The sequence below is a fragment of the Methylotuvimicrobium sp. KM2 genome (assembly GCF_038051925.1).
Taxonomy (GTDB): Bacteria; Pseudomonadota; Gammaproteobacteria; order Methylococcales; family Methylomonadaceae; genus Methylotuvimicrobium.
In genome coordinates, this window is sequence record NZ_CP150634.1 from 1,268,113 (window position 1) to 1,325,783 (window position 57,671).

Consider the following 57,671-nt stretch of genomic DNA (forward strand, 5'->3'; position numbering starts at 1 on the left):
CAAAGGTGATGGTATCGGTCCTTCCATTATGGACCAAGCGGTTAAAATCATCGATGCTTCGGGCGCCAAAATTCATTGGGAAGAAGCCGATGCCGGCATGGCCGCGTTTAATAAATTCGGAACACCGATTCCCGATGCGACACTCGAGTCGATCGATAGAAACCGAGTAGCTTTTAAGGGCCCTCTGACAACAGCGGTCAGCGAAGGCTTTAGAAGCATCAATGTCGAATTACGTAAGAAATACGATCTTTATGCGAATGTGCGTCCGGCGAAAAGTTGGGCCGGCGTTCAGACCCGTTATAGCGATATCGATATCGTGATCGTTAGGGAAAATACCGAAGGACTGTATGCCGGGCTCGAGCATTATCTCACCAGCAAAAGAGACATAGCCGAAAGTCTGGCCGTGGTAACCCGTCAGGGTTCCGAGCGTATCATCGACTATGCATTCAAATACGCGCGGGACAATAACCGCAAGAAAGTTACGGTCTGTCATAAAGCCAATATTTTGAAATACACGCAAGGCCTATTCTTGGAAACGGCAAAGGAAGTCGCCACGCGTTATCCCGATATCGAATTCGATAGCAAGATCATCGATGCAACCTGCATGCACATGGTCATGAATCCGCAGCAATTCGATGTCGTCGTCACTACGAATATGTTTGGCGACATTTTGTCCGATTTGACCGCCGGCTTGGTAGGCGGTCTCGGTTTGATTCCTGGTGCGAACATTGGTGCCGATGCAGCCTTGTTCGAAGCGGTTCACGGCAGCGCGCCGGATATTGCCGACAAGAATATTGCCAATCCGACGGCCGTGATCATGGCAGGAGTCATGATGTTGGATCACTTACATGAACATGAGGCGGCTAACAAAGTGAAAACGGCTTTGGAGAAAGTCATTGCCGAAGGCAAATATGTGACACCTGACCTGAATCCCAATGCCGGTGTCGGCACCGATGTCATGGGTCAGGCGATCATCGACGCGATGGCGTAAAAACCTTTTCAAAAGATTCGCACTAAGGATTCCGTGATAAATAACGTTCTGGAACTATGAGCTTTGTTGAGGGTTCGGTAACTCGCTTGGCAGGCCCAGCACCTAAATTACATAGGTCTTTGGCAATGAATCAAAATCATGGCTTATTTAGGTGCTGGATGAATTATCCAAGATAGCTAACCATAGCCAATGGGCTATGGAATTTAGGTGCTGGGCGAATGCGGATTTTGCAGGAGCAAAAATCTGCCCTGCCACCGACAACTGCCAATCAAACAACCGAACACTCCTTAAGATTAAGGAGGTTATTTACGGCCAAATCCTAAATCATTTAAGAGCCGGGTTGTTTAATGCAAAACCCGGCTTGGATAGGTCATAGCTAGGGGAGTCTTTAATGAACGATCGACTTGATTTGGCCAAACCGTCCGACTCATCTGAATTAACTGAATTTGAGGGTTCACTATGTTGCAAGAATACCGTAAACATGTCGAGGAACGATCTGCCGAAGGCGTCGTTCCCAAACCGTTGAATGCCGAGCAAGTATCTAGCCTTGTTGAATTGATCAAAAATCCACCTGCCGGTGAAGAGGGTTTTTTGCTGGATCTATTGATCAACCGGATTCCAGCCGGCGTTGACGAAGCGGCCTATGTCAAGGCCGGATTGTTGACGGCTATTGCGAAAGGTGAGGCGACGTCACCGATATTAACCAGGGAAAAAGCTGTTGAACTACTGGGCACGATGCTCGGCGGCTACAATGTCGCGCCGTTGATCGAATTGCTCGATAACGCCGAGCTGGCGCCGATTGCCGCAAAAGGGCTTTCGCATACCCTATTGGTCTTCGATGCCTTCCACGATGTCAAGGAAAAAGCCGATGCCGGTAATGCCTTCGCGAAACAGGTCTTGAATTCTTGGGCAGAAGCCGAATGGTTCACGAGCAAACCCGAAGTTCCCGAAAAACTGACCGTGACCGTGTTCAAGGTCGTCGGAGAAACCAATACCGACGATCTGTCGCCGGCGCCCGATGCTTGGTCGCGTCCGGACATTCCTCTGCATGCGAAGGCAATGCTGAAAATGCCGCGCGAAGGCATCAACAACGCCGAACGGCAAATCGAGGAGCTGAAGCAAAAAGGCTTTCCGGTCGCCTATGTCGGCGATGTCGTGGGTACCGGATCGTCGCGCAAATCGGCGACGAACTCGGTGTTATGGTTTACCGGCCGAGACATTCCTTACGTGCCGAACAAGCGCGAAGGCGGCGTTTGTATCGGCGGTAAAATCGCTCCGATCTTTTTCAACACGATGGAAGACTCCGGTGCGTTGCCGTTCGAATGCGACGTCAGCGGCATGAACATGGGCGATGTGATCGACATCTATCCTTATCAAGGAGTGGTTAAACGACATGAGAGTGACGAGGTCATTGCCGAGTTTTCATTGAAAACCGATGTGATCCTCGACGAAGTTCGGGCGGGCGGTCGGATTCCTTTGATCATTGGTCGCGGCTTGACCGATCGGGCGCGTAAGGCTTTGGACCTGCCGCCATCGACTGTATTCAAACGCCCGGTCGATCCTGCCGATTCGGGCAAAGGCTTTACGCTCGCGCAAAAAATCGTCGGCAAGGCTTGCGGCGTCCAAGGTATCCGTCCGGGTACCTACTGCGAGCCGCATATGACGACGGTCGGCTCGCAAGATACGACTGGGCCAATGACGCGAGACGAATTGAAAGATTTAGCTTGTCTCGGTTTTTCGGCCGATTTGGTCATGCAGTCGTTTTGTCATACCGCGGCCTATCCGAAACCGGTCGATGTCGAAATGCAGCATACCTTGCCCGATTTCATCATGAATCGCGGCGGAGTTTCATTGCGGCCCGGCGACGGCATTATTCATTCCTGGCTGAACCGGATGTTATTGCCCGATACGGTCGGAACCGGTGGCGATTCGCATACGCGTTTCCCGATCGGTATTTCATTCCCGGCCGGCTCCGGGCTGGTCGCTTTCGCGGCGGCGACCGGCGTGATGCCGCTCGATATGCCGGAGTCGGTGCTGGTGCGTTTTACCGGAAAAATGCAGCCCGGCATCACGCTACGCGATCTGGTCAACGCGATTCCGTATGCAGCGATACAAAAAGGCTTGTTGACGGTTGAAAAGAAAGGCAAGAAAAATGTTTTTTCGGGGCGGATTCTCGAAATCGAGGGTTTGCCTGATTTGAAAGTCGAGCAGGCGTTCGAACTGTCGGACGCATCGGCCGAACGATCCGCCGGCGGTTGCACGATTCGCCTGGGCGAAGCGCCGATCCGCGAATATCTGAATTCGAATATCACGTTGCTTAAATGGATGTTGTCGGAAGGCTACGGCGATGCGCGTACAATTAGTCGCCGCATCAAGGCGATGGAAGAGTGGCTGGCAAATCCCGTGTTGCTCGAACCCGATGCCGATGCCGAATATTTCGAAACGATCGAAATCGACATGTCCGAAATCAAGGAACCGCTGCTCGCATGTCCGAACGATCCGGACGATGTCAAGCCGTTATCGGAAGTCGCTGGAACTCCAATCGATGAGGTCTTCGTCGGTTCGTGCATGACCAATATCGGCCATTTCCGCGCAGCCGGCAAATTGCTCGAAAAACACAAGGAACAATTGCCCACGAAATTGTGGATGTCTCCGCCGACCAAGATGGATCAGTCGCAACTGACCGAGGAAGGATATTACGGTATCTTCGGTCGCTCCGGTGCACGAATGGAAATGCCAGGCTGTTCGTTATGCATGGGTAATCAGGCTAGGGTCGCCGACAATGCGACTGTCGTATCGACATCGACTCGGAACTTCCCGAACCGCTTGGGTAACGGTGCCAATGTATTTCTGGCATCGGCCGAATTAGCGGCAGTATGTTCGATTCTCGGCAAGATTCCGACTATGGATGAGTACATGCAATACGCGCAAACGATCGATGAAACTGCGGATGATACCTATCGGTACTTGAATTTCGATAGGCTTGACAGCTACCGGGAAAAAGCTGAATCGGTTGAATTGAGCGATTAAGGATTTGGTCTAAAATTACTTCCTCTAAATGGTTTCCACGCCCCGCGAGGGGGCTCGAGTAGGGACGCTCCGGCGTCCCGAATCGGTCTGCGATTTCAGCGCACGGGTTTCTCCTTGGCTCGACATTTATGTCGAGCTTTTATCCTCACAGATTCTTTGTTAAAACCGACAAGGAAAATTAACAGGCGATCATCATGTCAAAAGATACCTTAACAATTACAGACAATTCGACCGGAAAGGAAGTCGAATATCCATTGCTGAAAGGTACCCTCGGAAACCCTACCGTCGATGTTAGGGCGCTGAAAAACGATCTGGGTTATTTTACGTTCGATCCCGGTTTTGTATCCACTGCAAGTTGTAAAAGTGCAATTACTTACATCGATGGAGAACAAGGCATTTTGTTGTATCGCGGGTATCCCATTGAGGAATTGGCTGAAAACTGCAGCTTTTTGGAAGTGGCTTATCTATTGATTCATGGTGAATTGCCGAACGAGCAAGAACTTAATCATTTTAAATTCGAGATTGACGACAGGGCCGTATTACACGAATCTCTGCGCGTTTTTTTCGACGGATTTCATTACGATGCCCATCCCATGGCGATGATGGTCGGTGTCGTCGGTTCGTTATCGGCATTCTATCATAGTGATTTGGATATTTCCGATCCGGATAATCGCTACATTTGCGCGACCCGAATGATTGCAAAGATTCCCGCCATTGCCGCGGCTTGTTACAGGCATTCAATTGGCGCGCCGTTCGTTTATCCCCGTGTCGATTTGGATTATTGTGAAAATTTTTTGAATATGATGTTCTCGCGTCCGGAAAAACGTTTTTTGGAACAAGCGCGAGCGATTGATGAAACTGCTGTCAAGGCATTGAATCTATTGTTTATTTTGCATGCCGATCATGAGCAAAACGCGAGTACTTCTACTGTTCGACTGGCCGGAAGTACAGGCGCTAATCCTTATGCCTGTATCGCGGCCGGTATTGCCGCATTGTGGGGACCCGCGCATGGTGGCGCGAATGAGGCGGTGTTGAGCATGCTTAAGGAAATCGGTACGGTGGAGCGGATACCGGAATATATCGCCAAGGCTAAGGATAAGGATGATCCGTTCCGCTTGATGGGCTTCGGTCACCGTGTTTATAAAAATTTCGATCCCCGCGCGACGATTATTCGTCAAACCTGTCATGATGTGTTGAGAAAGTCTTGCCAGCCCGACCCGCTTTTCGATTTGGCGATGGCATTGGAAGAATATGCCTTGCAAGACGATTATTTCATCGAGAAAAAACTCTATCCCAATGTCGATTTTTATTCCGGCATCATCTACAAAGCGCTAGGTATTCCAGTCGATATGTTCACCGTGATGTTCGCGATAGCACGCACTGCCGGATGGGTCGCGCATTGGCTGGAAATGACCGGAGATACCGGAAATGTTATTGGACGACCGAGGCAATTATATATCGGTCCTTCGCAGAGAGAAGTTATGCCTTTACATAGACGTTAGATTTTTTCTTGTCGTTGGTAAAGGATTTTAGCGGGCATTGTCGAGCCATGAGTGACTTAACCCATGTTTTGATGGGCTTGGGAGAAAATTAAGTCTGTTCATTCGTCTGGCCTAAGGATTTCTTGATAAATGCCCAACATAGATCACAATTCGGCACCGGGGTGGTGCCCGTCAAAGACCCAACACCTAAAGCTACTCCCTTTTGATTGAAAAACCGTCTAAGAATAAAAAGGCATGGGATATGTCTATCGAGGACCGCCGTGAACCCAGCACCTAAATTATCCAATATAGTTAACCATAGCCAATGGGCTATGGAATTTAGGTGCTGGAGATTTAGGTGCTGGGTGAATACGTCCATGTAGGCTCTATGCCAGCTCCATGCTTGCCCCCCACCTAACGCTAGGTGAGGGGCCGAGCACCCCGGCGCCTCCTAAGACACTGCCGAAATTTGAAGTGCGAAAGGTATATAAAGATTATCGGCGCATGCACGGTAATTGCGGCGCTCTTGTGTTCTCGAGTGATGGTAAATAGCAGGCATGGGAATTGCTTTAATAATGCTTGGGAAAACTGCCTGAAATCCATTTTAATTAAGAGGATCCTTTTAATCCTGAATTCGGCAGTTTAACCATGAAGCACATGAAGTTCATGAAGGATTCCAAGAACTTACCAAATCCTTCTCGCTAACCTTTTTGGTGAGCGAAAGTTCTATACAAACGCGTAATAAGCTATTGAATTAACTTCCTATTCTTCATGATCTTCATGGTGAAATGCTTTTTCTAGGTTTAATTGAAATAAGCGTCTAAACAAGGCGTGGATTCGATTCTCACGATTAATACCAATTTATTCAAGTCAACAAAGGCTCATGAGCGCTACAAACGAAGTTCCCGCAAAACACTCGGTCATCACCGCAGCAAAAAAAATTCTCTACATAATCATTGCTTTGTCGGGCATCGGCCTCATTTTATGGTTGGATAGCTGGTTCATGAATCACGCCGACATGCCGAAGCTTGGTAGAGATATGAGTTATGGCTTGTTGTTTATCGTCGGCTTTCTCACCAGCTTTCATTGTGTCGGCATGTGCGGCCCGTTGATCATCGGTTACACGGCTAAAAGCACCGCGAAAGGACACAAGGCGCACGGGGCGCATATTCTATATGGGATAGGTAAAACGTTGTCGTATACCTCGATCGGCGCTTTGTTCGGCGCGTTCGGAGCGGTTGTCACCTTTACGCCTTATACGCAGGGAGCGGTCGGCGTCGCTGCCGGGATTTTTTTGATATTGTTCGGATTGCATATGCTGGGTTGGTTTCCGTCATTGAGTCACTTTCGTATCAAAACTCCCGGTTTTGTCATGCGTTTTATCGGCAAGGAATACCGCAAACACAGTAATCCATTCATCATCGGCCTGTTGAACGGCTTGATGATTATCTGCGGTCCCTTGCAAGCGATGTATGTCATGGCGGCCGGCACCGGCAGCTGGACCGAAGGCGCGGTATTGCTGTTTTTTTTCGGCCTCGGCACGCTGCCGTTGTTGATGGGATTCGGCTTTCTAACCAGTCTATTGTCGGTGAATTTGACGCCGAAATTATTGAAGGCCTCCGGCGCGATTGTGATGGTCTTGGGTGCGGTCATGTTGAATCGGGGCTTGGCGGTCACCGGTACCGGCATGGATTTCAATACGATGCTGGCACGGGCGTCGCTGCATTTTTCACCGGTCGTTGCCGAGACTCAAGAATTTCCCTCCGAACAGATTATTCATATGGATGTGTTAAGAAGCGGTTATTCGCCGAATCAATTTACCTTGCGCAAAGGCATTCCGGTCAAATGGGTAATCGACAGTAAGGAGTTGACGCCATGCAACAACGCGATCGTCGTGCCTCAATACGGATTGAAAATCAAGCTGCAGCAAGGCGAGCAAACGATTGAGTTTACGCCGCCGGAAAGCGGGGTGGTGCCGTGGAGTTGTTGGATGGGCATGATCCCCGGAGCTTTTATCGTCGTGGATCAAACCGCTACGACAGAAGAAGCCGGCCGAGGAAAGGTGACGGGAATTTATGAGTCGGTGCGTCAAAAAATGACTTCGGTTTGGCATGAAGTCAAACAAATGTTTCAAGACGACGGGCAAAGCCAATAGTTGGGCGAAATGGCATCTAATCCCTTTTTACTGAAGTATCGTTCAACGTTGTTGGGTATGGGGGTATGCCTATCGATGAACGCCGTAAGCCCATCCGTGGGGCTTGGCGGCGGCTCGATCGCCAGGGATGGCGTGAATGCAGATTTTGCATGGAGCAAAAATCTGCCCTGCCGCCGACATCCTCGCTAGGCATACCCCACATCTTATGCGCTTTTTCGGTAAAAGGGAGTCATAAAGATTCAACGTTGCAGTTTTTGCAGGGAGGTCATTGCTTCGAAGTGTGCGAAATGACCCAAACTGTGTTAAATGACCTAAAAGTATGTGAAATGCCTTATCGGATGGTTTTGTCTCGCGCGGATAAACTTCAATGTTAAAAGTTTAATCACTGTTGTATTAAAAATCGTTCAGCATGAATCCAAGATGAGATTTAAGACCTTGCGCCGCTGATAAGCTAGTAGAAGAGAGCCTTTATTGCGGTTTTCGAGCATGTGGTACGGATAGTGCTTTAATAAAATCCGACAATCTTTTTATTTGACCATCATCAAGTCATTCAATTACCAATCTGTAATGCGCTTATCTTTTAATAATCCGATTCAGACTCAATTCAATACGAGTCAAGGGTCTTTTCAGTAAACGATTGTTTATTTTTTCATTTTCCGAAATGAGAGGCTTTGGTAGCAGGCGCTTTCTGTCGTGTTCGTCGACAAACAAAGTCAGTCGAATTGGGTTCGTAATATTTGGATCGGAAATCACTTTTCTCATTTTATTCGCATAATCTTAAATTCGGCAGTTAAACCATGAAGCACATGAAGTTCATGAAGGATTTCAAGAAATTACCTAAATCTTCTCGCTAACCTTTTTGGTGAGCGAAAGCTTGATTCATACGCGTAATAAGTTATTGAATTAACTTTCTATTCTTCATGATCTTCATGGTGAAATGCTTTTTCTAGGATAATCGGCTAATTAACTTCGTTACCTTAGATGCTTGGTTGATTCGCTTGATTTCGTTTCGCCAGTTGGATCTTATGAAGCTTAAATATATATCTACACACTTAATCGTTCTTCCGTTCACGCTAACAGCTTCTCAGGCTTTATTTGCCGAAGAAGAGGAGATGCAAGATGATAAGACGGTATCAAAAATGACCGTCGAGCTCGAACGCATGGAAGTTCGCGGTGAAATCATTCGTCCGAATATGACGGGTGTTTTGCCCGAACAGGGCGGTATTAATGATGCAGCGCATTTGCTGATGCGTGTACCAGGTGGTAATGTCAACGGACTCGGCCCGTTGTCCGGAATAGCCCAATATCGGGGATTGTTCGGCGACAGAGTCAATGTTGATTTTAAAGGCATGAATTACAAACCGGCTTGTACTAATTCCATGGATGCGCCGTTGAGCCATGTGCCGGCGGCAATGACCAGCCTGTTGAAAGTATACCGCGGTATCGCGCCCGTCAGCAGTGGCATCGAGACTATCGGCGGCGCGATCGTTCAGGAAACCAAACGCCCGGAATTCACCGAAGATGGCGAGTTGTTCGATTGGACCGGGAAATTTTCGGCGGGCTACAACAGCGCCAACGACGGCTGGTATGGCGCTTTATATAACGGCGTGGCTACCGAGAATCATCGTTTGCATGCATACGGTAGCAAGGAATTCGGTAACGATTTCAGATACCCGGGCGGTAAAAACGTGCCGACCAGGCATGACCGCGAGGCGGCCGAAGTCGGTTACGGCTTCCGTTACGAAGAGCATGTTTTCGATGTCGATTTTAACTATAACCATACCCGTCCGACCGGTACACCTGCCTTGCCGATGGATATCATTCTATCCGAAGGCGGCATATTGACCACGAGCTATTCAGGACGAATCAACGATGTTATCGGCATCAAAGCGGCTTATAACTACCAAGATATTCGGCATACGATGAATAATTTTAGCCTGAGGCGACCGCCGGTTACCGGAAAACGTTTGTCGACCAATGAAGCGGACGGTTTCGGTTACCGACTGGCGATCGATTTTCCGCTATTGTCGGGTCTAATGACGGTCGGGGCCGACGGCGATAATGCCAATCATGATGCATTGGTGACAAATCCAGATGCGCCGGATTTTTTTATTCAGAATTTTCATGGCGCGGAGCGAGATCGTTACGGTTTTTTTGCTGAATGGAATGTTTCGCCGGTTCAAGATTGGACTGTTGAGTTGGGCGCTCGCGTCAATCACATCGAAATGAATAGTCGCAATATTTCGACGAGCATGACATCGATTCCGAATCCAGTCATGCGCGGACATTGGCAAACCATTGTTAACGACTTTAATAATCAGAGTCGTGAAAAAACCGATTTCAATTATGATTTGACGGGTATTATTCGCCACAACTTGACGGATGAATTGGAAGTGGAATTGGGCTTCGCCCGTAAGACTCGTTCACCGAGTTATCAGGAACGCTACCTATGGGCGCCGTTCGAAGCGACCGGTGGCTTGGCAGACGGCTATCGTTATATAGGCGACTTGAACGTGCGTCCTGAAAAATCCTATCAAGGCGAATTAGGCATTACTTGGCGAAAAGGTTCGTTTTATTTTGCGCCGCGGGCATTTTATCGTTACGTTGACGATTATATTCAAGGCGTACGCGCTACCAATGCATCGGCCATTGCGATATCTAATGCACAAGATGCTGCGGCCGGGATTCCGCCGGCTCAAAGAAAGCCTTTATTGCAATATGCGAATATCGATGCGATTCTTTATGGGACCGATGTCGAAGCCGGTTTTCGCTTCATGGATAATTGGCGGGTCGACGGCATGATCAGTTATGTCAAGGGCGACCGGGCCGATGCCGACGATAATCTTTACCGTATCGCGCCCCTAAATGGTTTGGTTTCATTGTTTTATGACGACGAGAGATGGAGTCTTGGAACTGAGGTCGTCGGTTATTGGCGTCAAGGGGACGTTTCGAAGTTTAATGAAGAGCCTAAAACATCCGGTTATGCATTATGGAATATTCGCGGCCAGGCGGAACTCTATAAAGGATTACAGGTCGGCGCAGGTGTCGAAAATCTGCTCGATAAAGAATATCGTGTGCATCTAAATGGCTTGAACCGCGCCGCGAATAATATTGAAAACGGTACGAACATCGGCGACCGCTTGCCCGGCATTGGTCGTAATGTTTATGTAACGTTGTCTTATGAATGGTAAGCATAATATCTGTATTTCAACCGTTCGGCTTCTATAGATATAGCACTTCGAAATAGCGGGGAAGCGCAGCGAATATTCTTGTTATACCTTTCGCACTTCAAATTTCTGCAGCACCTAAGGAGGCACCGGAGTGCTCGATCCCTCACCTAACGCTAGGTGAGGGACCAGCATGGATGCTGGCATAGAGCCTACATCGATGTATTCACCCAGCACCTAAATCCAGCACCTAAATTCCATAGCCCATTGGCTATGTTTAATGTCATGGCTAATTTAGGTGCTGGATGAATTCCATAGCCCATTGGCTATGGTCAATTGTCTTGGACAATTTAGGTGCTGGGTTCACGGCGTCCTTTGACGGGCCCCCGTTACCGAATTTTGATCTACGATGAGTATATCTTCTGTTTGTCTAGGTTTAGGGGTAGATGAGCCGCTTCTTATTCAATTTAAAAATCGGCTCTATAGGATTTTCCGTGCTAACATATAATGATAATCATTCGCAAAATCAGAATAGATTTAAGGTGCTGATAAAAAAGTTATTTTTCATTGCCATAGTCATGTCAAAACACTTTTATGTCTTCCCCTATGGGGAATACGGAAGAGCCTAAAAATCATCGACGAGATTCGTGTTCCGTAAAATAAATTTCAAGGTTATCCCTATTGTGAGTACATTTCGAATAATTAAACTTCGTCACGCAGCAATGCTGCTTGCCTGCTTACTATTATCTGCATCGGTCGCCGCGCAACGAGCCGTCGATCAAGCCTTGCAGGAACAACTTTCCGCGCAGCAACAAGGCGTCCAAGTTCAAAAACGCATCGACAAACTGGACGATCAGACTCAAGCCATGTTTGACGAATATCGCAATGGAACCGTTCGGCTGGAGGACTTATCGGCCTACGTCGCACAAATGGAGCGATTGGTTGACGATCAAAAAGCCGAAATGCATAGAAAAGAAACCCAAATGCGCGATATCGTCGAAATGCAGCAGCAGATCGTGCCGTTTCTGCAGCGCATGATCGACGTGCTGGACGAATTCGTTAGCCTGGATACGCCTTTTTTGGCCGAAGAGCGCTTGCAACGCCTGCAGCAATTAAAGCAAATGATGCATCGCTCCGACGTCTCGGTGACCGAAAAATATCGGCGCATCATGGAAGCCTATCGCGTCGAGGCCGAGTATGGGCATAACTTGGAATCGTATCAAGGTACCTTGAACGGCGAAGGCGAGCCGCGCTCGGTCGAATTTTTACGGCTGGGTCGGGTCGGTTTGTATTATCTGACGCTTAAGGGCGACGAAGGCGGTTTCTGGATGCCGTCGGAACAAAAATGGATAGCGCTCGATGCGGCGCAACGGGATTCGCTCGAGAAGGCGATTCGCGTTGCAAAAAAACAAACGCCGCCCGATTTGCTGATGCTGCCTGTCGTAGCACCGGAGGTTAAGCCATGAAGAAGTTGAATTGGTTTTTAGTCTTGCTTCTTTTGTGGGCGAATGGCTCGGTTCATGCCGCCTCGACCTTAGACGAGTTGGTGACTAAGGTCCGAAGAGAGGCTGCCAAGGATATTCGTTTCGATCAAGAACGCGAACGTCGTTTCATTCAGGAGCGCGATCGGCAGCAAGCCAAGCTAAATAAACTGCGTAGCGAATTGGCTGTCGCCGATCAAAAGGCGGAGAAACTGCGTAGCTTGTTTCAAGAGAACGAAAACAAGCTGGCCGAGATGGACGGGCAAATCGCTTCTCAAGCCGGCGAGTTGAACGAATTATTCGCGATGGTGCAGCAAAACGCCGCCGAAATCGGCTCGTTGTTGGACCGTTCGATGATTTCGGCGCAATATCGGGATCGAGGCGAGTTTCTGAATAAGATCATTCAACGCGAATCGGCGGTGTCGATGGAAACCTTGCAAAGTCTTTGGCTGGTTTTGATCGATGAAATGCATGAAACCGGCAAGGTCACGCGCTTCACCGGTCCGGTCATTACTTTGGACGGCGAGGAAAAACAGCAAACCGTGACGCGTATCGGTGCGTTCAATGCCGTGTCGGAAGGCAAGTTTCTACGTTTCTTACCGGACGGGCATAAATTGGTCGAACTCGCCCGGCAGCCCGCGCCGCGACACCAACGCATGGCTTTCGAATTGGAACAAGCCCAGGAAGGTTGGCGCATGATGGCGGTCGATCCGTCGAAAGGCGCGATTTTAGCCTTGTTGGTGGAATCGCCTGACTTGATCGAACGAATCAATCAGAGCGGTGCGATCGGTTATTTGATATTGGCGATCGGCGCCGCCGGCTTGTTGATCGTGTTATGGCGCGGTGCGGTTTTGTCGATGGCGTGGCTACGAATCAAAGGCCAATTGCTTAAGGAAGAGAATCTCGACAATAATCCGTTGGGCAGGCTCAGAAATAGTATCGTTTCAGTGCAGGCAAGAAGTAGCGAGATTCTAGCTGCGCGTCTCGATGAGGCGGTCGGTCAGGAAAGCAGTCGCTTGTTTTTCGGTTTGACGGCATTGACGGTATTTGCCGCGGTTACACCGTTGATGGGTTTGCTCGGCACCGTGATCGGTATGATCGAGACTTTCCAGTCGATTTCGCTGTTCGGCACAGGCGATCCGAAATTGATGGCCGGCGGCATTTCTTATGCCTTAGTAACGACGCAGCTCGGCTTGGCCGTCGCGATTCCGTTATTGTTGCTGCAAAGTTTCTTGCATGCCCAGGCCAATCGTATCGTCGAAATTCTCGATCAACAAAGTACCCGGTTGTTCGAACAATACGAGCAACCGGCAACCGAGCTTTAAACACTATGGAAAAGGTGCTGAGTTTTTTCGATCAGGGCGGCGGTTTGCTTTGGGCGATTCTTGTGGTATCGGTGTTGATGTGGACGTTGATATTAGAACGGTACTGGTTTTTTTATTTTCAATTGCCGCGTTTGCAGGCCGAATTATTGGATTATTGGCGCAATCGTTCGGCCTCAAGGCATTTTTGCCAGCAACGCTTGAAGGAAGGTTTGGCTTCGCAATTTTTTTCGCAAGTGTTGCGCGGACTCAAGACGGTTGACATCTTGACGCAAATTTTGCCGTTGCTAGGGCTGCTTGGGACCGTGTCGGGGATGATCAAAGTTTTCGAAGTAATCAATGCGTTCGGCGCCGGTAATGCGCGCGGCATGGCCGCAGGCATATCGGAAGCGCTGATCACGACGATGGCTGGCTTGATCACGGCCTTGTCGGGCTTGTTCTTCGCCGCCAATCTTGAATCCCGCGCCAGACGAGCGCGCGAGAAATTTACTTCGCAATTAACCGAATGATGAGATTACGCTAATGCAACGTCAACATACTCGCCCGCCGAGTTTCGGAGCCGGACTCAATGTGACGCCGTTGATCGATATGGTATTCATTCTATTGATTTTTTTTGCGGTCAATTCGTCGTTCGTCAAGGAAACCGGCGTCGAAGTCGACCGCCCGACGGCGCAGACCGCCGAACGCCAGGATCAGGCCGGCATTTTGATTGCCGTAACCAAAGACGGCGAAGTCTGGATCGAACAACAACAAGTCGATGTTCGCGTGGTGCGAGGTCATGTTGAACGCTTGCACGCCGAAGCGCCGGAGGCCTCGGCTCTGATTTTGGCCGATAAACGTTCCGAAACCGGACTCGTCATGCAAGTGTTGGATCAGGCCAGGCTAGCCGGAATAGCTCGCGTCGCGGTGGCAGCGACCGAAGAGTTATGAGACTGACGCTGACCTTCACGGCTGCATCGGCGATTAACTTGCTGCTGTTTTGGGTAATGATCCAATTGGTTACCGCCGAACAGGATAAGCAATGGATTCGAACCACTGATTCGGGGTTTTTCGACTTTATCCGGCAAAGGCCGGAGCCGGAGGCGATTTCGCGTTCGCCGAGAAAAACGCCGCCGAAACCAGAGCCGCAAAAAACGGAAACCTTCTCCGAGCAGATGCCGCAGCAACGCTCTCCGGCTGCCGATTTGCGGGCCTTACCCTTGCAAGTACCGGCTTTGAGAGTCGATGTGCCGGCAAATCCTCGGATGAATGTCAGGGGCCCATCTTTGCCGGACGTGATCAGCGGCGGGCAAAGCAAATCAGGAAAACTTGGAAGCATTCCGGGAACCGGGCGCGGTTCCGCTCCGGCTGCACCGTCTTTCATCATGGCCGATGAATTGACGGCAATATCGCGTATTCAACCTAACTATCCTGATCGATTACGCTTTCGCCGGGTCGAGGGCGAAGTGCTCATTGAATTTACGGTAACGACCGAAGGGACCGTGACCGATCCGGTCATAATCAACAGTAAGCCTTCCGGTGCTTTCGATCGTTCGGCATTGCGTGCCGTACGCCGCTGGCGTTTTCAGCCGCGTCGCGACGAACAAGGGAATCCGGTTCCGGTGCGCGCTCGGCAAGTTTTTGCATTTACGTTGAATTAATGAATAAACAAACTTATTTTCGATTGTTTAGGACCGCTTTTTTAGTAGGGTTGACTCTGTTTGGCGCACTGACGGTTCACGCACAGGAAAAAGCTGTTAGCGAAGAGACTTTCAAGGTCCTCAAAGAAGCCGATGCGGCATTACGGAAAGGCCAATCCGAGCAAGCCTTGCGTCAGTTGAGAGCAATCCAAAGCAAGACTGTCGACAAGCCCTACGATCATGCGGTCGTTCAGCAATATATGGCTTATGCCTATTCCGGAGTAAACGATTTTCGCGGTGCTCGGCAAGCCGCTAACGCGGCTCTAAACAGTAAAATACTCGACGCCGATGCCGAACATGGATTGCGTAACATTGCCGGTCAAGCGGCTTTTCATTTGGAGGACTATCGAGAGAGCGTGACGCATTTGGATCGATGGTTGCAAAGAGAGCCGAAAGCCGATGCGGATAGTTATTATATGGTGGCCTATGCCGCCTATCGTGCGAACATGTCCCGTTCGGCAATCCGTCATTTGGAAAGAGCCGTGGCGCTAAAAAAATCGGCGCCTGCCGAATGGATTCAATTATTGTTGTCCCTTTATGTCGAAAGCAAAGGCTATTCGAAAGCCGAGCCGCTCGTTAAGCGCTTGATCGCCGACTCGCCCAATAAACGCGAATGGTGGCGTTATCTAAGCGGTCTTTACGCCCAACAAAATCGCCATGACCGGGCGATATCCACAATGATGCTGGCTTATTATATCGGTGAAGTCCGGCAAGAAGACGTTTTGAATTTAGTGAAATTCCATGCGCAACAAGGTTATCCGTCCAAGGCGGCCCGATTGCTGGAAAGAGAGATCGAGAATAAACGGGTTTCTCGCAATTATGAAAACTTGAAGCTGTTGTTTGGTTGCTGGCAATTGGCGCGAGAACACGATAAAGCTCGACGGGTTTTGACCGAGGCGGCGTCGATTTCTCTTAACGGCGAGGATTATATGTTGTCCGGACGTATTGCAATGCAACGTGGCGATTGGGCGTTGGCCAAACAGGCGTTTCAAAAAAGCTTGCGCAAAGGCGGCTTGAAGCGCAAGGCGCATGCGCGCTTATGGCTTGGTATCGCGGCCCTCAAGTCTCAAGATGAAACGCTAGCTCGTGAGTCGTTGGAGGCGGTGCTGAATGTAGCCGATGTTAAGCAAGAAGCGGCGTATTGGTTAAAGCGTATGGAGCGCGGAGAAAAACGGCATAAACATCATGGGCGGGGAGAGGGGTTGGGGGAGTCTTGAATTAGGGGAAAGAGGAAAGGGGAAAGAGGAAAGAGGAAAGAGGAAAGAGGAAAGAGGAAAGAGGAAAGAGGAAAGAGGAAAGAGGAAAGAGGAAAGAGGAAAGAGGAAAGAGGAAATTAGCGCTTGACAAATGGATTAAATGCCGCATCAGTTCACCGTTCACCGCTTAGCTAAGTTCTGACAACCAAACCGCTGCCCAGCGAATTGCGATACGCTGAAACCGACGGTAGCAGTGCCAGGACAAAGGAGACCGCTAAAATTCCAAGTAAATATTGGAATGTAAGCGGCGTAAACGGATTGATGCCGATAAACAGGCCGTATTGTTCGCTGAGTTCCGTACGCGCAGTCAATAGAGCAATACAAAGGGCCGTACTGCCGACTAGGATTCCGGTTACTGTGACAACCAAGGCTTCGATTTCGATTAAGAAAAACAATGATCCGGCATGCGCGCCGATTGCGCGTAACACAGCCATTTCGCGTTCTCGTTCTTTCATCGAGGCCAACAGCATCGTCGACAGTCCCATAAGCGTTGCAAACAACACCAGTATCGAAATCAATTGCAGAATGTTTTCGAGCGTGCCTACCATTTGCCACAGTTCCATCAGCGTGATGCCCGGCATGATGCCGACTAAGGCCTCGTCTCTGTAGTTATTGATTTCCCGTTGCAGCGAAAACAATGAGATTTTCGATTTTAAACCGACCATGAAGGCGGTTATCGATTTCGGAGTTAAATTATGTTTGAGCGCGTCTTCGGCGCCAATCGAGCGGCCCGGTATGCGCACGCCGCCTTGCCAATCGATATGTATCGCTTCGATGCCCGCTAGGCTAACATAAACCGCTTGGTCGACCGGCGTCCCGGTCGGAGCGAGAATGCCGGTTACTATAAACGGTTTGTCGTCGTGTTTGCTGAAACCGACTTTAGCGATGCCGTGCGCCAGCGTTATCGATTGGCCGGGTTGGTAGTCTAGCGTTTTGGCGACTTGTGCGCCGACTACCGCTTCGTAGACGCCATCGAAGGCGCGGCCCGATTTAAATGCCAGGTTTTGCTTTTGCCCATAATGAAAATGCTCGAAAAAATCCCGGCTGGTACCTACCACGCGGTAGCCTTTATGCGAGTCGCCGAGCGAAATCGGAATGCTCCAGGCTACTTCGGGTTTTTGCGAGAATTCCCGGTAGCTTTGCCAAGAGATATTGTTCGAAGCATTGCCGATATGAAATACCGAATAAAGCAGCAAGTTCAAAGGGCCGGTGCGGGCGCCGACGATCAGATCCACGCCCGAGACCGTTTTACTGAAGCTGTTCTTGGCCTCGCTACGAATATGTTCGACGCCCAGCAATAGAAAAACGCCGACCGCAATCGATAACACGGTCAGCGTTACGGTAAGTTTTCGGTTCCAAAGGCTGGCAATGGCCAGTTTTAACATCATGCTTTCGATTCTCCGGCTTGCATCAGATCATGTATGCTGATGACTTGGTCGAAATAGTGCCCCAGCGATTTATCATGACTGACAAAAATAACCGTGGTTCGATTCAGGGCGGCCGACTCGAGTAAAACGCGCATGAATTCATCGCGCGTATCGCTGTCCAAAGAAGAAGTCGGTTCGTCCGCGATAATCAATTCAGGATGGTTGATCAAGGCTCTAGCAACGGCGACGCGCTGCTGTTGGCCGACACTCAATTGACCGGCTTTGCGGGTAAGAATGGATCGATCGAGGCCCAAGCGTTGGGTCAATACGCCGACATCATTAAGATTAGCGTCATGGCGTTTGCCGAACTTGACGGCTAGATTAATGTTTGCCTCAACAGAAAGATAGGGCAATAGATTAAACTGCTGAAAAATAACGCCGATATGGCGGGCACGGAAGCGATCTCGGGCCATGCCGCCGATTTTCGTTAAGTCGGTACCGAGTATTTTGATTTGCCCGCTTGCCGGCACGAGTATGCCGCTGATCAAGCTCAGTAAGGTCGATTTGCCGGAGCCGGATGCGCCGTGTAAAAAGATACGCCGGCCCGGTTCGACTCGCCACTCGGTAATCTTCAATACCGGCGCATGACGTTTATGCCAACTGAAAGAGACGTTTTGTAGATCGAGTGCATAGTCGAAATCTGTCATGCGGGTGCGAGAGTGTATTGCTAAAAGCTATAATGTTACACGAAATCACTATAGGTTACTTTCTAATGAAAATAGTTCATACCTTGTTAAAACTCATCTTGTGCTTGGCGTTGGCGATGCCGGTTTTGTTAGTGTCGGCGGATAGTTATAAGACCCTTGAATGGACCGACTTGATGCCGCAAAGCGATTTGGATGCTCTAATGAACGGACCGGAGATCACGCACGACACGCCGGAAATCCCGCTCGATTCGCAGATTTCGAATCAAGTGCGTCAAGCCATCGAACAGGCGGCGGACAGTGCCTATCAAAAGGCTTTGGTTTCGACCGACGTGAGGCCGGAATTAAACGAAACTAAAGTTCGAATTCCGGGTTTTATGGTGCCTTTGGAGTTTGACGACACACAGCAGGTTACCGAATTTTTCGTGGTCCCGTATTTCGGGGCTTGTATCCATGTTCCGCCGCCGCCGCCCAATCAGTTGATTCATGTCGTTTATCCTAAAGGCTTTAAATTGCAAGATCTTTATATGCCTTTTTGGTTTCAAGGCGTATTGAGGACCGAATTATTCAGCAAGGATGTTGGTACCGGCAAGGCTATATCGGCCTATTCGATGCAAGTCGCAACGATCGATGAGTATGAAGAAGAGTAGGCTTTATTCGATCGAAAAAATCGTCGATTGATTATTCAAGAGTGCCGTGCCTTGCCCTTTGCTACCGACCCAGCGGACTCGAATGGCTTCGAATCCGGGAAAACGGTCGAATAGTTGAGTGCGGACAGAGCCGATGGCCGATGCGTTTTGGCACGATAGAGTATAAACCGCATGAAATTCGGAATGTTCTTCCTGTTCGCCGTGTTCCGTTCCTTCTTGATCGTCATCGTCGAATGGTCCCCGGACATGCGTTTCGGTTGCGCGGCATTTGCCTTTTTCGAACGATGCAGTGATGTCGACGTCATTCAATAACGCCAAAGCATTTTGCAATTCGAGTTGCTGCGCATCGTTCCGAGGTTTGTGCTCAAAGCCGATCAGATTAATCGCCGGAGATTCGAACTCGATTAGAACGGTATCGTTCTCGATGACAATATTCAGTTCGGCGACGCCATGAATATGGGCATCATGATGGCGTTTTTCAGCCAAAGTTGGAGCGGAAAATAGGCAAAGCGACAGGAATAGGATTAAGAAACGGTTTTTCATAGTCAATACTGCTTTGAGATAAACGAAATGATTTAAGCGGATACGCGCCTGGCTTGGCTTAACTCTAGGAGGTTATGTTATATCATGCGTGTTGCTAAGCAATCAATTAACGACAAGCGGGATCAAAAATGCAGCTAAGAACGGATAGGAGTAAATCAAACGAATAACGCGGTGGCATTACTTGCGTTCGGAAAAAACAGGAGCTTTCAAAAAGTCAAGTCGTTTAGCTGACTTTTTGTCGCGAACAAAATGTGTCACGAAGCTCATTTAAAAGACTATGACAAAGATTTTATCAATCGTTCGATACAAAAACGCCCGTTAGAAACGGGCGTTTTTTTAATCGGACTTAAGCAGGTGTTACGTTCTCTGCTTGAGGGCCTTTTTGACCTTGGCTCACTTCCATCGTGACCTTTTGGCCTTCACGCAAAGTTTTCCGGCCGGTGCCGTTAATTGCGCTGTGGTGAACGAAGACATCTTTGCCGCCTTCTTGTTCAATAAATCCAAAACCTTTTTCATCATTGAACCACTTAACGGTACCTGTAACTAACTCGGACATAACACTCTCTTTTACTTGTAATGTGCCATACCAGGATGGCGTTGAAATAAACGGCTCTTATAATATAGCCGGCTTATCAGGAAAGCAATTTAAATTTCAGTCTTCGTCACAAATTATTATTAACTCTACTATTGGGTTAAGCAGTCAACGTGCAGGAATCGGTTGGAATTCGAAGTGCGAACGGTATGAATGAAGAAAAGGAGGGATGGCTTGCAATTTTAAAAGTTACATTATAACATTTCATTAGCGATCGGATATTACTGTAACATTTTCTCATTCTTGTTTTTATTTGGAGTCTTTTAACATGAAAAGCTTAAAAACCTTTTCGATCGGCCTTTTGGCCTTTTTTATAAGTTCGAATGTATTAGCGCATTCGGATGTCGAAATAACATTACAAAATAACAGAATCGTTGTCGATCCCGATAATGAAGCGGTATTGTTTGGCATTCATAAATTGTTCGAAGCCGAGTTTGGTGAATTAGGCAATCCTTATGGAACCGATGACCCGGGTTTAGATGTATTCGATTTACATCCAAACAGCCTGCTTTGGTATAAAGTTGAAGGCACCTTGAAAAAATGGGATGTTAATTCATCGAGTTGGTTGTCATTCGGTTTCGATGAGCGGATATCCATCACAAAAAACGATCAAACTAATGTCGTTTCAGCAGCGGAAGGTATCGCCGGACAAGGCTTAATTGGTTCAGTTAATTCCAGTGGCGGGCTGCATACGCATGTCGATTTTCAAATCATCAAAGCCGGCGGCGGTAACCCCGATGACGGAGCTTATCTTCTGGAATTATCGTTGTTCGACACCACAAACGATGAAATCCCAATACCTATTAGCGCGGCTTCCGATAAGTTTTATCTGGCATTTCATCTGAATGAAGCGGGAACTTTCGATGATGAGGCGTTTGATCAGGCGATCGGGGGGAGCCCCTATCATAATGAAGGGAAACTTGTTGAGAAAAGTGTAATGCTAGGCAATCTGACAGGTAATGCAAGAGGCGGAGAAATTACAAGACTAAGAGGGGATGTTTTACGCCAAGCCTATCGGTGTGTTGATGGTTGCGGTCTAGAATCTCCCGTCTTAGAACCGGTTGCCATCGCGAAAGATAGATTAAATCTGCGAAGAGCGCGTAGACTTGAAACGGAAGGCGCTAGCGTTAGTGATGCAGTGGATGCAATCATTAATAATTTTACAAACCATACGCTCTTATGCGCCGCGCCTATGAAGGTCGAGGGTAATCGCTGTGTATCTTCTTTGCATGACCACCATGATAGCCATGATAATCATGGTGCTAAAGTAGTTATTTTACAAGGTGGCAGCCAAATCGAAGAGTTAGCAAAAGATGATGCAATCGGCTGGCAGCCAAACCGGCAGAGGGAAAATGTCTTTTTCGTTATTGAATATGAATATAATTCAAATGGCTTCGTGACTCATCAAGTTGAATATGTCGTCGCTTGGCGAGAAGGCCGCTTACGTTATTATGAAAATCGCAAGCTGGATTCGAAAGGCTTTTCGATAATCGAATTGAGCGATAGACAAATTGCGGTTGCTATCAATGCATCTGATGAAGTCAGAGAAGAAAATGATCACAACCAAGACCACGACCATGATCATGACCACGATCACGATCACGATCACGATCACTAGCTCGGATTATAGTTCGAGGTGTCATAAATGGGCTTCTAGGTTGCACTATCTCTAAGTTAAGGGCTTTTCCGTTCGCTCTGAGTCCTTCGGCTTTGTTCAGGAGGGCCTTGTCGAAGGGGAATGGGAAAGTCCGAGTAGATAAGTTAAGCCGTCCATGGTTCGACAGTCTCGCCAAGAACGGCTTAGCTTAATGGCATTGTCTCTTAGTCCACGAAACTTATGCGTGTTTTACTGACTTCACTGAAAATGACTTCATTTTTTACGGTCACTTTGTTTTTTTTGTCCGGCCTTGCAGTCTTAGGTTATCAACTGGTCTGGACGCGCATGTTTGCGGTTGGTCTAGGGCACGAGCTAACTTCTATGTTGGCGGTCGTGGCGGCATTCTTCGGTGGGTTGACCGCAGGCGCTTTTTTATTAGACAAGCGGATCAGCGTCAGCCGGCGTCCGGCTTTGTGGTATGCCGGTCTGGAATTGACCATCGGCCTTTGGGCATTGCTTAGCGCATTTGTCATTCCCACAGTCAACGATTGGGCGCGGACTTGGCTTGGTGTCGAACCGGGCTTACTGCATTTTTGGGGCGTTGCCTTCATCGTGCCGTTTTTTGCTTTACTACCGGCAACTCTGGCCATGGGGGCAACGCTGCCGGCAGCCGATCGCTGGTTAGCGCAAATCAAGGCCGATCCGCGTCAAATAGCGCTGGCGTATTCGGTCAACACTGCCGGTGCGGTGTTGGGCGTGCTGGCTGCAAGTTTTTGGTTGATGCCTTGGTTGGGATACCGCTATACATTGTTTGCATTGGCGCTCGTTAACGGTTGTGTCGCGCTCTCTGCTGGATTGTTTTATTTTCGAAAGTCTGAATTATCTTTTCTCGAAAAAACGAGAATCAAAAAAACGCATAAGCAACCGTCGCCGCTGTTTTGGCGCTTGTTGATCACAGGGTTTTTGAGTATCGCCTATGAAGTCGTTACGGTAAGGGTGATGGCTCAGGTGCTCGAAGGCACCGTTTACAGTTTTGCCGCAGTGCTGGCCGTTTATTTGACCGGCACCGCAATCGGCGCCGGGCTTTATCATCGCTTCGGCCGCAATCGCGATGGTGATCGTCTGTTGGCGAGATTGTTGTTCTCGTTGAGTTTAGTTTGTCTCGCCGGACTTTCGGCGCTTTATTTAACGCATGGTTTATATTGGTGGGTAAGGACCGGTCTCGGCGATAGTTTAGGTGCGGTGCTGTTCGCTGAATTGATCGTGGCCTTGCCGGTGCTTTTGCCGCCGACTTTGATCATGGGCGCCTTGTTTAGTCATCTAGTGCAATCGGCCCGACACGCTAGAGGCGGTGTCGGTTGGGCCTTGGGCGTCAATATGGCCGGCGGCTTGGCGGCTCCTTTGGTCGCAGGCGTCGTTTTGGTGCCGCTGCTCGGCACCCAATGGACATTGATCGGCATTGCATTGGCTTATTGGCTGCTAATGCCCCGATTGTCGATGTTGCCTCGGTGGGCTTATGCGCTACCGGCATTCCTTGTTTTGCTGTTACCCGGTCGTTTGCAGATCGTTACACTAAGGCCCGGCGAGTCGGTATTAGAGTACCGGGAAGGCGCGATGGCCTCGGTAGCCGTGATCGAGCAGCAAAACGAACGTAATCTGCGCGTCAACAATCGTTTCCAAATGGGCGGAACAGGCGTTCGCGCCCAGCGTTTGCAACGCATGCAAACTCATGTGCCGATGTTGTTGCATCCGAAGCCGTGCGATGTTCTGTATCTCGGCGTAGCGACCGGCGTAACGGTCGGCGCCGCGCTGACTCACCGAGAATCTCGCATCGATGCGGTCGAATTAGTGCCGGACTCCTTGGCGTTATTGCCTTATTTTTCGCCGTACAACGTCGAATTGCACAAGAATCCCCGTGTTCGTCTTTATGCGTCCGATGCCAGACGTTATGTTAGAACGTCACATCAGCAATATGATGTTGTGATGGGGGATTTGTTTCATCCCGGGCGTGACGGCGGCGGCTTGCTTTATACCCGTGAACATTTTCAAGCGATAGAGCAGCGATTGGCGCCTGGAGGCTTGTTCTGCCAGTGGCTGCCTCTGTATCAAATGGATGAAGCCATGTTACGTTCGGTGATCAAAACTTTTCAATCGGTGTTCGGTAGAACCGAGGCCTGGTTGGCGGGTTTCGATTTGGGGTACCCCTCGCTGGCTTTGATTGCATTGTCCGGGGATACGGCACGTCCCGAAGCAATCGAAAGCACGATCGGCATCAATCAATCTTTAAGACAACATCTCCATTTGGCGGCGGTGCGAAGTTCCGTGCAATTGGCGGGGCATTTTTTGGCCGATCATCGCGAGTTGGCCGATTATGCCGAAGGTGCGCCAATCAATACCGACGATCGCCCCGTTATTTTATTCGATGCGCCGAAGTTTACTCTCAAACGCGGTGTTGCTTCTTATGAATCTTTCGCAGCTTTGTTAAACACAATACAGTTCCAAGAAGCAAGCACTTTGCTGTCCTTGAGCAGTGACGCCGATGCTGAATTTACCGATCGAGTCGGTGCCTTCGTCAAGGCGCGTAACCTTTATTTTGCGACGATGATCGACCACAACGACGACGAAGCCAGAGCATTGATCGGCTATTTGCAATCGGTTGAAACCAGAGCGGATTTTACATTGGCTTACGCCCAAATCGTCAGCATGGCGATCGGCAAAGCCCAAAAAGAACCGGAAACCGCGCGTCAATGGCTGCAAAAACTGATTGCGATTCGACCTGAAATTCCAGGCGCAAGAGATGTGCTTTACCGTTTGCCGGTTCTCTGAACTATGAAAATCCCCACTGTCATTTATTGGTTAGTGTTAACGTTGAGCATTTTATCGCCGAGCGGCATGCTTTGGGCATCGGAGCCGGATCACTCTGAAAACGGCGAGATTATTTTAGAAAGTGCTGAGCAAGACTCGATGGAAACAACCGAAAACACCGAGCCCGAATCTGGCGAATACGATGTGGAATTTGAAAAGATGGTCATCGAAGCCATCGCGCCGACGGCCGATTCGACATCCGAATTATCCGATATTGATTTACGCTTGAAATCGGCCAGTACCTTGGGCAAAACCTTGGAACGTGAACTGGGGGTTTACAATGCGTCGTTCGGTCCCGGAGTCGGCCAGCCGATCATTCGCGGCATGGGCGGCCCAAGGGTGCGCGTGATGCATGACGGAATCGGTTCGCACGACGCGTCGGCGATGAGCCAGGATCATGCGGTAGCGGCCGAGTCGTTACTTGCCGATAGTATTACGATTCACAGGGGACCGGCCACCTTGCGCTACGGCAGCGGCGCAATCGGCGGCGTCGTCGATGTCAAGCATAAGCGCATCCCTGATAGCATGCCGGTAAAGCCGATCGAAGGTACTGCCGAGTACCGCTATGACCACAATCCCAAAGAAAATGCCGGCATGGTCGGTATCGATGCCGGCAAAGGCAATGTTGCCGTCCATCTCGATTATTTTCAACGCGGCAACGAAAATACACGGATTCCGGGATTCGCATTGGACGAAGCGGCGGTACGCAAACAACTGAAAACCGATGCTGAGTTAAACAACAGCAAGGGCGAAATCAAAAACACCGATGGGGAAAGCCGAGGCGGTTCGGCCGGAATTTCCTGGATCGGCGATCTCGGCTATGTCGGCACCAGTTACAACCACACCTATAAAGCATACGGTTTGCCGCCGGGCGATCCGGGCGGCCATAGTCATGTCGGTGTTGCCCCCGGGGCAAGCGATCAAGGCGAAGCGATACGTTTTGAAATGGAACAACGGCGCTACGATGTCGAGGCTATGTTGTTCAATCCGATTCCCTACATCGAGTCGGTCTCGGTCAAGACCGGTTATGTCGATTACGAACATGAAGAAGGCGAGCCCGGATTCTCGGTCTTATTTACCAATGAAGTCTTAGAAACCCGTTTCGAGCTCGAGCATCGATTCATCGATCAGTGGTCCGGCTTTTTGGGTTTGCAATGGCAAGACCGTGAATTTTTAGCTGAAAACCTGGTTCCTCAGTCGCAAATCGATTCGTTGGGTTTGTTTTTTACCGAAAAGCTGGATGTTTTGGATGAGTTGACATTGGAGTTTGGTGGACGGTATGAACGACAGGTTACCGAGCCTAATGAAAAACTGCTCAATCGGAATTTGTTCGGGCAACCGGTTCAGGTGCCGACAAGAAGATTGACGCATAATCCGAGTTCATTGGCTGCAAGTATTACATACAGACCTTTCGATGGGGGTTCAATTTATTTGGCATGGCAAAACTCGGAGCGCGCGCCCGATATACAGGAAATGTATTCGCTCGGGCCGCATCCGGTCAATCGTAGTTTCGATATCGGTCGATTGGATTTGGCGGTTGAACGTGCTAGTAATCGTGAAATTGGGATTCGTTACGACGATGCCTTGATTTCATTACAAGGCAATGCCTACCAAAAGGATGTCAAGGACTTTATTTATCAAGAAAACCTGGGGCTTTTCTATCAACTCGATACGAACACCCTAAAGGCTTCTTGCTCGGATGGACTTAGAGGCTGTTTTCCAATATACGGCTTTCGCGGCGACGATGCGGAATTTTACGGTTACGAAGCAGAAATTAAATTTCATCCGTCGTTCGATTGGGGTACGCCGCATTTAACGCTTTTTTCCGACTACGTTCGCGGGCGTTTCAGAGATAGAGCGCTTGGCGATGTACCTCGCTTGCCTCCGCAACGTTACGGATTCGAGGTCGGTTTGTAAAAAAACGCCTTTCAGGGAGCGCTACGATTTACTCAGGCCTTGGCGCAAGACAGACCCGGAAACGATGAAACCGTGACGCCTTCTTATCACCGTTTTGATCTCGACGTTTCTTATGATTGGCATGCGGACTCGGGACAAAGAGTACTTCTGTTTGGAAAGGCCTCGAATTTAAGCGATTCGCCGATCCGAAATTCCACGTCATATTTGCGCAATATTGCACCGGAGCCAGGAATGAGTTTAGAAATAGGTTTCCGAGCCTATTTTTGAAATTTATTAGGATGAGGTATCAGTAAGGATTTGGTCGTAAATAACTTCCCTATTTTAGGGCATAGGTATCTACACAAGTACTTGCACCTTTTTCTTTGCGGGAGAAGGTTGGGATGAGGGGAATATAAGTGATTGTTTTTACTCTCACCACCGCAACCCTCTTCAACAGGAGAGGATGCTAGGCCAGCTTGTAACTCATTGTATTTATGATATAAAACTTGTGTAGATACTTATGATTTTAGGGAGGGTTTGGTTGCTCGATTGACAGGTGACGTCGGCAGAGATAGCCGCCGTCAAGCCTACACGGACGTATTCACTCAGCACCTAAATTCCATAGCCTATTGGCTAGGATTAATTGTCTTGGATAATTTAGATGCTGGGTTCACGGCGTCCTGCCAAGCGAGTTACCGAACCTTCAACAAAGCCCATAGTTCCAGGACGTTATTTATCACGAAATCCTAAGCTAAGAATGTTATATTATATCGCTAATGGGGTTGTTCATATGAAACGGTCGATAAATGATAGGTGGTTATTCAGCCCACCTTTCTTTGAAAATATGGGGACTGGGGATTATTTATACCCGTAGATCAAAATTCGGCACCAGGGGTCCGTCAAAGGACGCAGTGGATACATCCCATGTAGGCTCTATACCATCTATGCCAGTCCCTCACCTAGCGTTAGGTGAGGGGGCGAGCCCCCTGCGCCTCCTTAGGCGCTGCCGAAATTTGAAATGCGAAAGGTATGGTTGTTTGGTTAACCTTATAAATGCAGGCTTCTAGAAGCCGGATAATACTAATGAGTGTCTTAAGTAAATTAATTTTTGGGCGTAGCTTCTTATTGATGGTGGTTTTATTTGTGCCGTCGGCAAGAGGTTTGGCGTCTTTTCATCAAGATATCGAGGTATCGGGCCAGGGTTCGGCAATCAAGGCGGGGTTTTGTTCGGAAGCGGATCATGGATGCGATATTGTCGGTGTCGAGCATTTAGGCCTCCCACCGAATACGGTACCGACCGATTTTGAAACCGGAAAGGATATTTATGTCACCGCGTTCACACACTTTGTTTTTTCCGGGCAGCATTCAACCGATAACCCCGGATTTCAGTCGACCGCGGGTTCGCTTTTAAGCAGTGAACTCGTTTCCTATCAAGCGCTCGGGGTATTGGAGTTTTGGAATCCGGCTATAGGAGCCTGGAGTTTTGCGCCGGATAATGTGAAACTTCGATTGGCGGGCGGTCTGAAAATAACCGAAGTAGCCGACCAAAATTGCGGACTGGTTTTTTGTCCGCCGAGAGTCACGACTGAAACCAGTTTCACGACTTTTACCGCCAACGGTGTAACAGGCGCGGCGTCTTTGATCGTTGGGCAAGCGGCAGCGAACGGCTCCTTTCATTCCCACCTCGATTGGTTTTTGGAAACCTCCTCGGGAGCCGCGAATGGCGGTCCGCAAGGGGCTTATTTAGTGGAGATGCGCTTATCTTCCGATAAGCGCCAGACGCCGTCGGATTCTTTTTATATCTTGTTCAATAATCAATTGCCTGCCGAGCAATTCCAGTCGGCTGTATCTCAACGTGTCTTGGGTTCCGAGTCGCCGCAAGATCCGCAGCCGCCGGTACCCGAACCTGAAGTCAGCGCTTGGAAAGCGTTTGAATTGGCGACTTCCGATCTATTGGGCGATGAGCCGATCGCCTTGGCGGCAATCGGCAATAAAGCCTATTTGATTCCTGAAGATGCAAACAAGGGTTTAGCGGTGCTCGACTCAAGTGCGTCTTTAGACGGGAAGCATTCAGGCGCCTTCGTTAACGGCAAGCTTTATGTTTTTGACGCAGAGGCTGGAGCAACGCGGGTGTTCGAAATAGAAAGTAGTGATTTCGTGGAGAAAGAGTCCCTGGCTGCCATGCCGACAATTCGATTTGGCGCGACGGCGATGGTAACGGACAATGATGAAGTTTTTGTCTTCGGCGGCAAACAAACCCGGTCGAATGGCGCAAGCAGAATGATCAATCGTCTCGAAAGCTTTAATCCCGAAACCAATGAATGGAAAAGGCATCGCAACATACCCGGTATTAATCGGCGCGAAGGCGCCGCCTTGGCCGCTGTCTCTATCGACGGCAAAACCCACGCCTATCTTCTAGGCGGCGGCGTGCTGCAAAAAAATAGACTATTCGGTGCGATTGCTGCCTACGATTTTGATCTCAATCGCTGGCAGACGAGAGCCATGACTCCGATGCCGACGCCGAGAGTATTTCAAAGCGGTATACAGGCCCCGGTGTTGGATGGAAAAATCTATCTAATCGGCGGACGTTCCGTTAATAGCGCCGGCGGCTTGTCCAAGTCGGATAAAGTCGAAATCTATGACCCGGTGTCCAATACTTGGCAAATCGGCCCGAACTTGCCTAAAGTGATAGCCGAGCCGTTATCGTTTACGGTCGATGGAAAAATTTACGTCATCGATGCAGGTCAACAACCCGCGCAATCGGCAATAACCGCATGGGAGCTGGATAGCGCCTGGAAACCCTCGCTGGAAGAAGATCAAACCTGCGATTTAGATGGCGATGGACGATTCACTAATCGCGATGTCAATTTGTTTGCCCGCGCTTGCAGAGCCGAAACGTCTTACTGGAATTGCGATTTAACCGAAGAAGGTGCGTCTATCGCTAGAAATATTAGGGAATATCGGCTCCAATGGTGGGATTATAGAAATCAAACGTGCCCTTAAGAACTTCGTGAAAAATAACTTTCTGGAGTTATGAGTCTTGTAGCGGGTTCGGTAACTTGTTTGACAGGACTCCGGGGTGTGCGGTCCTTCACCTAACGCTAGGTGAGGGGCTGGCGTAGAGCCTAAATGCACGTATTCACCCAGCATCTAAATTCCATAGCCCATTGGCTAGGATTAGTTGTCTTGGATAATCCTAGAAAAAGCATTTCACCATGAAGAATAGGAAGTTAATTCAATAGCTTATTACGCGTTTGTATAGAACTTTCGCTCACCAAAAAGGTTAGCGAGAAGGATTTGGTAAGTTCTTGGAATTCTTCATGTGCTTCATGGTTAAACTGCCGAATTCAGGATAATTCATCCAGCACCTATACCTGTCGCACTTCAAATTTCGGCAGTGCCTAAGGAGGCGCCGGGGTGCTCGGCAAAGGCTTTGCCAGCATGGATGCTGGCATAGAGCCTACATGGATGTATTCACGGCGTCCTTTGACGGGCCCCCGGTGCCGAATTTTGATCTACGATGATGATATGGACTCCTCTCACTCTGTTGGTGTCAAATAGCACCTTAGTAAAAAACAAAACAAGAGGAGTCCGAGATGAATACTAGCGTAATTGGTTTAGATATCGCAAAGAACATTTTTCATCTGTATACGTTGAATGCGGATAATAAAGTCATCAAGAAAAAACTCAAACGGGCGCAAGTCTTGACCTTCTTCGCCAATTATCCGGTCAGCACGATTGGTATCGAGGCGTGCGGCAGTAGCCATTATTGGGCTAGAGAATTAACTAAACTGGGCCATGAAGTGATGTTATTGAACGCGAAGTTTGTCAAGAGCTTCGTGGTCGGCAACAAGAATGATTTTAACGATGCCCAAGCGATTTTTGATGCGGTCGGCCGGCCCAATAAGCGGGTGGTGTCGATCAAAACCGAAGTACAGCAAGATATGCAACTGCTTCATAATCTACGCCAGGATCTGGTCAAACGACGAACTGCTGTAGTGAATCAGATTCGTGGAGCCTTGCTGGAGCGCGGCATTGCCATTCACAAAGGGGTCGATCAAGTCAGAAAACAATTGCCTGATATTTTAGAAGATGCCGAGAACGGACTAACAGCGCTGTGTCGAGAGCTGATTGCGGAGCAAGCCGAACGGTTAAGAGAATTGGATAAGGCGATTAAGGAGCAAGACAAACGGCTTGGCAGGCTCAGTCAAGCCGATGCATTAAGCCGACGTATGCTGGATGTTCCCGGGGTGGGTCCGATCACCGCCACGATTGTGGCATCTGATATCGGGGACGGCAAAGGCTATGCCAGTAGCCGAGATTATGCAGCGAGTCTGGGCCTGGTTCCCGGGCAGCATAGCAGCGGCGATAAACCCCGCTATCTGGGGATCAGTAAACGGGGTAATCGTTATATCCGAACCAACTTAATTCATGGTGCACGCGCGGTGGTCAAAAACTGTGCTGGCAAAACAGATCAACTCAGCCAGTGGCTGCAGTCGCTGGTCGAGCGACGCGGCTTTAACAAGGCCGCGGTTGCCCTGGCCAACAAAAACGCCCGCATCTTGTGGGCAATGACCACGAAAAATGAAGCTTATCAAGGGGCGCCTGCCTAACGCGGGCTTCGGGCCGGGTTATCCACCCTTTGCCCACCGGCTCCGAGCTAGAGAAGAGAGCTCGGAGCCCGTGGACAAAGCGTGGATAACCCTGATGAGTGCGATTGATTTAACCGAGTACACAAGATTGCGGAGGCAAGTAGACAATCATTGATGACAACAACAGGTCAGACCGGTGCTTTTACAACCCGATATACTCATAGGTTCTTAAGAAACCGTTACGATGGTTGAGGAATAGGCGCGCGGATAGATTCATCAGGAGTCCTGAGGCAATAAAGCCTCTGTTGAGAGACCGGATATATGGCTGCAATCTTGATCTCTGTTTTGACATCAATTTTTGAAAACTTGGCTTGCAATAAACGAGGAGTCCATATATGAGTATAAATAAGCCATGATTTTAAATCATTGCCAAAGACCTATGGAATTCATCCAGCACCTAAATTAGTCATGATATTAAACATAGCCAATCGGCTATGGAATTTAGGTGCTGGGTTTACGGCGGTTTATAAAAAAGGCCCTTACCGTCCAGGTAAGGGCCTTTTTTGTTAAGCAAATCGTCCGGTCCGTTAGCCTGGAATAACGTTTGCTGCGGTCAGGCCTTTCGGGCCCGATTCTATTTCGAATTGTACCGATTGTCCGGGGCTCAATGTTTTAAAACCTTCTCCCTGGATGACTGAATGGTGAACGAAGACGTCTTCCGTACCTTCCGACGGCTCAATAAAGCCGAAGCCTTTCGTGTTGTTAAACCACTTTACAGTGCCTGTTGCCATTTTTTTAAAACTCCTACTGATATTAACTTACTGTGTGACGCAGAACGACCTGATTGATTGCCGGACATCAACCTAAAACAGGTAGGCGTTCACTCAAGATCGGTTTTCTGATCGGGCAAAATTGTAGCTTTTTTTAAAGCCTAATACCATTAAAGGTTTCGGTACATGCCGTCCAGCACCAGAGCATTCGGACTAACCATGCCGATAACCTTGCCGTTTTCGACAACCGGCGCGCGAACCAAATTGTAGTTTGCAAACAACCTTGAGCAAAGACGAATATCCATGTCGGGCGAGACCTGAATCACCGGGCAGGCCATGATCTCGTAGACATTGACGCGGTCCGGTGCCTTATCTTTAGCCAATACATGGCGTGCGATATCGCCGGAGGTAACCAAGCCGTATTCGTCGAATTCATGGCGTTTATTGACAACCAATACCGAGGTTTTTTGCGACTTCATCAGCTTTAATGCATCGCTGACCGAGGCTGAGCCTTCGATCATCGAAAAGTCGGTTTTCATGACGTCTCTGACATGAACAATTTTAGTTTTATCGATCATATTTCGTCTTCCAGTTCTTGGGTTAATTGTTCGACTTGATGCATCACGCCGATCGCATCCTCGACATCGATTTTAAAAGCAATTCCGGTACCCGAGGTGGCATCGAATTCGGCGGCTTTTGCGATTTTTTCAAGGATATAGCGGCTCAAATGTTCCTCGACCAGGAACATCAATACATCCCGTTGAGTTTCTAGGGTCAGGCCGAAAAAGGTCTTGGATTGCTTCATGCCTTCACCGCGGGCATGGTTGATCACGGTTGCGCCCTTGGCGCCGCTTTTGCGGGCGGTATCGAGCACAAGATCGGTTTTTGAGTCTTCAACAAAGGCGATGATTAATTTGAAACGCATGGCATTCCTCGGTTATTTGGATGAGCTTTGATTGGATGAATTTCGTTTTTTATTGCGCCATTCGGCGAGTTGGGCGTAAGTCAGGACGGAAATCACTGCAAAAAGACTTGCGAACGCAATCAAGCCGAATCCGTCAAGTAACGGATTACGGCCCGGAACTGTCGATGCCAGACCTATACCGAGCGCCGTGACGAGAGGTACGGTCACGGTCGAGGTCGTGACGCCTCCTGAATCATAAGCCAAGCCGATAATCAACTTAGGGGCTAAAATGGTCTGAATAATAACGAGAAGATAAGCACCGATAATAAAAAAATACAACTCCGTGCCGTTGACGATTCGGAAAGAACCGAGTGCGATTCCGAAAGAAACTCCAAGAGATACCGCGATGCGCAGCCCCCACGCGCGGATTGCTCCACCGGAGATCTCTTCGGCTTTGACTGCGACAGCCAACAACGAAGGTTCGGCTAAAGTAGTTGCAAATCCGATGCTTCCGGCAAATAGATAAACCCAGAAATAATCTTTCCAGGCGGCTACAGCTGCCTCGGTAGGAATGCCGAGAAATTCCGGCGCGGTCAATTGTGTGGCCATTAATTCGCCGAGCGGAAATAATGCCATTTTCAAACCTTCCATAAAGAACGTAATGCCGATCAATACATTGACGAAACCGAGTAAGGTTTTGATCGGATGCAGGATGGGTTTGCGAATAACCAATACCTGAAAGCCGATAATGATGCCGGCAATCGGGGCTACATCACGGCAGGTTTTAAGTAAATCTTCACTAAAATGAATGAGCCAATCGATCATGCGACCATCCCGAAAGCCAAAACAAATATGATGGGACTCAGTGAAGCAAACGAGATTAAGCCGAACCCGTCGGTCATCGGGTTTCGCCCTTTGATCGAACTTGCCAAGCCCACGCCCAATGCGGTAACTAGCGGCACTGTGATGGTTGAGGTGGCCACGCCGCCCGAATCATAAGCGACGCCTATGATTTGTGCGGGTGCAAAAGGCGTCATAATGATGACGATGCAATAACCGCTGATAATCAAGTAATGTAATGGCCAGCCGCGGATGATCCTCAATACGCCAAGAAGAATTGCAAAGCCGACTGAAACAGCCACGGTTAATCGAAGCGCGAGTGCGTAACTGTCTTTGGCATCGCTGGTATTAGCGATTATATCGCCTTGTCCAGCGATATTGGCGGCCTCATTCGCTACGGCAATTAATGCCGGTTCGGCCACGGTCGTGCCGAAGCCGAGACAGAACGAAAAAAACAACAGCCAAAACAAGCTCCCTTTTTTGGCAAACGCATAAGCCATCGACTCGCCGATCGGAAACAGGCTTTGTTCCAGGCCGAGCATAAAAAATGTCAGGCCCAGTACAACAAATAAGGAGCCAACGATTAAATTAAGTACATCGGGAATGGGTTGTTGAATGACCGCGATTTGAAAAACCAATACCACGACCAAAATAGGGGCTAAATCCAAAAAACTGCTGAAGATCTGTTTGACAAAACGATTATTGCGCAAAAACATGATTACTCCTTGTAGACCATTAAGATTCTATCGTAATGGGTGCGGGTAAGGCTAGTTTGGGTGAAGATGAAAGATTGAAGATGAAAGGTGAAAGATGAAAGGTGAAAGGGGAAAGGGGAAAGGGGAAAGATGAAAGGTGAAAGATGAAAGGTGAAAGGTGAAAGGTGAAAGGTGAAAGGTGAAAGGTTATCGTTCCCACGCTCCAGCGTGGGAATGCAGCCCTGGACGCTCCAGCGTCCAGTAACGACAGAAACGAGCTGAAATACTTTAACGCGAACATGGCCAAAAAAAGGTAATTTTTCCTGGCTAGACAGGGCAAATGCATTAAAATTGCTGTACAAACAGAAGCCTAGCGCGGTAGCGATCGTTCCAGGCTGCTTTGAGTCTTTTCTTTTTCATGCTGAGTTTAGATTTCTCTTGCTGGAACAGATTGACACAGATATGCCCGATGGTGGTCATAATCGCGGCTGCATTACCTTTTCGGATTCGGTTGTCATCTTCTCGAAAGATTACGTCTAAGCGCCAGTGCAATTGGTTTTCAATGCCCCAGTGATGGCGCACAGCCCGCGCAAATAGCCGCGCATCGGCTTTAATGCTGTTAATGAAACAACGCTGCTCGATTGTTACTTTATCGTCGATGTGGCATTCGCGCTCCACGAAGCCAATGCTGCGTAATTCTTTCCAGAACTCCGTGCTCCTCGTTAATCCAATAACGGCGGATTTCTAAATGCCCATGGTCGTTGTCGATTTCTTCGTGACAAGCGTATTCGACGTGTTTAAAATTCGCTTTCTTGGCCGTGTTGAAAAAATCCTCGACGGCTTTATGCAATTCACCTTGATCTTCACGCTAGGAAGGGACTATCTACTTGCGTGAACTCCGACGACCGCAAATCTAAGTAGAGAAAACACGTGATCGAGTGTATGCTAGATCGCAAGACTTTACCGTAAGCCGTAAACTGCTGTTTTTATTGCGGGTCAAAGTCTCGCTAAAGGAGTTGTCCGTACCCTTCAGGTAGCGCCCGGAAACGGCGGCGTTCGGTTGCTCGATCGATAGGTGTCGGCAGCAGGGTAGATTGTTGCTCCTCGGCAATTGCTCCTGCATTACCCTATCTCCTGCATCCTTGTAGTCGTCGGCAACTGCTAAGTTTGCAAGGATGTAACGAATGCAGAAATTACATTACACAATGGATGGGGTGTATTAGGGCAATGCAGGGCAGAAAAATGCTCCTGCATTTTCTGCATTCATTACATCCATGTAACTCAGCAATTTCCGAGGAGCTTTTTTTTGACCTGCATCGCCAAAGCGCCTATTGTTGGTGGCCTACAACACGCGATCCTCCTTGGCGTTCTAGCTACCGTTGATCCTACATCGACTGATTTACGGCGTTCTGTCGAGCGAGCAACGAACCCTAGATAAAAGACATGAGTTCGGGAACGCATTTGTCGTAAAATCCCAGCTGAGAATATTTTGCATCTAAGCCAAGTAAGCCCCGGGCCTTCACCTCGTTGGCTTGTACGGCAAACGACGCTATGCGGCATTCCGAGTCACGACGATCGGTTGACGCGGTCGAACGAGGGCATGCTTGGCTTCAGAGTAGATCTTTGAATCCATCGAAGCGGTAGGGATTTGTTTAAACTAGTTTTCCTTGTTTTTTACCCAGGCAGTTTATTATGTCTAAAAAATTCGCTCCGATCACATACCAGCTCCGCTCCGGCAGTTACTCCATTGATAATCTGAGGTTCCGGCCAGGCGATAAGTTAATTTACTCATCGGGCATCGCCGTTGCCATCGAGAATAACGCCCCGAAAGACGGTTTCATCGATGTCGTAAGCGTTTTCAACGGGATAGAAAGCCGGGTTCGCCTAAGGGTGCCTCGAGACAAAGACGGCCCCGTTTCCGACATCGCATCCTTCAATGAGGTGTTCGGCCCGGGAAGTCTTACTTTCGACCCCGCCATCACGCAAGCGCAAGCCAAAGGAAAAACGGTTAGCCTGGAAGGTAACGCGGGGCCGGGCATAGACAATGTCGCTATTTTTGCCGAAGGCGCTGAAACACCTCTGGGCTTTGCCTCGGTCACTAACGGCATATGGTTTTTTACGATTCCCGAACTCGAGGTCGGCACCCATACCTTTTTTGCTCGAGGCGTTTTCCCCGACGGCGAACTCGGCGATGACTCCTTGGTCAAGGAAGTGACCGTCTTGGAGCCCATTCCTCTGACCTTCACGCCGAATCATTCCGAGATCTTTGAACTTCCAGGCACTCTCAACACCGCGACATACACGATCACGGGCCGCGCGGGGACGACGGTGCAATTGGCGCTTGCCCCGGATAGCGAAGCGAGTGAAGACGATATTTCGATAACGGGTTTATCGAACGATAATCAGTTGACTTTGGGCGTAAATGGCACGGCAACCTTCTCGGTGACCGCTCTTCAGGACGATGAAACCGAGATCAGCGAGCTACTCCGTTTTTTGGTCAGCGATGTCGATGATCCGAGTAATAACGCTACGGCCGACATCACCATTCGGGATTTTCTACCGCTGACCTTGACGCCGAACCTAACCGAAATTTTTGAACAACCGGAAGCGCCGAATACGGTTCTCTATACGATTACAGGACTGCCGGGAACACGGGTTCAATTGGCGATTACAGAAGACAGCATCGCCGATGCCAATGACATTCTGAGCACGAATCTACCCTACGACAATCAATTGGTACTGAACAATCAAGGCCTGGCGACTTTTTCGGTCACGGCGCGTCAGGATGATTTTCCGGAACTCGCCGAATTGCTTCGCGTGTCTGTTTTCGATCTCGACAATCCTACCAACAACACTTCGACCGATGTCACCATTGTCGATGTCACGCCGCTGTCGATCAGCACCGACCGGTCCACGATCTTCGAACAACCCGGCTTACCCGATACCGTGGTCTATACGATTACCGGCACGCCGGGCCTGACCGTCCGGTTGGCGATCGCGCCGGACAGCGTCGCCGATGCCGCCGACATTCTGAGCACTCATCTGCCGGACAACAACCTGTTGACCTTGAATGACAGCGGCACCGCCACCTTCTCGGTCACTGCCCGGCAAGACGACACGCCTGAATTCGACGAACTCTTGCGCGTGAGCGTCACCGAAATCGATAATCCGACTAGCGTCGTCTTCGCCGATGTCACCATCAGAGACTTGACTCAACTGACGATCACGCCCGATCAATTGCGGATATACGAACAACCCGGCGCGCCCAATACCGTGACCTATACCATAACCGGGTCGCCTGGAGCCGCCGTGCAATTGACGATTGCGCCAGACAGTGTCGCCGACGCCGATGACATTCTGACCACCAATCTGCCGGACAACAATTTGTTGACCTTGAACGACGACGGTATCGCCACCTTCTCGGTCACGGCCCGGCAAGACGACATCACCGAACTCGACGAACTCTTGCGCATTAGCGTCACCGAGATCCTTAACCAAAACAACACCGCGATCGCGGATGTGACTATCAGCGATACCACCCCGCTATCGATAACGCCCGATAGGACTGAAATATACGAGCAACCGGGCACGCCCAATACCGTAACTTACACGATAAGCGGAGCGCCCGGCGCCACCGTGCAATGGGCGATCGCCGAAGACAGCGTCGCCGATGCCGGCGATATTCTGAGCACTCATCTACCCGACGACAACCGATTGGTGCTGAACGCGCAAGGCCTGGCGACTTTTTCGGTCACGGCGCGTCAGGATGATTTTCCGGAACTCGCCGAATTGCTTCGCGTGTCTGTTTTCGATCTCGACAATCCTACCAACAACACTTCGACCGATGTCACCATTGTCGATGTCACGCCGCTGTCGATCAGCACCGACCGGTTCACGATCTTCGAACAACCCGGCCTGCCCGATACCGTGGTCTATACGATCACCGGCACGCCGGGCCTGACCGTCCGGTTGGCGATCGCGCCGGACAGCGTCGCCGATGCCGCCGACATTCTGAGCACTCATCTGCCGGACAACAACCTGTTGACCTTGAATGACAGCGGCACCGCCACCTTCTCGGTCACTGCCCGGCAAGACGACACGCCTGAATTCGACGAACTCTTGCGCGTGAGCGTCACCGAAATCGATAATCCGACTAGCGTTGTCTTCGCCGATGTCACCATCAGAGACTTGACTCAACTGACGATCACGCCCGATCAATTGCGGATATACGAACAACCCGGCGCGCCCAATACCGTGACCTATACCATAACCGGGTCGCCTGGAGCCGCCGTGCAATTGACGATTGCGCCAGACAGTGTCGCCGACGCCGATGACATTCTGACCACCAATCTGCCGGACAACAATTTGTTGACCTTGAACGACGACGGTATCGCCACCTTCTCGGTCACGGCCCGGCAAGACGACATCACCGAACTCGACGAACTCTTGCGCATTAGCGTCACCGAGATCCTTAACCAAAACAACACCGCGATCGCGGATGTGACTATCAGCGATACCACCCCGCTATCGATAACGCCCGATAGGACTGAAATATACGAGCAACCGGGCACGCCCAATACCGTAACTTACACGATAAGCGGAGCGCCCGGCGCCACCGTGCAATGGGCGATCGCCGAAGACAGCGTCGCCGATGCCGGCGATATTCTGAGCACTCATCTACCCGACGACAACCGATTGGTGCTGAACGCGCAAGGCCTGGCGACTTTTTCGGTCACGGCGCGTCAGGATGATATCCCGGAACTCAGCGAACTGCTTCGCGTATCCGTCTTCGATATCGATCATCCCGCCAACAGCGCTTCGACCGATGTCACCATTGTCGATGTCACGCCGCTGTCGATCAGCACCGACCGGTCCACGATCTTCGAACAACCCGGCCTGCCCGATACCGTGACCTATACGATAAGCGGAGCGCCCGGCGCCACCGTGCAATGGGCGATCGCCGAGGACAGCGTCGCCGACGCCGACGACATTCTGAGCACCCATCTGCCGGACAACAACCTGTTGACCTTGAATGACAGCGGCACCGCCACCTTCTCGGTCACGGCCCGGCAAGACGATCTAACGGAACCCGGTGAATTGCTTCGCGTTGTTGTCTTCGATCTCGATCATCCAGAAAACAGCGCATCGGCGGATATTACCATCAGCGATTTCACGCCGCTGACGCTCACCCCCGATCGCTCAAGGATATACGAACAACCCGGCGCGCCCAATACCGTGATCTATACGATAGCCGGAACACCCGGAGCCACGGTGCGATTGGCGATCGCCGGGGGCAGCACCGCCAACGCCGATGACATTCTGAGCCCCCATCTGCCGGACAACAATCTGTTGACCTTGAACGACGACGGCATCGCCACCTTCTCGGTCACGGCCCGGCAAGACTACATCGCTGAAATCGACGAACTCTTGCGCGTCAGCGTCACCGACATCGACAACCCGAACGACACCGCGACCGCGGAGGTCACGATCAGCGATATCACCCCGTTGTCGATCACGCGCAATAGGACTCAAATATACGAGCAACCGGGCACGCCCAATACCGTGACCTATAGGATAACCGGAACGCCCGGCACCGAGGTTCAACTAGAGATTCCAAGCAATAGCGTTGCGAAAGCGGGCGATATTTCCAGCGCTCACCTGCCCAACAACAACCGTTTGACGCTCGATGCCAATGGCGTTGCGACATTTTCGGTGACCGCCGTGCAAGACGACCTGGTTGAAGGCAACGAACTTTTTCGCGTGCTCGTCAGGGATGTCGAGCATCGCAATAACACGGCCTCCGTGAGCATCACGATCCGTGATTATATGGAGCTGACGATTACACCGGATCGCACCGAAATTCATGAGTTGCCGGGATCGCCGAATACGGTGACCTACACCGTTACGGGCCTGCCGGGCTCCGATATCTCGATATCGAGATACGGCGAAGCCAGCAGCGCCGATGGGCAGGATTTTGAGCTGTCGGCCGTGACGGTTGGCGCACTGATAGACGATAGCGAAGCACCGGATGAATTCGTCATTCGGTTGAACGCTAACGGCGAGGCTCGCTTCGTGATCACAGCAGTTCAAGATTTCATATCCGAAGACCCGGAAACATTGGTTCTGCGCGCCAGCGAACTCAATAATCCGAACAACGTCGCGCTCTCCGCTACACTCGTCATCCAGGATACCGATCCGTTCAGGCTTACAGTCAACAACGACAACCTGACCGGCACCGATAACAACAACGAGTTTGATGGCTCTCTCTTTTTCAGTGATTTAAACGACGGCTTGGCCACGCTAAATACCGGCGATATCGTCGACGGGGGCTTAGGTTTCGATACGTTGGAGGCAGACCTGCTCGCCGGCACCGTTGCACCGACGTTAATCAGCATCGAAGACATCATCTTATGGGGCATTGAAGCAGGCGCGATATTCGACATCAGTAATTCGACCGGCATTGTCTCGATAAGCACCGATGACAGCTATTTTGTTACCGTCACCGCCGACGATTCGACGGCATTCAACGATATCACGCTTTCCGGTGCGATGAATTTGGATTTGACCGGAGATTACAGTCCTTTATCAGACGCGCATTTGCAAATTTGGGGAGATTTATGGGTCAATTCCTCGAGCAAACAAGTCATCGATCTCTCGAATCAAAACGATGACCTTTATAACGATGACCTTTATATAGAGTTTCTTTACAGTTCGGCGGATGAATTGACCCTGCCGATTTCAGTCGAAAGCGAAGATTTTTACGGGGTGGTACTCAGTTACACCAACGCAACATTTTCGGCACCCATCTCCATCACTAACTTTACTGCCGGTAGAAATCAGATAATTTTCGATCGAATTCAGGCATCGAGCTTTTTCTCCGCCTTGCCGGACGGAGATTTAACTGGGCATTTTAGTGCGGGAAACTTCGGTTCCAATATTCCGGATCTGGGTGATGATGCGAGCGATATTTATTTGATTTACGACTTGGACAGCGGAAGACTGTATTACGATGCCGATGAGGGAGGAAATGGACTGCCTGTCGAAATTCTGCAACTAATAGGGGCGCCGACTTTGTCTGCCGATGATTTAGAGTTATGGTGGGGTCTCTAGGATGCATTGCCCAAGTCCGAATGACCCTGTCCGAATTAATTTAATAGTAGGCGACATTATGTTCACTCAACAAGGCCTTTTTTTTCAACGAAAACCCTGCGCGATGCTTCGTCAACTGGCTTGGTTTCTGCTCGTCGTTTTGCTCGGCAGTTTCAGCCTCAGCCATGCGGCAATCGTAGCGCCCGCATCAGTCAACCTCTTGACCGGTCAAGCAGCCAGAATCGTCCTAGCCAATCAAGGGGAAACGATCCGAATCACGCGAGGGCCCGCCAATGGCGCCTTGGTCAATAACGGCGACGGTTCGGTCAGTTACACTCCCAATAGCGATTATATCGGCGCCGACAGCTTTTCCTTCGCCGCCGACTTTGCCAATGAACCGATCACCGGCTCCGGGACCGTGAACTTGAATGTGAGGTCCAGCGAATCGATGGCGTCGTTCACGAATGAAAGCCAAATACTCAAGGTCATCAGCAAATCGAATGCGCCCGAACTGAGGCGATTCTACGAAAACTTCATCCGCCTGGACCCATCGACTCAATTCGAAGTGTTGCAATCGATAACGCCGCTGCAAACCGCAGCACAAATCAACTCGGCGGCGATGCAGTCGAACATTCAGGTTCGTAATTTGCTGTACCGTCTCGACGAAATTCGGCAAATGCTCAGGCACGGACAAGAAACCGGCGGCGTCCAGTTGAGCGCGAATGGTCGTACCTTCAGCTTGGCCAGCCTGTTTCCATCGCAAGCCCAAGGCGGCGGCGCCGGCGACGAACCGGAAAGCGGCGATTTGTTCGACAACCGCCTGAACGTTTTTGTCAACGCGCAATACAACAAAAACGATAGAATCACGACCGACTTAGAAGTCGGCTCGGACTCCGATGTTTTCAGCATCACCATCGGCACCGATTATCGTTTTACCGATGCATTGATACTGGGCGCCGCCTTCGGATTTAGCGATACCGACACGGATTATCAACGTAGAGCCGGTAACTTATTGAACCGAGGCTACAGCGCTTCTGTCTACGGTTCTTATTTCATCACCGACAACCTCTATCTGGACGGTATCTTCACCTATACGGGCAGTGCTTACGACTCGCAGCGGATGCTACTGATACCCGACGCGCTAGGGAACATTGCCCGGCAGAATAGCCGGGCCGACTTTGGCGGCGACCAACAACGCTTCAGCATCGGTTTGGGCTATGATTTACCGCTAAAACAATGGACATTCGGCGTCAAGGCGAGGACCGAATACGGCCGCATGAACATCGGTGCCTATCAGGAAAAAGGACCGACCGGTTTAAACCTACTCGTCGACGAGCAATTCAATGAGTCGGTGCTCACGGTGCTGGGATGGCAAGTCAGCTATGCCTATAGCGCGCCCTTCGGCGTGCTGCTGCCGCATTTGGGCTTCGATTGGGAACACGAGTTCAAAAACAACAGCCGGGACATGGTCATGCGTTTTGCCCACGACCCGTCATTGCCTTTTGTGATCAGGACCAATAACCCCGATCGGGATTATTTCATTTTTCGCGCCGGCATGAGCGCGATTTTGGCGAACGGTATCTCCTCGTTCGCCCAATATGAAACCTTGCTGGATCAACGTTACGAAACGATGCATACGGCACGCATCGGGGTTAGATGGGAGTTTTGATTTCCGGTCTTTGCAACAACGGGCGTGAAACAACGACGCCCTTTTCGCTCCTATCCAAACTCAGCTAAGGATTTCATGATAAATAACGTCCTGGAACTATGAGCTTAGCAGGACGGGGTTTGCAACCCCGTCCTACTCCCTTCTTACTGAAGAATCGTTCAACTTTGTTGGGTATGGGGTATGCCTATCGAGGAGCGCCGTGAACCCGTCCATGGGGGCTTGACGGCGGCTCGATCGCCAGGGATGGCGTGAATGCAGATTTTGCAGGAGCAAAAATCTGCCCTGCCGCCGACATCCTCGCTAGGCATACCCCACACCTTCTCGTTCTTATACGCTTTTTCGGTCAAAAGGGAGTAAACGTTTTGACTTTGGCTGAAGTCAGCCGAAATGTTTAGGGCAAATCGAAACGTTGGGGACGTGTTAAATAACCCGTCTCGCAGAAGGACGCCCCCTTTTTTTTAATATGAATCAATGTATTGCGCCTTAAGTTGTCGCTTATGGGAATGCGGCTCCGGATGCTCCTGCGTCCGGTAACGATAGAAACGAGCTGAAATGCTACTTCTCGGATTAACGCGAACATGGCCCGAAAAAAGAGTAATTTTTTTTGGCGAGCTTGAAAAACAGCCGGTTACCCTCCATGTTAGGAGTAATATACAAATTCACCGATGAGGTAAACAACATGAGAATGGATAAACTGACCAGCAAGTTTCAGATGGCGTTGGCCGATGCGCAAAGCCTGGCTTTGGGAAAAGATCATCAATTCATCGAACCGGCCCATGTGATGCTGGCGTTATTAAACCAGGACGGCGGCAGCATTCGTCCGCTGTTGTCGCAAATCGGCGCGAACCCGAATATCGTGCAGGCTGAATTGACCAAGGTGCTTGAACGCACGCCGACCGTTTCAGGAATAGGCGGCGATGTGCAGATTTCCAACGAATTGTCGCGCTTGTTGAATGTGACCGATAAGCTCGCGCAAAAACGCGGCGACAAATTCATCTCGAGCGAATTATTCTTACTGGCTGCCTGCGAAACATCCGGCGCTCTTCAAGATATCCTAAAAAAAGCCGGTGTTACGAAAGCGGCAGCCGAAAAAGCCATAGACAATGTCCGTGGCGGTCAGAACATCGACGATGCCAACGCCGAGGAGCAACGTCAAGCCTTGAGCAAATACACGATCAACCTAACCGAGCAAGCCGAACAAGGCAAACTCGATCCGGTGATCGGTCGCGACGACGAAATCCGTCGCACGATTCAAGTCTTGCAACGCCGCACCAAAAACAACCCGGTACTGATCGGCGAGCCCGGCGTCGGCAAGACCGCGATTGTCGAAGGCTTGGCGCAACGCATCGTCAATGGCGAGGTTCCCGAAGGTATCAAGGGTAAGCAATTATTGGCTCTAGACATGGCTGCATTGATCGCCGGCGCGAAATTCCGCGGCGAGTTCGAAGAACGCCTGAAAGCGGTGCTTAACGACATTGCCAAGCAACACGGACAAATCATTCTGTTCGTCGATGAACTGCATACGATGGTCGGTGCGGGCAAAGCGGAAGGCGCGATGGATGCCGGCAATATGCTTAAACCCGCTTTGGCGCGCGGCGAATTGCATTGCGTCGGTGCGACAACACTCGATGAATACCGCAAATATATCGAAAAGGACGCAGCCTTGGAGCGCCGTTTCCAAAAAGTCCTGGTCGACGAGCCGAACGTCGAGGATACGATAGCAATATTGCGTGGCCTCAAGGAAAAATACGAAGTGCATCATGGCGTCGAAATCACAGACCCCGCGATCGTCGCTGCTGCAACGCTGTCGCATCGTTACATTTCCGATCGGCAATTGCCGGACAAGGCGATCGATTTGGTCGACGAGGCGGCCAGCCGCATCCGCATGGAAATCGATTCGAAACCGGAAGCGATGGATAGACTCGAACGGCGCTTGATACAATTGAAGATCGAACGCGAAGCGCTGAAAAACGAAACCGACGACGCCTCTAAGAAACGCTTGGAAAGCCTCGAGGAAGCGATCGACAACCTGGAAAAAGAATATTCCGAGTTTGACGAAATCTGGAAGGCTGAAAAAGCCGCGTTGCAAGGTACAACCGCGATCAAGGAAAGACTGGAACAAGCGCGTTTGGAATTGGAAGTCGCCAGTCGCGCGAACGACCTGAGTCGAATGTCGGAATTGCAATACGGCGTGATCCCTTCGTTGGTCAAGGAATTGGATCTGGCGTCGCAGGCCGAAATGCAGGAAATGAAACTGCTTCGCAATAAGGTAACCGACGAGGAAATCGCCGAAGTCGTCTCGAAATGGACCGGCATTCCGGTCTCGAAAATGATGGAAGGCGAGCGCGACAAATTATTGCGCATGGAAGAGCAGATCCAAAAGCGCGTGGTCGGACAAACCGAAGCGCTGATTTCGGTCAGCAACGCGATTCGCCGTTCGCGGGCGGGGCTTTCCGATCCTAATCGTCCGAACGGTTCTTTCCTGTTCTTGGGACCGACCGGAGTCGGTAAAACCGAACTGTGCAAGGCACTGGCCGAATTCTTGTTCGATACCGAGGAAGCGATGGTGCGCATCGATATGTCCGAGTTTATGGAGAAACATTCGGTCGCGCGTCTGATCGGCGCGCCTCCGGGCTATGTGGGTTACGAAGAAGGAGGATATTTGACAGAAGCGGTGCGGCGCAAGCCTTATTCGGTGATTTTGCTCGACGAGGTCGAAAAAGCGCATCCGGATGTATTCAATGTGCTGCTGCAAGTCCTCGACGACGGCCGTTTGACCGACGGACAAGGCAGAACGGTCGATTTTCGCAATAGCGTTGTCGTGATGACTTCGAATCTGGGTTCGGATCGCATACAGGAACTGGCCGGCGAGGAAAACTACGCGGCAATGAAAGCGGCCGTGATGGAAGTGGTCGGCTATCATTTCCGCCCCGAGTTCATCAACCGTATCGACGATGTTGTCGTATTTCATCCGCTGGGCCGCGATCAAATTCGCGCGATTACCGATATTCAGATTCGCTATTTGCGTAAACGCCTGCTCGATCACGACATCGACATGGAGTTGAGCGAGGCGGCTCTGGATAAACTCGGCGAAGCCGGTTTCGATTCGGTTTACGGCGCAAGACCGCTGAAACGCGCGATACAGCATCAATTGGAAAACCCGCTCGCTCAAGAGATTCTTGGCGGAAAATTCGGTCCGGGCGACAAAATTGTTGTCGATGTCGAAGGCGGTACATTGGCGTTTTCGAAAGCGGCTTGATTTCTCGAAGCCCCCGGCGCTTCCTCAGATCTCTCTCAGAGAAGGGTTGAGGAGAGGTTTTAGCTTAGGAAAGTTATTGCCATCCATAGTCGATATGGATGGCAATACGGCTATTGAAAGAGTCGGAAATCTTATACTCATCGTAGATGAAAATTCGGCCTCGGGGTGCCCGTCAAAGGACGCCGTGAATACGTCCATGTAGGCTCTATGCCAGCTCCATGTTGGCAAAGCCTTTGCGAGCGCCATGGATGGCGTGAATGTCGATTTTGCAGGAGCAAAAATCGACCTAGCACCCCGAGGCCTCCTCCGGCACTGACGAAATTTGAAGTGCGAAAGGTATACAATATCGGCATGATCATATAATTGTCATAAAAACGTAACATAGCTCCTGCTAAAATCAGAATTTTATTGACCTGTAGAAGCATATGAGTAGATTGAGCGTTTTAGTCGTCGAAGATGAGGATGCTATCCGAGAAATGCTGGCGATGGTATTGGAGCAGTCCGGTTTCGAAGCGAGTCAATGCGCCGATGCCGAAGTGGCTAATTTGATTCTTCAGGAACGCATGCCGGATTTGATCGTGTTGGACTGGATGTTGCCCGGCATTAGCGGTATCGAATGGGCTAGGCGTCTTAAGAAAGACCAATTTTACCGGGAAATCCCGATTATTTTATTGACCGCCCGAGGCGAGGAAGAAGACAAAGTGCGCGGGCTCGAAATTGGTACCGACGATTACATGACTAAACCTTTTTCGCCGAAGGAACTGGTCGCAAGAATACGCGCCGTACTGCGTAGAACCGGTAAAATCCAAGACTTGGCGCAGATTACGCTTGGCGACATGATTCTCGACAGCGAGCAGCACCGTTTGACGATAGGCGACAAACAACTGGATGTCAGCCCGACCGAATTCAGATTGATGCAGTTTTTCATGACGCATCCGGACAAAGTCTATAGCCGCACGCAATTACTCGATCAAGTTTGGGGGCGCAGTGTTTATATCGAAGAGAGGACCGTCGACGTGCATATTAGACGATTAAGAAAAATATTGGCCGAATACGGACGGGAAGAACTAGTGCAAACCGTACGCGGATTCGGATACCGATTTTCGCTGATTAGCTAAAACCCAATGAATCCATGGATTAGGGAAATTGCAACATTATCGCTACTGTTGCTTGGCGCAATCGTTGTCGGGGTTTTGGGCAAAATTCTCGTGCCGATGCTGTTTGTGCTCTTAGCGAGCATTTTGATTCGACAATTTTATCAGATTTATCGATTCGAAAAATGGATAGACAACGGCGGTAGTGGGAAATATCCGAAGTCGACCGGTATTTGGGAGGCTATTTACTACCACGTTTATCGCATGAAAAAGCGCGAAAAAAAGCGCAAAAAAAAGCTCGGAAAAATGGTCGATCAATTTCGCAAATCGACCGAGGCCTTGCCGGATGCGGCTGTTGTGCTTGGTCCTAGCGATGAAATCGAATGGACCAACAAAGCGGCGATGAAAGTGCTGGGCCTCGACAAATCCGACAAGGGTCAGCGGATACCTAACTTGATTCGTTTTCCCGAATTCACCCGCTACTTGGATAATCGCAAGTACGACGATGTGATCGTGCTCCCTTCGCCTGTCGATCCTAATGTGATGCTCTCAGTCCGAGTCGTTCCTTATGGAGTCGGCTTGCGATTGCTGTTGGCGCAAGACGTTACTCAGCTGAAAAAAATGGAAATCATGCGCAAGGACTTTGTCGCGAATGTGTCTCATGAGCTTAGAACACCGCTGACGGTGCTGAAAGGTTATCTGGAGACGATCAAGGATATGGACGACGGCGAATCGGGACTTTTGAGTAATTCGATCAAACAAATGCAAAGTCAAACCGAACGCATGGAGCATCTAGTCGACGATTTGTTGTTGTTGACTCGACTGGAAACTCAGAAAAAGAAGGCGAAATGCGTCGATATTCCAGGTTTGCTAAGTAAAATATGTAGCGAAGGCGCAAGTCTGAAAAACTCATCCGGGCGTATCGAGTTCAAACTGGAAAGCCAAGTCAAAATAATCGGTGTGGAAGAGGATTTACGTAGCGCCTTTACCAATTTGTTAGTCAATGCCCTGAAATATTCGTCCGAAGACTCCATTGTCAATGTGCGCTGGTATGAGCATCAGGGTTGCCCGAGACTGGATGTGCAAGATCATGGCGAGGGCATAGCGGCATCGGAGATTCCAAGAGTCACCGAACGCTTTTATCGGGTCGATACCAATCTGAGTAAAAAACAAAGCGGGACCGGTTTAGGTCTTGCGATCGTCAAGCATGCGCTGCAAAATCATGAAGCCAAATTAGAAATAAAAAGCGAAGTCGGGAAGGGAAGTTGTTTTAGTTGTATTTTTCCAGGTCGTTTGATTTGCAGAGATGAGAAGGATGTTGTTGCGTGAGCTTCGGAATTGCGGTTTTTTATCTACTCTATTAATAATTATACTCGTCGTAGATGAAAATTCGGCCTCGGGGTGCCCGTCAATCTGAATTCGGCAGTCTAACCATGAAGCACATGAAGTTCATAAAGGATTCCAAGAACTTACCAAATCCTTCTCGCTAACCTTTTTGGTGAGCGAAAGTTCTATACAAACGCGTAATAAGCTATTGAATTAACTTCCTATTCTTCATGATGAAATGCTTTTTCTAGGATCAAAGGCCCAGCGCCTAAATTCCATAACGCAATGGCCATGATTTAATTGCCTTGGATAATTAGGGTGCTGGGCCTGTCAAGCAAGTATACTCACCGTAGATGAAAATTCGGCCTCGGGGTGCCCGTTAAAGGACGCCGTAAATACGTCCATGTAGGCTCTATGCCAGCTCCATGCTGGCAAAGCCTTTATCGAGCACCCCGAAACCTCCTCCGGCACTGCCGAAATTTGAAGTGCGAAAGGTATAAATCGATTGCGGAGAATGCCTTTGGCATGTTTTCAATTACTCCCTTTATATCCAAAAAATGGTTAACTTTATAAAGGTATGGGGTGTGGCTAGCGAGGATGTCGGCAGCAGGGATCGCTGCCGTCAAGCCCCCATGGATGGGTTCGCCCAGCACCTAAATCCAGCACCTAAATTCCATAGCCCATTGGCTATGTTTAATGTCATGGCTAATTTAGGTGCTGGATGAATTCCATAGTCCATTGGCTATGGTTAACTATATTGGATAATTTAGGTGCTGGGTTCACGGCGGTCCTCGATAGATACATCCCATACCTTTTATTCTTAGACGGTTTTTCAATCAAAAGGGAGTAGATGATTGGGGTTGTAAGGCGGGGCTTTCCTGAAGCGGCAACGATTGATATTTCTCAAGTAAATATTGCTTTAGCCAGGTTTCGGCATCGATATCGGTTCGAGGAGTATCGTCGATTTTTTGCAGCCGCTGTTTCAACAAATGACGAGGCGTTAACAGCAGTTCAATATCGGACATCGCAACGAACTTATCCGGGTGGGTATTGTTGCCATTCATAATGTTGAAAAGCTGATGCTTCTTTAATGACAGGCTGTCGATTAACTCTTCGCGGATATCAAGCATCAATGGTAGCAAATCGCTGCCGGTAAAGTCGTCTTCATGCAAGCATCGGAACCTTTTTAGCATGTAGTTGATCGCGAAGCGGTAAATGTCCGACTCCCGAACGTAAAACCTCGATGCGGTGACTTGAACAGCGTTACGAAGACTGTTTTCTATTCGTAGGGAAATGATGTGTTTCAGTTCGCTCAATTTTACAACCCTTCTCTATTTGTAACTATACCTTTCGCACTGCCGAAATTTGAAATGCGAAAGGTACAAAGGATTTCGTGATAAATAACGTCCTGGAGCTATGAGCTTTGTCGAGGGTTCGAGCAACCGAACCCTCCATAAAATAGGGAAGTTATTTATGCCCAAATCCTAAGCAAACCGACCTAGATGAAATGTTCGATCTAGGTCGGCATGCTTTTACGATTAATTACATTCGGCGGATTCCGTAACCATAATGGTTTCGGTCAATGTTGTCGTTTGATTGCTTGCATCCCTGATCGTAACGGTAATATTGTAAGAACCAACTTCTTCATAGTAGAAATCCTCAGCGTTGTAATTCGTAACTCCGGCATTGAGAGTAACCGGTCCCGTAATTTCCCCATCGCCCCAATCTACGGTAATAGTGTAGGGTTGAGTTCCTCCTTGTATATTCGACAATAGCAATACGGTTGGATCGTTTAGAATAAGGTCATCGGTTTCTAAAGTGGCGCTGATATCACCGCTTGCTTGAGGATTAACCGTCACGTTTACCGTTGCGGACGATGAACCGGCGCTATTCGTTGTCGTGAGTCTAAAAGTCAAAACGGTCGGTGCGGCGACGGTCGGCGCGGTAAAGCCGGCTGAAGCACTGTTTGGGGTGGACAGAGTCACTGAAGGTCCGGCAGTTTGTTCCCATGTATAACTGTCGATGGTCCCGGTACTGCCTGCACCGTTGAGCGTTACGGACGCTTCCGATATGACCGTTTGTGCGTTGCCGGCATTAGCTACTGGAGCTACTACAATTGGATTGACTGTCACGTTAACCGTTGCGGACGATGAACCGGCGCTATTCGTTGTCGTGAGTCTAAAGGTCAAAACGGTCGGTGCGGCGACGGTCGGCGCGGTAAATCCGGCTGAAGCACTGTTCGGGCTGGATAGGGTCACTGAAGGTCCGGCAGTTTGTTCCCATGCGTAACTGTCGATGGTTCCGGTACTGCCTGCACCGTTGAGCGTTACGGACGCTCCCGATATGACCGTTTGTGCGCTGCCGGCATTGGCTACCGGAGCCGCCTCAATAGGATTGACGGTGACTCTGACCGTATCTTCCGATGTGCCCGCGCTATTTGTTGTAGTTAATTTAAAAGTCAAAACGGTTGCTTCAGTAACGGTTGGCGCAGTAAAGCCGGTTGTTACGCTATTTGCATCGGATAAGGTAACCGATGGACCGGAGGTTTGTTCCCAAACATAGCTGTTAATGGTTCCCGTACTTCCCGCACCGCTTAAATTAATAGAGGCGCCTGAATTTACAGATTGGTCGCTACCGGCATTGGCGACTGGGGAAGCGAGTCCTTCGGCTACGGTTATAGAAACGTTAGTTCTGTCTATGGCTCTGTCGTTATCCCGAACGAACAGTTCAAAATCCAATGTAACCGGAGAGGTTTGGTCGGGACTGTCAAATGTAAATGAAGCAAGCTCTGCTTTTGGGTTTATTAATCTGACTTTGGCGCCTCTTGGTAATTGGTTTCTTTTAGTCAAGAGCTTCCATCGGTATTGAATAATTTGTCCGTCATCGGTACTGCCGGATGCGTTTAGGTCAATTCCTGATGAAGCCGCTGCCCAAGTTACCGAGCGATTCGGCCCGGCATTCGCGATAGGCGGATTATTGACAGGTAGAACTCGGACTGCAACACGTCTTTTTGCAGTTGCTTTTCTGTCATCGCCATTATCGGCTTCCAATTCGAAGCGTAATCTGAGCGGTTTGGAACGTTTATCGGTTTTTTCAATAGTCGGCGCAGTGAATGAGGCGATAGGAGCATTTGGGTTATTAATGACGACATCGGGGCCTTGAATTTGCCTCCACGTATATGTCAATTCCTTGCCGTCAATATCAAAAGTATTGCTGCCATTCAAAGTAACAACTGTGCCTTCATCAACCGGTGTAATCTTGTCGATTCTGACTTTAGGTGGAGCAGCTTCGGCGACCTGAGAAAGAGACAATGAACTGATAGCAATCATTAAGCCAATCAATAGCCGCGATTTAGGACTGCGTTTGAAGCAGTAGTCTCTGCCTCGGTTTTCCGTATATGGCTTAATGTTTACCGGTTCTAGTGAACCCGATGATAGGTCTAATATGGTCATAAAATATTCCTTAAAACAGTAGTTGAAATTGGAAATAAGTAGCGATTTAGCTTTGGAAGAGTGCTGGCGTTGAGCCGGGCCTATAAAACGATAGAAATTGTCGGCTAAAATAGAATGTCATCGCGAGCGCTCAGACTTAGTAGCTAGTGGAATAAGCAGGTCACCCTAAGATTCAGATGTTTCAATGGAATTATGCCAGTGCAATATGACAGCTCGGTGAAGGAATCATGACATTAATATGACAAAATGCGCTGTTGCTTGGCAAAGGAGGTCGTATCAAACATCTTCGTCGCCAAAACCGATGATATCGACACTGATGATTCCCTGCGCTCCGGCTTTGTCCATTTGTTCTTTTGCTGATTTGGCAACATCCGAGGTATCGTCAATCGCCTGAGCTATGCTGGCCGCGACATTATTGACATTACCGAGGCCGGCAGCCAAACTGCCGGTAGAAGCGGTTGGCACGCCGACCGATACCCCGCCGACATCGATATTGTCGGATCCAACGATGGCTGTCGCCCCCACGGTGACGTCCTTGCCGCCCACGCCGGCTTCCGAAGCATCGATAATGCCTTGAAGCGCAAACAATAAGGCATCCCCTTGACTGCCGTCAGGCGCCATGTTTGCTCGGATACCGCTGCCGGCCACGGCAGGCGGTAATTCGATGATTATGTTGCCTTCACTGTCGAAGCGAATAATCGGAGCGGGGGCCGCCAAGGCTGTTTTTGCTCCCCTACCGGCATCGATGTTGCCGTCCGTCGATCCGATTAAGATATCGCCGCCGCCGAGCGTCATGACTCGGGTCGTATTCACTTGAAAATCGTCTCGGACAATCGAATGCACGGCACCTTTTTTGATGGCTACGACACCCAGTTGCGATGCATCTTTGGCGCCACTGGAATTAACCGCCAAACCGGCATTGATGCCGCCATTGGGCGTCAATAAATTGATGTCGCCGCCATCGGTGCTGTGTATTTTGCTGAAAAACATCGAAATATCGCCGGTTTGGGTTTTATTTCTATCTTTAGAAAATGCATCTTCCAAGATACTGCTGGCCGAAGCTCCTTCTCTGAAAACAGTGCCATTGGCGGGGTCTATCGTATAATCTTGGCGACCGGCCAAAACGGTGGTTCCCGGAAATAGCGTTTCGATGGCAGCTAGAAGTTCAAACTGCGCTTTATCCATTTCTAGTTTGAAATTGAACCGGGCCTGGGTATCGCTGGCGCTATCGAAACTGTTTTTAGCAATCGAAAAACGATTACCGTAATTTTTCATGAGTCCGTTGAAGGTTTCTATCAAGTCCGCTAAATAAGGTGCGTTGAAATGCGATCGTTCAACAGCCGGCAAGCGTGCAAAGGCTGCTCGCGCCAGATCCACTGTCAAATCGTCATTGCCGGTGATTCTTCGCATATAGTCGGCAACCGCAAGCTCGTAACTTTCGTAAAGGCTTTCACCATTGCTTAGGTAGCTTTTCATAAAATCCGGTGCCGCGAATTGAGTTTGAGCCAATCCTGCAACCACGTTAATTGCAGCACCATCCTCCGCCAATGCCGTGTTGACTTGATTGCCCGTAGTCGTGATGCCCTCGGAAGAACCTAAGTCGACATGTCTTCCGGCCATTATTGTCAAACGGCCCGGACCCGACACCTCCATACGTTGAACAACATTAACCAATGCTCCGGTAGCGGGATTTCGAACGATGTCGAATTTGAAATCGCGACCGGCCGATACGATCGATTCGGCACCTTCGATATTATGCTGGAATTGCAAGCTGACATTACGAATATCCCGACCGGCCGACACTTGTGTCGGTTTCGCCATAATGAATTGGAAAGGGTCCTTGCCCAGGATATCGCCAACGTCTGTGCTGATCAGAGCCGGTATAGGATCATTGATATGATTTGGAATCGAAGCATAGATTTTGTCCGGCTCGTTAGTGATACCGGACAGCACCAATCTCAGCCGGGCGTCGTTATAGTTGGCAGCAGGATTCAATACAGTCGGCAATAGATTCGAATTGGTGTCCGACATCGTCACATTCACGGCATTGCCGTTGCTGGCGGTGATAATATTATTCGCGGCAAAAAGCTCAAATTGACCGACTTTGCTCGGATACATGATCAAGCCATTTTTGAATATGATGTCGTTTGATAAAGCGTAGGCCTTCAATGTTCCAGGGGCCACCGATAGAGCATCCCTGGCTCCACCGTCGAAGCTGATCAGAGCGCCGCGTTGGAAATTCATTAAATCGACTACCCCGGAAACATCGTTGCCGAGGCTGATGTTTCCGGTCAGCGAAGTCAGATTGACCGCACTGTTCTCACCGTATCTGAAGAAGATCGATAGTAAATCCGGGCGTTTATTGGCCGGTTGCGACAAAATCATCGGATCGATAATGGCTTGTAGGGCGATATCTTTGCCGGCAGTAATGTGATATTGCGCATTGCCCAAGGCCAATATCGGATTCATTTCCGTAATGCTAACGGTTTTGAACGAGCCGGCATTGAGCGAGCCGGCAACGTTAAATGTCGCCGTGCCGTTATCGACGTAATAGATGCCGCCTTTTAGGTCACCTCCGGCGGAGATGTTTAGGTCTCCGCCGCCATTGATCTCGACTTCATTGGTTAAGTAATTTTGATTAGTAAAGTCGTTCGGATCGACTCTCTGTCCGACTTGCTTACCGGTAGTTGGAATGACCACTGAGAGATCGCTAACCGTCCCGCCGGCAGTGATAGTGATATTACCGCCGCCCAAGGCGCCGACATTTTGCCGGTAATCCGGCGCGATGCCTGAACCGGTTCGCGTACCGATTGCGATGCCCCAAGCGGTCGGTCTTTCCCCTGTGTGGGTTTCGTTTCGGGACCAATTTCCGGTTCTAAGTAGCCAGTCCGAGGCGATTTGATTAGTCACCGCACCGCGAATATCGCGTCCGGCACTGAAACGAATATCGCCGCCGTCTTTGGGGTATTCGACATAAAAGTTGGAAGCCACGCGTATCAATGGAAACCCGAAACGATCCTCATCGTCCGGTCTTCCTGCCGTGTAGACGACCGATTTATCGTTGCCGTAGACAATGTCGCGTCCCGCGCTGAAATCGATGGCCCCTGTGCCTGTGCGAATCTTCACATCGTTGAAGAGGCGTACATCGCCGAAATTCAGATTGTCCGCGGCCACTACCATTTTTGTATCGGAAGAGTTCAAGTCCGCGCCGGCAACGAAGTTGTAACTCCATGAACGACCGGGTTGCAACATATCGATCACAGGTCTCGAAAAGGTAGGCGTCACCTGAAGTACGCCATTTTTGAAAGCGTCGCTTACGCCGTTTTGGAACAACAAATCTCCACCGGTTCGCAAGGTCAAATAGCCGGGTGTTTGTTCGGGTCCATAACGCCAATCGACTAAATCCCAGTTGGCGGCCAAGGTGAGATTGCCTTCCGATTTGACCTCTATGCCGGGAGCTAATTCGAATCCAGGTCCGAATGCCGTTGTCGAAACGCTATTCATGTACAAAGCGGTATCGTTTCTAAGGCTATTGATTGCTGCAGCGTCCAGTCTGTTAAGGTTGTACTGCGCGACTGCTTCGATCACGACGTTAGAATCGCCGATAATGGTGCCGGGGGCAATCGGTGCGACATTGACCTGACCTGCCAAGCGTTCGGCACGAATATGCACATCGCCTTCACGGCCGCCATTGGCGGAGACATCGATCGATGCGCCATTCTGAATGCTGATACCGCCTCCGTTAGTCGAGTTGAGTCTGACCTTGCCGCCATCGCCTGATGCTTCGGTGGCGTTGGCATGTAATCGTGCGCTTCCGGACAAGGTTAGTCTGCTATGAGCATTGAGTTCAATGCTACCGCCATGTTGGCCGCTGGCATCGAGCGTGCCTGCAATCGTCAATGCGCCTTTGTCGACGGTTAATTTGATATCGTTCGCGCTTATCGAATCCTCTTCATCAATGACTAGGTTGCCATTTCTCAATCGTAAATCTATTGCTCTGCTAAAACCGGAATCCACTAAGCTCTGATTCATCAAGCCGAACGGGTTACCGCCCATGCTGCCGAGGTCGAGCCGAACCGATCCCCCCTCGGCCTGATGACCTCCCTTCGCGTTGATCGTGCCATTCAAATTGACCAATCCCGTGGTTGCGGAAAGCGCTAGAGATCCCGCCGACATTTGTGGGCTGATAGCGTTCAACAATAGTTGACTACCGGCTTCGGTATTAATGTTCTGCCGCGCGGTCAAATCGATTCGTCCGGCTGATATCGGAGCCGATTCGCTTAAGCCCGCTCTTACCATTGTTCCGGAAACATCAATGGCGGCATTCTCTTTGAGGACAATATCGCCTGTTTTAGCATTCGCTTTTACGATACCGCTGTTGAATTGTAATGGTGTATCGATGACGACATGGCCTGCGTTTAAATTGAGACGTGCCGCAATACCCGGTTGCGAATCCACAGAGTCGGCTGGGTTATGATTGAGTGCTAAGCGATAAGTGTCGGCATCGATCCTGGTCTCGGAGCCTGAAGTACCGGTAATAAAGCCTGCAGTGATCGTCGTGTCGGCCAGAGTGTTGAGTGTGTTTACACTAGAACCGATTAACGACTCGGCTAGATTCAAATTGATATCATTGAATCCCGACAAGGTAAAGTCGCCTCCCGCCAATACTAGATTGTTGGCAGCAATCGACAAGGAGCCCGTCCCGTTGCCTTTTTCGGTCTGTACTGAATTGGATGCATTGATCAACGTAACGGTATCGGCAGAAAGCCCGGCGGATTTGCCGGAATTGTCAAAACCGGCAATACCTTTTGTAGCGATCGTCAAAAGATTGAATTCAATCGGCATTAGTTCGAGCTCGTTGTTTCTGAGCGCTAAACCCGAAGCATCGGTGCGGTAAACGCCGCCATAAATGTTCAAGTTGCTGCGGCTGGTCAGCACCAGTTGTTCGACATTCAATTGACTCAACTGCCCGTTATCCAACGAAAGCCCGGGTAAATTTTCGCTTACTTCACCGATATTGATGGCTTCAGCGGCAATATTTAACGACTTGCCGGCATCCAACATGCCATTCATTTGTAGATTCCGGGTCGAATCCAACAGTATGGAGCCGTTCGCAGCTAAGGTTTGGGCATTGTCGTTGATTACTAGGTCGCCTCTCAGGCCTTGCGTGTCCGTTCTGACGATTTGTGCTTGCGCATCGCCGGA

The 57,671-nt window shown here is 49.8% G+C and carries 36 protein-coding genes (2 of these 36 only partly in view); 23 read left to right on the forward strand and 13 right to left on the reverse strand.

From position 1 onward, the window contains the following. The 11 genes from WJM45_RS05620 to WJM45_RS05670 form a co-directional block, all read left to right on the forward strand. Nucleotides 1-991 carry the 3' portion of an isocitrate/isopropylmalate family dehydrogenase gene (locus tag WJM45_RS05620; protein WP_341327992.1) on the forward strand. The gene continues 20 nt to the left of window position 1, outside the view, so only the last 991 of its 1,011 coding nucleotides appear in the window; the start codon falls outside the window, past its left edge; its stop codon occupies nt 989-991. A gap of 459 nt (nt 992-1,450) precedes the next feature. Next, the gene (gene acnB / locus WJM45_RS05625; protein WP_341327993.1) at nt 1,451-4,021 is read left to right on the forward strand and encodes a bifunctional aconitate hydratase 2/2-methylisocitrate dehydratase; all 2,571 of its coding nucleotides are present in this window, start codon (nt 1,451-1,453) and stop codon (nt 4,019-4,021) included. Between the two features lie 194 nt (nt 4,022-4,215). Next, a complete protein-coding gene (locus tag WJM45_RS05630; protein WP_341327994.1) occupies nt 4,216-5,523 on the forward strand; it encodes a citrate synthase in 1,308 nt (435 codons plus the stop codon). 862 nt (nt 5,524-6,385) lie between these two features. Continuing rightward, nucleotides 6,386-7,657: a sulfite exporter TauE/SafE family protein gene (locus WJM45_RS05635; protein ID WP_341327995.1), complete on the forward strand. Its 1,272-nt coding sequence runs from the start codon at nt 6,386-6,388 to the stop codon at nt 7,655-7,657. A 1,025-nt stretch (nt 7,658-8,682) separates the two neighbouring features. Next, the gene (locus WJM45_RS05640; protein WP_341327996.1) at nt 8,683-10,848 is read left to right on the forward strand and encodes a TonB-dependent receptor; all 2,166 of its coding nucleotides are present in this window, start codon (nt 8,683-8,685) and stop codon (nt 10,846-10,848) included. A gap of 698 nt (nt 10,849-11,546) precedes the next feature. Next, nucleotides 11,547-12,290 (forward strand): DUF3450 domain-containing protein, encoded by a 744-nt coding sequence (locus WJM45_RS05645; protein ID WP_341327997.1) that lies wholly within the window; start codon nt 11,547-11,549, stop codon nt 12,288-12,290. After that, nucleotides 12,287-13,630 (forward strand): MotA/TolQ/ExbB proton channel family protein, encoded by a 1,344-nt coding sequence (locus WJM45_RS05650; protein ID WP_341327998.1) that lies wholly within the window; start codon nt 12,287-12,289, stop codon nt 13,628-13,630. Before WJM45_RS05645 ends, WJM45_RS05650 begins: the two co-directional genes overlap by 4 nt. A gap of 5 nt (nt 13,631-13,635) precedes the next feature. Beyond that, nucleotides 13,636-14,136: a MotA/TolQ/ExbB proton channel family protein gene (locus WJM45_RS05655; protein WP_341327999.1), complete on the forward strand. Its 501-nt coding sequence runs from the start codon at nt 13,636-13,638 to the stop codon at nt 14,134-14,136. Nucleotides 14,137-14,149: 13 nt separating this feature from the next. Next, entirely contained in the window at nt 14,150-14,557 is a 408-nt protein-coding gene (locus WJM45_RS05660; protein WP_341328000.1) for a biopolymer transporter ExbD, read from the forward strand. Next, the gene (locus WJM45_RS05665; protein WP_341328001.1) at nt 14,554-15,267 is read left to right on the forward strand and encodes an energy transducer TonB; all 714 of its coding nucleotides are present in this window, start codon (nt 14,554-14,556) and stop codon (nt 15,265-15,267) included. Before WJM45_RS05660 ends, WJM45_RS05665 begins: the two co-directional genes overlap by 4 nt. Then, a complete protein-coding gene (locus WJM45_RS05670) occupies nt 15,267-16,523 on the forward strand; it encodes a tetratricopeptide repeat protein (protein ID WP_341328002.1) in 1,257 nt (418 codons plus the stop codon). The genes WJM45_RS05665 and WJM45_RS05670 overlap by 1 nt, the downstream gene beginning before the upstream one ends. A gap of 170 nt (nt 16,524-16,693) precedes the next feature. On the opposite strand, the gene WJM45_RS05675 is transcribed toward WJM45_RS05670, so the two are convergent. Beyond that, a complete protein-coding gene (locus tag WJM45_RS05675; RefSeq protein WP_341328003.1) occupies nt 16,694-17,950 on the reverse strand; it encodes an ABC transporter permease in 1,257 nt (418 codons plus the stop codon). Beyond that, the gene (locus WJM45_RS05680; RefSeq protein WP_341328004.1) at nt 17,947-18,636 is read right to left on the reverse strand and encodes an ABC transporter ATP-binding protein; all 690 of its coding nucleotides are present in this window, start codon (nt 18,634-18,636) and stop codon (nt 17,947-17,949) included. The genes WJM45_RS05675 and WJM45_RS05680 overlap by 4 nt, the downstream gene beginning before the upstream one ends. Before the next feature lie 65 nt (nt 18,637-18,701). On the opposite strand from WJM45_RS05680, the gene WJM45_RS05685 reads away from it, so the two are divergent. Next, complete coding sequence (locus WJM45_RS05685) at nt 18,702-19,283, forward strand: DUF3299 domain-containing protein (protein WP_341328005.1); 582 nt, start codon at nt 18,702-18,704, stop codon at nt 19,281-19,283. Between the two features lie 3 nt (nt 19,284-19,286). On the opposite strand, the gene WJM45_RS05690 is transcribed toward WJM45_RS05685, so the two are convergent. Together WJM45_RS05690 and WJM45_RS05695 are read right to left on the reverse strand one after the other, a co-directional pair. Then, on the reverse strand, nt 19,287-19,826 hold the full coding sequence (locus WJM45_RS05690; RefSeq protein ID WP_341328006.1) for a DUF2796 domain-containing protein: 540 nt from the start codon (nt 19,824-19,826) through the stop codon (nt 19,287-19,289). A 346-nt stretch (nt 19,827-20,172) separates the two neighbouring features. After that, nucleotides 20,173-20,382, reverse strand: a complete 210-nt coding sequence (locus WJM45_RS05695; RefSeq protein WP_014149441.1) for a cold-shock protein — start codon at nt 20,380-20,382, stop codon at nt 20,173-20,175. Between the two features lie 304 nt (nt 20,383-20,686). On the opposite strand from WJM45_RS05695, the gene WJM45_RS05700 reads away from it, so the two are divergent. From WJM45_RS05700 to WJM45_RS05720, 5 genes are all read left to right on the forward strand, one after another. Further along, on the forward strand, nt 20,687-22,036 hold the full coding sequence (locus WJM45_RS05700) for a hypothetical protein (protein WP_341328007.1): 1,350 nt from the start codon (nt 20,687-20,689) through the stop codon (nt 22,034-22,036). Nucleotides 22,037-22,282: 246 nt separating this feature from the next. Next, nucleotides 22,283-24,841, forward strand: coding sequence for a fused MFS/spermidine synthase (locus tag WJM45_RS05705; RefSeq protein ID WP_341328008.1), 2,559 nt, complete (start codon nt 22,283-22,285; stop codon nt 24,839-24,841). A 3-nt stretch (nt 24,842-24,844) separates the two neighbouring features. Beyond that, complete coding sequence (locus WJM45_RS05710; RefSeq protein ID WP_341328009.1) at nt 24,845-26,797, forward strand: TonB-dependent receptor; 1,953 nt, start codon at nt 24,845-24,847, stop codon at nt 26,795-26,797. Between the two features lie 1,062 nt (nt 26,798-27,859). Beyond that, nucleotides 27,860-29,779, forward strand: a complete 1,920-nt coding sequence (locus WJM45_RS05715; RefSeq protein ID WP_341328010.1) for a kelch repeat-containing protein — start codon at nt 27,860-27,862, stop codon at nt 29,777-29,779. A gap of 593 nt (nt 29,780-30,372) precedes the next feature. Then, nucleotides 30,373-31,389, forward strand: a complete 1,017-nt coding sequence (locus tag WJM45_RS05720) for an IS110 family transposase (RefSeq protein WP_341325838.1) — start codon at nt 30,373-30,375, stop codon at nt 31,387-31,389. 566 nt (nt 31,390-31,955) lie between these two features. On the opposite strand, the gene WJM45_RS05725 is transcribed toward WJM45_RS05720, so the two are convergent. The 6 genes from WJM45_RS05725 to WJM45_RS05750 all read right to left on the reverse strand — a co-directional run bounded on the left by WJM45_RS05725 (nt 31,956) and on the right by WJM45_RS05750 (nt 35,255). Further along, complete coding sequence (locus WJM45_RS05725) at nt 31,956-32,159, reverse strand: cold-shock protein (RefSeq protein ID WP_014149436.1); 204 nt, start codon at nt 32,157-32,159, stop codon at nt 31,956-31,958. Between the two features lie 149 nt (nt 32,160-32,308). Then, nucleotides 32,309-32,716 carry a CBS domain-containing protein gene (locus WJM45_RS05730; protein WP_341328011.1) on the reverse strand — a complete coding sequence of 136 codons (408 nt, stop codon included), beginning with the start codon at nt 32,714-32,716 and terminating at the stop codon, nt 32,309-32,311. After that, nucleotides 32,713-33,063, reverse strand: coding sequence for a P-II family nitrogen regulator (locus WJM45_RS05735; RefSeq protein ID WP_014149434.1), 351 nt, complete (start codon nt 33,061-33,063; stop codon nt 32,713-32,715). The genes WJM45_RS05730 and WJM45_RS05735 overlap by 4 nt, the downstream gene beginning before the upstream one ends. Nucleotides 33,064-33,075: 12 nt before the next feature. After that, on the reverse strand, nt 33,076-33,867 hold the full coding sequence (locus WJM45_RS05740) for a DUF1538 domain-containing protein (RefSeq protein ID WP_341328012.1): 792 nt from the start codon (nt 33,865-33,867) through the stop codon (nt 33,076-33,078). Then, complete coding sequence (locus WJM45_RS05745) at nt 33,864-34,598, reverse strand: DUF1538 domain-containing protein (protein WP_341328013.1); 735 nt, start codon at nt 34,596-34,598, stop codon at nt 33,864-33,866. The genes WJM45_RS05740 and WJM45_RS05745 overlap by 4 nt, the downstream gene beginning before the upstream one ends. Before the next feature lie 324 nt (nt 34,599-34,922). Then, nucleotides 34,923-35,255, reverse strand: coding sequence for an ISAs1 family transposase (locus tag WJM45_RS05750; RefSeq protein WP_341328014.1), 333 nt, complete (start codon nt 35,253-35,255; stop codon nt 34,923-34,925). Between the two features lie 70 nt (nt 35,256-35,325). Here WJM45_RS05750 and WJM45_RS05755 point away from each other — a divergent pair, with 70 nt between their 5' ends. The 6 genes from WJM45_RS05755 (at nt 35,326) to phoR (ending at nt 49,017) form a co-directional block, all read left to right on the forward strand. Further along, nucleotides 35,326-35,472 (forward strand): hypothetical protein, encoded by a 147-nt coding sequence (locus WJM45_RS05755; protein ID WP_341328015.1) that lies wholly within the window; start codon nt 35,326-35,328, stop codon nt 35,470-35,472. A 797-nt stretch (nt 35,473-36,269) separates the two neighbouring features. After that, nucleotides 36,270-41,687, forward strand: a complete 5,418-nt coding sequence (locus WJM45_RS05760) for a hypothetical protein (RefSeq protein WP_341328016.1) — start codon at nt 36,270-36,272, stop codon at nt 41,685-41,687. Nucleotides 41,688-41,745: 58 nt separating this feature from the next. Next, nucleotides 41,746-43,335: an autotransporter domain-containing protein gene (locus WJM45_RS05765; protein WP_341328017.1), complete on the forward strand. Its 1,590-nt coding sequence runs from the start codon at nt 41,746-41,748 to the stop codon at nt 43,333-43,335. Between the two features lie 679 nt (nt 43,336-44,014). Continuing rightward, nucleotides 44,015-46,594, forward strand: a complete 2,580-nt coding sequence (gene clpB, locus WJM45_RS05770) for an ATP-dependent chaperone ClpB (RefSeq protein WP_341328018.1) — start codon at nt 44,015-44,017, stop codon at nt 46,592-46,594. A gap of 425 nt (nt 46,595-47,019) precedes the next feature. Next, nucleotides 47,020-47,712, forward strand: coding sequence for a phosphate regulon transcriptional regulator PhoB (gene phoB, locus WJM45_RS05775; RefSeq protein ID WP_341328019.1), 693 nt, complete (start codon nt 47,020-47,022; stop codon nt 47,710-47,712). A 6-nt stretch (nt 47,713-47,718) separates the two neighbouring features. Beyond that, on the forward strand, nt 47,719-49,017 hold the full coding sequence (gene phoR / locus WJM45_RS05780) for a phosphate regulon sensor histidine kinase PhoR (RefSeq protein WP_341328020.1): 1,299 nt from the start codon (nt 47,719-47,721) through the stop codon (nt 49,015-49,017). Between the two features lie 833 nt (nt 49,018-49,850). On the opposite strand, the gene WJM45_RS05785 is transcribed toward phoR, so the two are convergent. From WJM45_RS05785 to WJM45_RS05795, 3 genes are all read right to left on the reverse strand, one after another. After that, nucleotides 49,851-50,330 carry a hypothetical protein gene (locus WJM45_RS05785; RefSeq protein WP_341328021.1) on the reverse strand — a complete coding sequence of 160 codons (480 nt, stop codon included), beginning with the start codon at nt 50,328-50,330 and terminating at the stop codon, nt 49,851-49,853. 222 nt (nt 50,331-50,552) lie between these two features. Continuing rightward, complete coding sequence (locus tag WJM45_RS05790; RefSeq protein ID WP_341328022.1) at nt 50,553-52,466, reverse strand: hypothetical protein; 1,914 nt, start codon at nt 52,464-52,466, stop codon at nt 50,553-50,555. A gap of 276 nt (nt 52,467-52,742) precedes the next feature. Next, nucleotides 52,743-57,671 carry the final stretch of a filamentous haemagglutinin family protein gene (locus tag WJM45_RS05795; RefSeq protein ID WP_341328023.1) on the reverse strand. 5,385 nt of this gene lie beyond the right edge of the window, so only the last 4,929 of its 10,314 coding nucleotides appear in the window; the start codon falls outside the window, past its right edge — the gene reads right to left on this strand; its stop codon occupies nt 52,743-52,745.

Coding starts and splice junctions, on each gene's coding strand:
- phoB (WP_341328019.1), top strand. CDS start 47,020: ATGAGTAGATTGAGCGTTTTAGTCGTCGAAGATGAGGATGCTATCCGA.
- WJM45_RS05630 (WP_341327994.1), top strand. CDS start 4,216: ATGTCAAAAGATACCTTAACAATTACAGACAATTCGACCGGAAAGGAA.
- WJM45_RS05705 (WP_341328008.1), top strand. CDS start 22,283: ATGACTTCATTTTTTACGGTCACTTTGTTTTTTTTGTCCGGCCTTGCA.
- phoR (WP_341328020.1), top strand. CDS start 47,719: ATGAATCCATGGATTAGGGAAATTGCAACATTATCGCTACTGTTGCTT.
- WJM45_RS05695 (WP_014149441.1), bottom strand. CDS start 20,382: ATGTCCGAGTTAGTTACAGGTACCGTTAAGTGGTTCAATGATGAAAAA.
- WJM45_RS05710 (WP_341328009.1), top strand. CDS start 24,845: ATGAAAATCCCCACTGTCATTTATTGGTTAGTGTTAACGTTGAGCATT.
- WJM45_RS05745 (WP_341328013.1), bottom strand. CDS start 34,598: ATGTTTTTGCGCAATAATCGTTTTGTCAAACAGATCTTCAGCAGTTTT.
- WJM45_RS05760 (WP_341328016.1), top strand. CDS start 36,270: ATGTCTAAAAAATTCGCTCCGATCACATACCAGCTCCGCTCCGGCAGT.
- WJM45_RS05670 (WP_341328002.1), top strand. CDS start 15,267: ATGAATAAACAAACTTATTTTCGATTGTTTAGGACCGCTTTTTTAGTA.
- WJM45_RS05720 (WP_341325838.1), top strand. CDS start 30,373: ATGAATACTAGCGTAATTGGTTTAGATATCGCAAAGAACATTTTTCAT.
- WJM45_RS05685 (WP_341328005.1), top strand. CDS start 18,702: ATGAAAATAGTTCATACCTTGTTAAAACTCATCTTGTGCTTGGCGTTG.
- WJM45_RS05665 (WP_341328001.1), top strand. CDS start 14,554: ATGAGACTGACGCTGACCTTCACGGCTGCATCGGCGATTAACTTGCTG.
- WJM45_RS05650 (WP_341327998.1), top strand. CDS start 12,287: ATGAAGAAGTTGAATTGGTTTTTAGTCTTGCTTCTTTTGTGGGCGAAT.
- WJM45_RS05645 (WP_341327997.1), top strand. CDS start 11,547: ATGCTGCTTGCCTGCTTACTATTATCTGCATCGGTCGCCGCGCAACGA.
- WJM45_RS05660 (WP_341328000.1), top strand. CDS start 14,150: ATGCAACGTCAACATACTCGCCCGCCGAGTTTCGGAGCCGGACTCAAT.
- WJM45_RS05735 (WP_014149434.1), bottom strand. CDS start 33,063: ATGCGTTTCAAATTAATCATCGCCTTTGTTGAAGACTCAAAAACCGAT.
- WJM45_RS05740 (WP_341328012.1), bottom strand. CDS start 33,867: ATGATCGATTGGCTCATTCATTTTAGTGAAGATTTACTTAAAACCTGC.
- WJM45_RS05700 (WP_341328007.1), top strand. CDS start 20,687: ATGAAAAGCTTAAAAACCTTTTCGATCGGCCTTTTGGCCTTTTTTATA.
- WJM45_RS05730 (WP_341328011.1), bottom strand. CDS start 32,716: ATGATCGATAAAACTAAAATTGTTCATGTCAGAGACGTCATGAAAACC.
- WJM45_RS05655 (WP_341327999.1), top strand. CDS start 13,636: ATGGAAAAGGTGCTGAGTTTTTTCGATCAGGGCGGCGGTTTGCTTTGG.
- WJM45_RS05715 (WP_341328010.1), top strand. CDS start 27,860: ATGAGTGTCTTAAGTAAATTAATTTTTGGGCGTAGCTTCTTATTGATG.
- WJM45_RS05755 (WP_341328015.1), top strand. CDS start 35,326: ATGCCCATGGTCGTTGTCGATTTCTTCGTGACAAGCGTATTCGACGTG.
- WJM45_RS05765 (WP_341328017.1), top strand. CDS start 41,746: ATGTTCACTCAACAAGGCCTTTTTTTTCAACGAAAACCCTGCGCGATG.
- WJM45_RS05725 (WP_014149436.1), bottom strand. CDS start 32,159: ATGGCAACAGGCACTGTAAAGTGGTTTAACAACACGAAAGGCTTCGGC.
- WJM45_RS05790 (WP_341328022.1), bottom strand. CDS start 52,466: ATGACCATATTAGACCTATCATCGGGTTCACTAGAACCGGTAAACATT.
- clpB (WP_341328018.1), top strand. CDS start 44,015: ATGAGAATGGATAAACTGACCAGCAAGTTTCAGATGGCGTTGGCCGAT.
- WJM45_RS05690 (WP_341328006.1), bottom strand. CDS start 19,826: ATGAAAAACCGTTTCTTAATCCTATTCCTGTCGCTTTGCCTATTTTCC.
- WJM45_RS05635 (WP_341327995.1), top strand. CDS start 6,386: ATGAGCGCTACAAACGAAGTTCCCGCAAAACACTCGGTCATCACCGCA.
- WJM45_RS05640 (WP_341327996.1), top strand. CDS start 8,683: ATGAAGCTTAAATATATATCTACACACTTAATCGTTCTTCCGTTCACG.
- WJM45_RS05680 (WP_341328004.1), bottom strand. CDS start 18,636: ATGACAGATTTCGACTATGCACTCGATCTACAAAACGTCTCTTTCAGT.
- acnB (WP_341327993.1), top strand. CDS start 1,451: ATGTTGCAAGAATACCGTAAACATGTCGAGGAACGATCTGCCGAAGGC.
- WJM45_RS05675 (WP_341328003.1), bottom strand. CDS start 17,950: ATGATGTTAAAACTGGCCATTGCCAGCCTTTGGAACCGAAAACTTACC.